The sequence below is a fragment of the Vreelandella sp. 21 genome, assembly GCF_050995515.1.
Classification (GTDB): Bacteria; Pseudomonadota; Gammaproteobacteria; order Pseudomonadales; family Halomonadaceae; genus Vreelandella; species Vreelandella alkaliphila.
The window spans coordinates 3,741,040-3,798,710 of sequence record NZ_CP194673.1 but is presented as its reverse complement, the minus strand read 5'-3'; the positions used below and the strand labels follow the sequence as shown (position 1 = coordinate 3,798,710).

Sequence of the window (57,671 nt, the reverse complement as noted above, 5' to 3'; positions counted from 1 at the left end):
TCTACGACTTCGATGGTAACAATATCGTGACGGCCCCTGCGCCAGAGCGTGAAGGTACCAACATGATGGACGTAAGAACCCCAGACGGAAATTACCTTATTCGCGATATTCTTCAGGTTGCCAAGAACGGTGGCGGTTTCCATAGTTACTTATGGGAGTACCCAAGCACCCGGGAGATTGAGCCGAAGCACTCGTATGTAGAGAGTCTAGAAAAGTGGGGCTGGATGATCGGTGCCGGGGTTTACGTCACTGATGTTGATGCAGTTGTCGCAGAACTTGAGGCGACCGCTAACGCGGACCTAGGCCAGTCTATCCTGTTCGCTATTTTGTTGGGTGCCGCCTTATTTCTAGCAGTGGCGCTGCTCGCATTTGGTTTTGTGCGTCGCACCGTCGGGCCGATTAAACGCACCGCCAGCGCTATGCATGATATCGCTCAAGGCCGTGGTGATCTTACCCGCCGCCTAGCGGTAGAAAGCAATGACGAGGTTGGTAACCTAGCGGTTCAGTTCAATGCCTTTGTCGAGCGCATGCAGGAAACCCTGCGTGATGTGCGCCGTAGCACCATGAGTGTTTATCATTCGGCGGGGGAAATTTCCCATAGCTCCGAGGAACTGGCCACCCGTACCGAGCAGGCCGCTGCCAACCTGCAAGAAACGTCAGCTTCCATGGAAGAAATTACCTCGACCGTGAATCACAGTGCAGATAATGCCCAGCAGGCCAATCAGCTGGTGCAGTCCACTGCTGAAGTAGCCCACCATGGTGAAGAAGCCATGGGACAGGTCGAGCGGACGATGCACGATATCAACGACTCGGCGACGCGTATCAGCGAAATCATCACCATGATTGATGCCATCGCTTTCCAAACCAACATTCTGGCGCTTAACGCCTCGGTGGAAGCCGCACGGGCAGGTGAACATGGCCGTGGCTTTGCGGTCGTCGCGCAAGAAGTACGCACACTGGCTAGCCGCTCTAGCAACGCGTCAAAAGAGATTCGTACGCTGATTGATAGCTCTGTTAAGCACACCCACACCGGTGCCGAGCTAGTACGTAAGGCGGGTGCGACGATGCATGACATTGTGGAAAGTGTCTCCAAGGTGACCGATGTGATCGGTGAGATTACGGCGGGTGCCAAGGAGCAAAGTAGCGGTATTGGCCAGATCAACACCGCCGTCGCGGAAATGGATACCATGACCCAGCAAAACGCTGCCATGGTGCAGGAATCCACCACAGCTGCTAGCAACATGCGCCGTCATGCCGACCACCTTAATGAGCTGATTAACACCTTTGTGCTTGGCGACGATGAGCCACAAGCTTCATCGACACGGCCAGCGTTAAACCAACCGCGTCAGTCTCTGCCTTCTAGCACACCAAGTGCGCAACAGGCGCTCAAGCGCCCCGTGCTCTCTTCTAAGCCAGCGCCGGTTAACGCTGGCGAAGACGACTGGGAAGAGTTTTAAGCCTAACGCTATGCTCCTGCTGGCTGAAAATACGCCTTGTTAAACAGCCAGCAGTAGCAAACACGCCCAGTAGACGAAACGTCGTCGAAAAAAACGTAGTAGAAAGAACGTAGTAGAAAGAACGTAGTAGAAAGAACGTAGTAGAAAAAAAAGGGGCTGCCACATGGCAAGCCCCTTTTTCATTTCAGCCCAGCGTTAACTTCCCGACCAGCCCAGCAGGATCGGTACATAAACCACCAATAGCAGCACCCCAATCAAGCCTAAAAGATACGGGATAATTGCCCGAGTGATGCGCTCCAGCGGTAGCTGAGTGACTGACGAAGCCACATAGAGGTTGATCGCAACCGGCGGGGTAATCATGCCAATCGATAGCCCCACCACAATAATCAAACCAAAGTGGATCGGGTCGATGCCCAATTGCAGTACCAGTGGCAGCAACACCGGGGTAAGAATAATCAAAGCGCTAGCGGTCTCGATAAATACCCCCGTGAGCAGAATTACGGCCACGACCAGCAGCATAATCACGTAGGGGTTGGTGGAAAGCGACAGCACTGCCTGGGCGATGGCGCCGGGTACCTGCCAGCTTGAAAGTGTCCAGCTGAGTACTGCCGACATGGCAATCACCAGCATAATCACCGCGGTGGTCATCGCCGAGCGAATCAGCAGCTTATACACCTGGGGCAGGGTTAAATCCCGATACACAAACAGCGACACCAGCAGCGCATAGTTGACTGCGACCACGGCCGCTTCTGAAGGCGTGAAAATGCCCGAGAAGATACCGCCCAAAATAATCACCGGCGTCATCAACCCCCAGCTAGCCGCTTTCAGCGTGCGCCAAATGGTCGGCAGCGACAGCGGTGTGCCTTTGGGATACTGACGCTTATACGCTTGAGTGATCGCAATGGCCATCAGCCCCAGCCCCATTGCCAGCCCCGGCAAAAAGCCGTTCAAAAACAGCTTTGATACCGACTGCTGAGCAATCACCGCGTAGATAATCATCGGCACCGAAGGAGGAATCACCACCCCGATAGTGCCGCTAGCAGCAATTAAGCTGGCCGCTGAGGCAGGATCGTAGCCTTTACGCTTAAGCTCTGGCACCAGGCTTGAACCCACTGCGGCGGTGGTGGCCGCACCAGAGCCTGAGATCGCCGCGAAGAACATGCCTGCCATTACCGACACCACCGAAAGCCCGCCGCGCATAAAGCCGACTAGCGAATCGGCAAAGCTCACCAGCCGCTCGCTGACCTTACCCTGGGCCATTAAGTCACCGGCCAGAATAAACATCGGGATCGCGACCAGAGCAAACGAGTTAATGCCCTGGAACATCTGCTGGGTGACCACCATGAGTGGCACGCCCGACTGGTACAGCGCATAAAGCGTGCTTGCCCCAATCGCAAAGGCAATCGGCACTCCCAGTAGCATAAACAGGAAGAACAGCCCGAACAGCACCAGAGTCATAGTGGCTCCTCCGGCGCGGCGACCGTCGGCTCACCGTTCACCAGTACGTCGATCATATCCACCAGGGCGTACCACGCCATGATGGCGGCAGAAAGTGGAATGACTGCATAGATGTAGGTCATCGAAAGCCGCAGTGAGGCGGATTTCTGAAAGCTTTGCACCTGCATATAGCGGTAGCCAATCACGATTAGCGCGATCATAAACGCCAGCACCACCGCCAGTGCAGCCAAGCGCGCCAGCTTGCGCAAGGGCAGGGGAAGCGCATCCACGGCAAAGGTCACGGCGATATGCCGCCCGCGCTGGAAGGCTAAGCTGCTGGCTAAAAACGTAATCCACACCAGTAGAAAGCGCGCGACTTCTTCCGTCCAGCCAACGGCGCTGAACAGCACCCGCGACACAATCTGCAGAGTGATCACACCAATTAATGCTGCCATGCCTGCAAAGACCACGGGCTGGATGATGGCATCCAGCCCGCGTTCGCTACGTTTCAATAGTGTTAAAAGTGGCTGTGCAAACGCCATCACTGATTTAGCGCCTCCTGAATGCGCGGTAGGTAATCACCAAACTGCTCGCCATACTTCTCATACACTGGCGCCACGGCGGTCTGGAAGGCTTCAATATCTGGAGTTTCGTTGATCTCCATGCCCGCCTCGCGAAGCTCAGCCAGTTGTTCAGCTTCCATGATAGCATTCTGCTCTCTTGCGTATGCAGATGCTTGCTTGGCGACATCCAGCACAACGGACTGAAGCTCTACCTGGAGGCCGTTCCAGGCGGGAAGGCTCATAATAAACGTTGCTGGCGCATAAATATGCCGAGTCATCGTTAGGTAGTCCTGGGTTTCCGCAAGGTTGAAGGCATGGATAGCGTTAACGGGGTTCTCTTGGCCATCAATAGTGCCTTGCTGCAATGCGGTTAATGCCTCTGTCCAGGCCATGGGTACAGCGTTGGCACCGAGCCCGCGGAATGTATCAACATAAACCTCATTTTCGATGACCCGCAGCCTTAGGCCTTGAAGGTCTTCAGGGACATTGATTGCATGCTGGCTATTAGTGATATTCCGAAAGCCACGTTCAGCGTATGCCAATCCTTTCAGGTTCACATCCTGTAATTTGCCTAGGATTTCCTGGCCGATTTCACCATCCAGCACAGTATAGGCCGCTTCGGAGCTGGGAAAGAGAAACGGGAGCTCAAAAACGGAGAACTCATCGACGAAGTTAGCCACAGGACCGTTGGTGATAATGCCCATATCCACAGTGCCGATTTGCATACCTTCTAATAAGGTGCGCTCATCGCCCAGCGAGGCATTCGGATAAATTTCCACGCTAACCGCGCCATCGGTACGTTCGCTAATCAGCTGTTGGAAGCGCTCAGCAGCAATATGGTAAGTATCTTCCGTATTCACCACATGGGCTAGGCGCAGCGTAGTAGGGGCTATCTCTTCCGCTTGTCCAGCGAGGGGCAAGCTGAGTAGACCTACACCAATAAGGGGAAGAGTTAGCTGTTTAAGTTGGCGTGTCGGTTTAGTCACAGCGTTCAGCGTAAAGCAGGCAAGGATATTCACATTATCTCCTAAGAATTAGTGGTTTTAATTATATTGAGGCGTGGTTTTATTATTTTCTTAATGCTCATCTATATCACATTGATTATAGGGGGCAAATTACTTATTTTTATTCCACTATTCGTTCTTCTAATCCGAAAAATCTTTATATAACTTGTACTTGAGTGATTTTTAGGTTGGCGATAACCTGCAAGAGGTTACTTTTAATTGCGCACTTTTGAATGAAGCACTACAGGGTTTTAAACGCCAAGTGCTTAAACCAATGGTGTGGTCAGCTAAATCAGGAATAAGAAATGGATAAGTTGCTGAACGACCTTGTTGCAATCGTCGGTCCTTCGGGGGTACTGCTTGGTGATGATGTCTCGCAGCGTAGCGTAGATTGGTTTACAGGGGCGCCGTGTCGCGCTAAGGCGATTGTTAGGCCGCGCAGCACAGAACAGCTGAGCCGTGTTATGGCTTTGTGTTATCAGGCCGACCAGCCTGTGGTGACACACGGGGGCATGACCGGCATTGTGCATGGCGGGATGGCAAGTCCAGATGAAATCGTCGTGTCACTGGAGTTGATGAACCAGATAGAGGAGATCGACCCGGTTGGTTCCACAATTCTAGCTCAGGCTGGGGTGACCCTGCAGCGCGTACAGGAAGCAGCGCAAGAGATCGATATGCAGTTCCCACTAGACTTGGGGGCAAGAGGCTCTTGCACCATTGGTGGCAACATCGCCACCAATGCCGGTGGTATACGGGTAATACGCTACGGCATGATGCGCCAGCAGGTACTGGGACTAGAGGCGGTACTTAGCGACGGCACCGTAGTGAGCTCATTGAATAAAATGCTGAAAAACAATGCAGGATACGATCTGAAGCAACTGTTTATTGGCAGTGAAGGTACCCTGGGAATCGTTACCCGTGCAGTACTACGGTTACAACCCCACATGCCCAGCGAGCAAACGGCATTAGTAGCGGTGCCCTCTTTCGATGCGTTGACTCAGCTGCTGAATCTTGTCTCTCGTGAGCTAGCCAATAGCCTCAGTGCCTTTGAAGCGCTGTGGAATAATCACTATAAACTGATGACCACAGAAAGTGGTAAGCATGCGCCTGTACTAGCGGATAACTCACCTTTCTACGCCATTATTGAAACACTGGGGCTGGATGAGGCCGAGGACGCTGAGCGTTTTTCCCAAGTGCTGCAAAAGGCACTAGAGGTCGATTTGATCACCGATGCGGCCTTGGCGAGCTCCCAAGCCCAGCGTCAGGCGATCTGGGCCATAAGAGAAGATATCGAAGTGCTGGTGAACGAGCTGAAACCGATGTTCTCCTACGATGTCAGCCTGCCGATTCCCAGTATGCAAGCGTATGTCGATATTTTAGAAGAGAACCTTGAAACCCAGTGGCCTCAATCAGGAAAAATGGTGGTATTTGGTCACCTTGGTGATGGCAACTTACACATTATGATCACGGTACGTGACGATAGCCCGGACAGCCGACGCCAGGTTGAACAGCTTGTCTATTCGTCTCTGAAAGCGTTTGGCGGTTCCATTTCTGCAGAACACGGCATTGGTCTTGAGAAAAAGGACTATCTGTCAGTTTCCCGTACCAGTGAGGAGATTGCCTTAATGAAACGCCTGAAAACCGCACTGGACCCCAAAGGCCTATTGAACCCCGGCAAAGTAATAGCGCTGGACTAGCGTTTGCCTGAATGGTTAGTAGGTATCGCCAGCCTTTAGGGAGCGGGTGTTATCAGCTCCCTAATTAGCGATCTTAACCAGTGTATACCGGAGTCGTGATCCTTCCTTTCATCCCAGCATAGGCATACTTTAAAGGGCGCTACATCCAGGGGCAGGGCGTAGAACTTCAGGCTATTATTGCGACAAATCACCTTGGCGGCACTCTCAGTCACCACGCAGAGTAAATTCGTCGAGACCAGTATCTCTTGAAGAGGAGTGATATAGGGTGTTTTGGCGACGATTTTGCGCTCTAACCCCAGTATTCTCAGCTTCTCATTGATTAACAGTGGGCTATCTTCGCGGTGAGATAATGCGATTTGTGGGGCGTTTAAAAAAGCGTCAAGTGTGATCGTGTTGTTGTCTCCGTATAGGGAAGCATCACCAACACAGCCAATCACATCATCAAACAGGTATTCGTGATAAGAGGTGAGTGGCAAGCTTTCCAACTGCACCATGGCGAGGTCGATATCGTGGGCTTGTATGGCGTGCTGAGCATCTTCGGCACTGGCTATGCGGGTAGACAACATATTGAAGCATAAGTCGGGCGCATGAGTTAAACAGTGCTGAATAAGCTTAGGTTGTAACTGCTGGCTTACATAGTCCACTAGGCTGACACGAAACTCGCGTTTCGATGTGGCCGGTGAGAACTCGCTGTTGCTATACACCGCCTGATCGAAGTAGAACAACCCTTTGGCCACAGCGGCATCCATCTGCCGGGCAAGCGGAGTTGGCTGCATGCCATCCAGCGTTTTAATAAATAGCGGGTCATCCATCAGCAGGCGCAACTTCTTTAGCGAATGGCTGACGGCTGGCTGGCTAAGGCAGAGCGCTTCTGCGGTAAGGGTTAAGCTCCTTTTCCAATAAAGCGTATGAAAAACCAATAATAAATTGAGATTTATCTTATGCAGTCTCGTTGCCAACTTTATATTGGTTGGTTCAGTCATCAGGCGTCTCTAATTGGCAAAGGCTGTTCACGCAGTATATTGACACTACGCAAACAGCTATCGGTCACTTCAATAAAACCAACCTCACGCTACGGGAAGCCGGGCAGTTAGCAAAGACCGTTTACTTAAGTGCCTCCTGAATGCGCGGCAGGTAGTCACCAAACTGCTCGCCGTACTTCTCGTACACCGGCACAACAGCAGCTTGGAAGGCTTCCATATCCGGCGTTTCGTTGATTTCCATACCGGCTTCGCGCAGCGCCGCCAGTTGGTCGGCTTCCATATCGGCGTTCACTTGGCGCTCATGCTCGGCGGCTTCTTGGGCGGCTTCTTTCAGTACGGTTTGTGCCTGTTCTGGCAGTTGGTTCCAAACGGGCATGCCCATTACAAAAATGGCCGGGGCGTACGTATGGCGGGAAAGGGTCATGTAGTTCTGGGTTTCATCCAGCTTGAATGAATGGATAACGTTCACCGGATTTTCCTGGCCGTCGATGGTGCCTTGCTGCATGGCGGTCAGCGCTTCTGTCCACGCCATGGGAATAGCGTTGGCGCCCAGCTCGCGGAAGGTGTCGGTGTACACCGGGTTTTCCATCACACGAATGCGTAGCCCATCCAGATCTTCCGGCGAATTCACCGCGCGTTCGCTGTTGGTCAGGTTGCGGAAGCCGCGCTCTGCGTAGGCCAAGCCTTTCAGATTCACGTCAGACAGTTTATCCAGCAGCTCCTGGCCGATCGGGCCATCGAGCACGCCATAAGCAGCTTCTGGTGAAGGAAATAGGAACGGCAGTTCAAATACTGCCATCTCTTCGACAAAGTTGGCCACCGGGCCGTTGGTGATCAGCCCCATATCCACGGTGCCGATCTGCATGCCTTCCAGCAGCGTGCGTTCGTCACCCAGCGAGGCATTGGGGTAGATCTCGATGTTGACCTTGCCATCGGTGCGCTCTTCCACCAGTTCTTCAAACTTGGTCGCGGCGATATGGAAACCATCTTGCTCGTTGACCACGTGGGCCAAACGCAGGGTAACGGGGTCCATATCAGCAAAATCAGCGGCATTCGCGGCGCTTACTAGCGTCAGTGAAATGCCCAGTGCCAGCGTGTTACGTGCAAAAGTTTTCATTATAGTGTGTTCCCAGTTTTACTAAAGATAGGAAGTGCTCCCAAAGCATGCACCACACTGCGGAAAACGGTCAATCAAAGCGCCTGTAAAACCGCTGACTAGCTGGACACAGCGCGCCCACACGGGTACGATACGCACCCAAAGCGCCCGTAGCTCAGTTGGATAGAGTGTCGGCCTCCGAAGCCGAAGGTCGTAGGTTCAATTCCTACCGGGCGCGCCAAACATATCAAGGGCTTACGTTAATGCGTAAGCCCTTTTGTTTTGGTTGTGACAAATCTGTGGTCAGAATATCTGCATTACAAGTTTTGTATGCTTATTCAGTTATGGCTTTTGAGGTATGTTGTAGTTAGTGTCATTCATCGTGATCGTCAGGGATAAGAAGACAACGTGCAGCTCAAGTGGTCGCTACACTAAGTGAGTGCTAAGAACCCGTAAAAAGAGTTTGAAAGCCCTAGTTTCAATCTTCAATACAGATCGATCTCATGCGTACAGCTTGAAAAGTCCTGGTAATAAGCATGCTAATCAAAAATGTTAATAACCCCAAAAGAGTGAAACTCAGCACTTTAAAGAATGGTAGTTGTAGCTGTTCAAACATCAAAAAACTGGCAATGGTAATAGCTGCTATTGGGAATGAATAAGCCCACCAGGATAAGAAAAAATCAAGCTTTATAAATCGCGTTGTTTGAGTTAGTAGCATTAAGGTAAGAAATAGAGCGATATAATAGAGAATACGGCCAAAAGCGTTGATTTCCCCTACCAGTTGAAACCACGAAATGGATCCCACCGCTGGTGGTGCAATTAGGATGAATAACGTAGGCAACAGCTTAGCGGGCAAGGGCTGGTGAAAGAACATTCGATAAAAAATGATGGTCAAAAGTACACCCCAGAAAATGAGCCCGATGCTGAAGAAAAACCAGGAAATTTCAGGTGATGCATGCTCTATGCCAGCAATAGGTACAAGAATGTTTCCCACGACAGGAATAAACCAAGCTGGGTTTATATGGGTAACTTCAAAATGTGTCTGGTGCAACCAAGCTGATAGAATATAAAGCGTGAAACCAAGATGAAGTACTACACCAACACTCCATAAAATGAAGGAAACTCGGTTGCTGTATGGCAAAAAAGCAATGCTTAATAAGATTAGTCCAATAGATATAGTTGGAAAAAAATTAAGCTTTATGGGATGAGAGAATTCAGATTTAACCTGGCTTGGATACTTTGCTATTTTAGTTATATAAAGTGTTAGTAAGACAAAAAAAGTGACTAAAGTGGTGATGAGAAGAATTGGGCTAATTTTTATTGTAATATTTAATAAAGATTCTGCTCGGTGCCAAGCAATAGTAAATCCTGTCATTCCCATAATAAGAGAAAACCATGAGATTGGAAAGTTTTGTAGTCGAGAAGTGTGAGCACTAGAAGTCATGTTATTTCCTGTTCGATATTGTATTCATATATCATTAGCGTGGGTGGGTTTGGTAAAACAACTGATAAAAAATATCTGCAAGACGAAAGGGTGACGTATTTTCACTAACCTAAAACAGGGGTCAGTAGGGGGCTAAATGATATCGGATGCTGATTTTTATAGGCTATTAAAAGAAGAGCGTCGTTTATCGCCATTGAAAAATTCACTCTAGTTTTCATTAATAGGTTGACAGCTATTTTTTATAAATTAATGAAGGCTTCTATCATGAAGTAATAATTCTCATCGTTTTTTAATCTTACAGTCTTACCCTGATCTGATCACAACCACGGAAAATATTATGCTGGGTATGGTTGTGATCAATTTTTTACTTTTACTACGCGAGATGGGATGTGAGCATCCACACGATCTTTTCTTGCTCGCGAATATAGTCACCGGCTTGAGCAGCAGTCCCTTCATCCTCAGCATTTGAGGCCAATGATAGAAGCTCACGCTGTAGCTCAATTAAGATCTGATAGCCCTGGAGTACTCCACGCACGCAGGCTTCGCCGTCTTGGACATTTTTATCCTCTTGGATCTTGGCAATTTTGACGTAATCACTGTAGGCATGTACCGGTTGATGGCCAAGAGTGAGAATGCGCTCAGCGACTTCATCGACCTTGGTTAGCAGGTCTGTGTAAAGCTCCTCAAATTTCTCGTGAAGCTGAAAAAACTGAGGGCCTTTTACATTCCAGTGATATCCACGCACGTTCATATAGAAAATTTGATAGTTGGCAAGTAGCTCGTTGAGCTTCTCGGCCAGCTGACTAGCACTAGTCTTGTTCAGACCAATAGTGTTGTTGATGTTCATGCGATCATCTCCTTATCATAAAGTAAGTATTAATACTGAATTACGTTCTATTGATAGGGATAGGCTAAGCAGACATCTCGCTTATTCTCCTTTAAAAAAACAGCGACTCACTCCCTACCGCGTCGTACATATTATTCCTATCGAAAGCCGTTCTGTGGGCTACTTGGTTAGTTTTTAGGCATCTACGCCTATTAGCTCATGCGACTACAAAGGGCTATCATGGCACTAAAACGAAGCTTACTGTCTCAACTATTGTGCTTCTCGTAAGTCGCTCAATACTAAGGTTAAAATAATCTAAGAAAATGAGCATTGTTTTCACTTTTTGAAGTTTAGGACATGGATAAGTTTTTTGCATGGGGCATTTGGACACACCTTAGTATCGATTAATACTCGCGCTAAAAAGCCCCGCATCAGCATGCGCCGACTTTTTGTCAGTGATAGGTATCGTTTGAGATGCTTCTACAGCCATCTTCACAGTAGCGTTATTTCTACTAAAAAAGCTACGTTAGCTCCATTTGACTAGGCTTTCGCTAGGCTGGACCTGTGCTGGCTGCATTTGATAGGTAAAAAGAAGTTAGCCGTAATGCATGCTGGAGATGAGTATCTCTATTGCAACTATAGCGCGTGCCTATTCGCCTTATATAACAAAATGAGCTATCGTTATTCCTGTAATAATTCAGCCAAGAGGAAATTGCTATGTCTAACGATACGATTCAGCCAGTCATGCCCCAGATTAACCGTCCAGCGCCCGATTTCACGGCGAAAACCACCCACGGCGAAAAGTCGCTGAGCGACTATCGTGGCAAGTGGTTAGTGCTTTTTGCCCACCCTTCCGACTTTACCCCGGTATGCACCACAGAATTTTCGGCCTTTGCGAACTACGCTGATCAGTTCAAAGCGGTGAATACCGAGCTGCTGGGCTTGTCGATAGACAGCATCCACTCACACATTGCCTGGACCCGCAGCATCAAGGAAAACTTTGGGGTTGAGATTACCTTCCCCATCATTGCGGATTTGAGCATGAAGGTGGCCAACGCCTACGGCATGATTCAGCCAGGTGCGAGTGATACGGCTGCCGTCCGCGCGACATTTGTGATTGACCCTGAAGGCGTGCTGCGGGCGATGCTGTACTACCCCATGAGCAATGGCCGTTCCGTTGAGGAAGTCCTTCGCTTGGTTAAGTCGTTGCAAACTAGCGATGAGCATGGGGTGGCAACCCCTGAGGCCTGGCTACCGGGCCAGCCGGTAATAGTGCCGCCCCCCCATACCTCGCAAGACGCAGAAGCACGCCAATCAGAGGGGTATGAGTACACCGACTGGTACTTCTGCAAAAAGTCTATTTAACGCCTGCTAACAGCGACGTGATGACTGACTGCGGTCAGTCATCGCTCTATTTTTCAGGCTGTTTTTCAGCTAACGGTCAGGAGCGTCCTATATGAAGACCTTCGCACACTCTGAGCATACGACAGCGGGCACGCCTGATGTGGCCGGCTTTTTTGATCCGCGTACTTTTAGTGTCCAATACGTGGTCAGCGACCCTGCGACGAAGCAGTGCGCGATTATTGATCCCGTCTTGGATTTTGATGAGAAATCAGGGGCGACGGCCACGCATCACGCCGATGAGCTGCTTACCTACATCGCTAAAGAAGGCCTGTCGGTGGAGTGGATTCTCGACACCCATCCCCATGCTGACCACTTCTCAGCAGCTCAGTACTTAAAAGAAAAGACAGGCGCTCCAACCGCGATTGGCGAGCATGTCACTAAAGTACAGGCACTGTGGAAAGAGATTTATCACTGGCCGGATATGCCCACCGATGGGCGTCAGTGGGATAAGTTGTTTGCCGAAGGCGATACATTCACGATTGGCGAGCTAAATGCCCGAGTTATGTACTCCCCAGGCCATACGCTTGCGTCTATTACCTATGTGATTGGCGACGCGGCGTTTGTTCATGACACGCTCTTTCAACCCGATTTTGGCACTGCACGGGCCGACTTTCCCGGTGGCGATGCCCATGTGCTGTGGAACTCTATTCAGCAAATTCTGGCGCTTCCAGAAGCTACCCGCGTGTTTACCGGGCACGACTATATGCCCGACGGACGAGAGCCACAGTGGGAAAGCACAGTAGCGGAACAGCGCGATTGCAACCCCCACTTAGCAGGCGTCAGTGAAGCGGCCTACATCGCCTTACGCCGTAAGCGCGATAGCGAGCTACCCATGCCGAAGCTAATCCTGCACTCTCTACAAGTGAATGCTCGGGGTGGTCGCTTGCCGGAACCAGAGGCGAACGGCAAGCGTTATCTAAAAATCCCGCTGGATGCGCTAGAGGGGGCTGCTTGGGATTAACGTTTCGATATTCGCGTTCTAAATGAGGAAAAGACCATGCAAACGCAACCGTTAGAAATGGGCATTGAAATTACCTCATTTCTCAGTATCGATGATTTAGAGGACGTTAAAGCCAAAGGTTTTAAAGCGGTTATCTGTAACTGCAAAGCAGGAGAGAGTGACGCCTTTCCTAATGAAGCTGTTTACCGCCATAAAGCCGACGCGCTAGGACTTCAGTGGGTGCATATTCCGGTAGTGCCCGGTGAGTATGGCCCAGCAGACGTTGCGGCATTTGCCGAGGCGGTGCAGCGGCTGCCGCGCCCCATCCTGGCGTTTTGTCGTTCAGGCAAGCGCGCCACGCACCTGTGGGCTTACGCCAAGCGCCATACGGAGCAGTGCGATCTGGCCGAGCTGTTTTCTGCTGCTAAAGCCGCGGGGTTTGATTTAGAAGAGCATCGGCAGGGGTTAGAAAACGTTACTGGCGAAAAATAAAGTGAGTGCGCATGATGAGCCTTGAACGCTGGATCCCTATCGTCGGCTGGGTGCGTCGCTACCAACGAGCGCAGTTCTCTCGGGATGCGCTGGCCGCCGTCATCGTGACGCTCATGCTGGTGCCGCAAGCGCTGGCTTATGCGCTGTTGGCCGGGCTGCCCCCGGAAATGGGCCTATACGCCAGCATGCTTCCGCTTGTGCTTTATGCCATTTTTGGCACCAGTGCCAGCTTAGCGGTGGGGCCGGTCGCGGTGGCGGCACTGATGACGGCCTCTGCGTTAAGCACGTTTGCCACGCCTGGCAGCCCTGAGTACATCGGGGCAGCGCTGGTACTGGCGGCCCTTTCAGGACTTATTCTGATCGCCATGGGCGTGCTGCGGCTGGGATTTTTGGTTAATTTTTTAAGCCACCCAGTCATTTCTGGCTTTATTACCGCCTCGGGCATTTTAATTGCCATGAGCCAGCTCAAGCACATTGTTGGCGTTGAGGCGTCTGGCCATAACGTGATTGAGATGCTCAGCGCGCTGCTGGCCCAGTGGCAGCAGGTGAACCTCACCACGTTGGCGATTGGAGCTAGCGTTTGGGGGTATTTATGGCTCTGCCGCCAACGGCTGGTGGGCTGGCTGTTGGCGCTAGGCATGTCTGCTAGTGCATCAAGTATTGCGGTGAAAGCCGTGCCTATCTCTGCCGTCGTTATCACCACGTTGCTGGCCTGGGGACTTAACCTTGCGCAGTATGGTGTTGACGTAGTGGGCTTCGTGCCCAGCGGGCTGCCGGCGATTGCCCTGCCCGGCCTTGACCAATCGCTGTGGCTGGGGCTGCTGCCCGCGGCGCTGCTGATCAGCTTGGTTGGCTTTGTGGAGTCGGTATCCGTTGCGCAAACGCTGGCGGCCAAACGTCGCCAGCGCATTGACCCCAATCAAGAGCTGATTGCCCTGGGTATGGCGAACCTGGGTGCGGGCATCAGCGGCGGCTCGCCGGTGTCGGGCGGCTTTTCGCGCTCAGTGGTGAACTTTGAAGCAGGCGCCGCCACACCGTTGGCAGGCGCCTTCACGGCGCTGGGGATTGTGCTCGCCACGCTGTTACTCACCGATTTACTGGCGTTTCTCCCCACGGCCACGCTAGCCGCAACGATTATCGTCGCGGTGAGCACGCTGATTGATCTGCCTGCGGTCAAGCGAACGTGGCAGTACTCCCGTAGCGATGGGTTGGCGATGATCGTAACGCTGCTGCTGACACTACTGCATAGCGTGGAAATGGGAATTGTCAGCGGTGTTGTGCTCTCGCTAGGGCTGCATCTCTACCGCACCAGCCAGCCCCACAGCGCGGTGGTAGGCCGGGTGCCAGGCACCGAACACTTTCGCAATGTGAAGCGTCACCAGGTCGAGACTGATAAGCGTGTCGCTATTCTGCGCATTGATGAAAGCCTCTACTTCGCCAACGCCCGCTACCTGGAAGACACTGTAATGGCCCTGACCGCCCGCTCCCCGTCGTTACAACATATGGTGCTGACATGCCAAGCAGTCAATATCATTGATGCGTCAGCTCTGGAGAGCTTAGAGGCCATTAACGCACGTCTAAAGGATGCGGGCGTCATGCTGCATTTAGCTGAAGTCAAAGGGCCGGTGATGGATCGCCTAAAAGACACCGAGCTTTATCATGAACTCACTGGACAGATGTTTTTCACCACCTTTGAAGCTTGGCAAGCGTTGGTGCATCCAGGTCAAGCGCTGACGGCAGCCGAGTGCCAGCACGCATGCTGAGCAAAGTGATTGAACACAAGGAAGGGGAAACACGTTATGCAACAGCAGCAAACTAACATCGCTATTATTGGCGCGGGCAGCGCGGGGCTTAGCGCATGGCACGCAGCACGCAAGCACACGGATGACGTGGTGTTAATTGAAGAAGGGCCGTATGGCACTACGTGTGCTCGGGTGGGCTGCATGCCTTCTAAGCTACTGATAGCGGCTGCAAACACGGTCCACAGCGCTCAAAATGCAGGAATGTTCGGTGTCACCATTAACGAGGTGGCGGTTGATGGGCATGCGGTGATGGCTAGGATCAAAGGTGAGCGCGACCGCTTTGTTGGCAATGTGTTGTCCTCCATGAAGACGATTCCCGAGTCACACCGCTTGCAGGGGCACGCGCGGTTTATCGACCCCTACACGCTGGTCATAGATGACCATACCCAACTGACAGCCAACGCCATTATTATTGCCACCGGCTCGCGGCCAACGTGGCCGCGCCTGCTGGAGGGGGCGGGAGACCGCTTAATCATCAATGATGATGTGTTTGACTGGGAGTCGCTGCCAGCCTCCGTTGCCGTAGTAGGGCCAGGCGTTATTGGTATGGAACTTGGGCAGGCGCTTAGTCGATTAGGTGTGCGCACACGCACCTTTGGTGTTGGCGGTGCTGTGGGGCCGTTTCAGTCTGACAAGCTTAGGCAACTGGCCGATGAAACATTCAATCGAGAGCTCTACTTGGACCCTGATGCCACTATTGAGCAGGTTGAGCAGCAGGGCGATGGCGTAGCCATCACCTTCTACGAGCGGGAAAGCAGTCAAAAAGTCACGGAAATATTTGACTACGTGCTAGCCGCAACCGGGCGTAAACCTAACGTCGACCAGCTGGATATCGAGAACGCAGGCGTGGCGCTCGATAAGCGTGGCGTTCCTCGGTTTAATCGTTTTACCACGCAATGTTTAGCCAATGACAACACGCTTAGCCATATCTTCATCGCGGGAGATGCAAACCAGTCCGTTCCGCTACTCCATGAAGCGATCACCGAAGGAAAAATTGCCGGACGCAATGCTGCTTGCTTAGACGATGTGCAAGTGGGGCAGCGTAATGTTCCGCTCGCGGTGGTGTTTACCGAGCCCCAGATGGCCATTGTGGGTGAAAGCCGTGCAACGCTAGAGGCGAACTATGGAGGATGTGACTTTATTGCTGAGGGAGGCGTGTCATTTGACGACCAAGGCAGAGCGCGAGTGATGGGTGAAAACCATGGTTACTTAGCGCTTTACGCAGAGCATGGCAGCGGGCTTTTCTTGGGGGCAGAAATGTTAGGGCCTCGCGCAGAACATATTGCCCACTTGCTTGCCTGGGCCTTAGAGCAAAAGTTGACCGTTAGCCAAATGTTGGCAATGCCCTTTTATCATCCTGTTATTGAAGAAGGCGTAAGGTCGGGGCTGCGCGATTTGCAGGCTAATCTAAAGCAAGGGCCAAGCATTACTGAGCGTTGCATGGAGTGTGGCCCAGGCGACTGATAATGGGTGTAAATAGTACGTTAGCAAGAAAGTGATGAACTGAAGGCTAACTTGCGAGGCACATCGCTTCCTTCGAAGCGACAGATGCCTGTAAAAATGCTACCAGTTCATCACTGTGCTGCGTCATGCTTGGTGTTAAGTCGTGCCCTCCACGCACTAAACGCAGAACAGCGTTACCCCCTTGGTTCGCCAATTTATAAGCGTCTGTTTGAGGTATTACGCAATCACTGTCGCCATGCACTAACAGGACAGGGCAGGAGATGTGCGCTAATGTATGCAACGGAGCAATAGTATCGAAACGATATCCAATCACTCGCTCTACATAGCGAAGTACGTACCAGCCTAGGGGGAAAAAGGGGATGCCTTTTTCTGCTAACCATCGCTTCATCATGTCTGCTGGATGAGCAAAGCTCGAAATACTAACAACAGCGGTTATATCGCTTCGGCGTGACGCAGCTAGCAGCGTGGCAGCAGCCCCTACTGAATGACCAATCAGTGCCGTAGCACGACGATCATAGTTGCTATGTAACCAGGCGAGTGCAGCGTCAATATCCTCTGCAAAACGAGGCATTGAGGAGAAGGTATCCTCATCACTATTGCCATGATTGCGCACGTCAAATGCCAATACATTCCATCCGGCCGCCAGCAATACGGGAACTAACGGTAGAAGGGCAGTACGATTAGAACCCCAGCCATGGGTTAAGAGCACATGTCCTTTTTGCTCATACGTAGTGGTAAACCACCATCCTTCTAATGTGAGCCCATGCGTCGTCGCAAAACGGATGGTTTGTCGATTGGAAGAGAACACATTTTCTACGGCAGTCACTGATTCACGGGTAGGGGTAAGTTGTTGGCGCAGGCGCTGATGAAAACAGTGAAAGAGTATAGCGACCAATATGCTGGCGATGAGAGTGCCAGCGGCTAATAGCCATAGGTTCATGCTTTATCCTTACGACACGGTGCCAACGGTAACTCATCTTCATTAGAGATGCTGGCTTGACCCTCTTTTATACTTAAAAGAGGGCGGGAACGCATGATAACGCTGCTTAGCCTTGATTGGCGAAACTATCGAACGCCTCAAGAGCTTGGGCTGCATAGGTGAACGCTGGCCCACCACCCATATACATACAAACGCCCAGCATCTCCATCACTTCCTCTCGGGTTGCGCCAAGTTCTGCCGCAGCTTTTGAGTGGAACGCAATACATCCATCGCAGCGCACGCTAATACCAATGGCTAGCGCCATCAGCTCTTTATGTTTGTGTGAAAGCGCACCCTCTTTATTTGCCCCTTTCGCCATTTGGGTGAAGCCCTTAGCAACATCAGGAATGTTTTTGCCAATATCCTGCATGAGTGCCGAAAGATCTTGGGTCGTTTTTTGCCAATCTTTATGCATAACTATCTCCTAATAAAGCGTTGGGTGTGTTGATTCAGGGCAGCATGACAATAGGTACGCGCGCACCTATTGTCATGTGTCTACGCCCCGCTGATTAACGTCGCAAGCATCAATGATAGCCTTCACCCACTTTAACTTTGCCTCGAAACACCCAGTAGGTCCATGCGGTGTAGGCCAGCACAATAGGGATCACAAACAGGAAGCCGATCAATAAGAACAGCTGTGACTCCGGGGCAGATGAAGCATCCCAAATGGTGTAGTTAGGCGGCACAATCACCGGCCATTTGCTAGCAATCAGACCCAGGTAGGTAAACAGGAAGATACCTAGCGCCATGACAAAAGGTAGCCCTTCATCTTGGCGCTTCACCGAACGGTACACCAAGCCTGAGCAGAGCAAGGCTAGTATAGGGAAGATCCAAATCAGTTGGAACGTATCCATCCAGCGGCTATACACCTCAGGGCTTACCAGCGGTGTCCAGATACTGACAATGGCAAACACGGCTAAGACGGCAAGTAACAGTTTAGGCGTGATCGCATAGGCCCACTGTTGTACATGGCCTTCTGACTTCATAATCAGCCAGGTAGCGCCCAGCAGAGCATAGCCAGCCATTAGTCCTAATCCGGTTAACACGGTGAACGGGGTTAGCCAGTCGAGCGCGCCGCCCACATAGCGAAAATCTTCAACGGCAAACCCCTGGATATAAGCACCCACCACGGCCCCTTGGGCAAAGGCGGCGATAGCGGAGCCCAAGAAGAAAGCCCGGTTCCACCAGCGGCGGTTTTTGTGCGACTTAAAGCGAAACTCAAAGGAAATGCCGCGGAAGATCAGACCGGCAAGCATTAAGAAAACACCAATATAGAGCGCTGGTAAGAAGACTGAATAGACCAGCGGAAACGCACCTAAAAGCCCTGCGCCACCGAGTACCAGCCAGGTTTCATTACCGTCCCACACGGGGGCGACAGAGTTCATCATGACATCGCGTGATTCTTCGTCAGGGGCGAAGGGATATAGGATCCCTAAGCCCAAGTCGAAACCATCCATAATGACGTACATGATGACACCAAAACCGATGATTACCGCCCATATTAAGGCTAAGTCGATACTCATAATGTGTTCGCTCCTGCGGTGGTCTCGCTTAAATCATCATCTAGCGGGGTGTGAGCGGCGGATAGTGGGCGCTTGGGACGCTCAATCTCACCGTCAACCTCGACGGGGTTATTCAACATGCCGTTACGCACCACGCGTGTGAGATAGTACACACCCACCACAAAAACAACGCTATATACCGCGATATAACCAATCAGCGTGAACAGAGCCATGCCGCCTGTTAACGAGGGAGTAAGGCCTTGCGCGTGTGTCATCACGCCATATACGAGCCAAGGTGCTCGGCCCGCTTCTGTCACAATCCAGCCAGAGAGCACCGCAAGAAAAGGCGTGATAATCATGGCGACTAAGGTTTTGAGAAACAGTTGGTTTGTAAACACTCGCGCTTTGCGACGCATCAATAGCCCGACTAGTGCGACGCCTATCATTAAGAAGCCAATGCCCACCATGATGCGGAATGACCAAAACACAATAGCGACAGGAGGCTGCTCATCGGGTGCTGCATCTGAAATGCCGGGGACGACCCCATCAGCGCTATGGGTGAGAATAATGCTGGCCATGCTAGGGATGCCAAGCTCGAAACGGTTCGCCTGGTTTTCCTGGTCGGGCAGCGCAAAGAGCAGCAACGGTACATTAGAGCGGGTTTCCCAGTTGCCTTCCATGGCCGCCACTTTCGTTGGCTGGTGCTCTAGGGTGTTTAGCCCGTGGAAATCACCGATCAATGCCTGAGCGGGTGTCAAAAAGAGGAGTAACCATAGGCACATGGAGAGCGCTTTCTTGTTGGCCTCTAAATCGCGGTTGCGCAATAGGTACCACGCGCTAACGCCGGCCACCACAAAACCTCCGGTGAGGAACGACGCCATGCCCATGTGCGCGAAGCGGTACCAGAACGACGGGTTAAAAATGGCCTCAAGCCAAGAGATAATATGGAAGCGGCCATCAATCAGCTCATAGCCTGCCGGCGTTTGCATCCAGCTGTTAGCTGAAAGGATCCAAAAAGACGAGATGAACGTACCGATGGCCACCATGATAGCGGCAAATAGGTGAACTCCTTGCGGTACCTTGTTGCGGCCAAAGAGGAGAACGCCTAAAAAGGCTGCCTCAAGGAAGAAGGCGGTCACCACCTCGTAGCTGAGGATAGGGCCAAGGAAGTTCGATGTAGCGTACGAGAAGTTGCTCCAGTTAGTGCCAAACTGGAAGGACATCACAATACCCGACACTACGCCCATACCGAACACTACGGCAAACACCTTGGTCCAGAACTGGGCTAAACGATCCCATGCCTGGTTGGCTGTTTTATAGAACAAACCATGCAACACCGCGATATACGAAGCCAAACCGATAGTGAACACCGGAAAGATAGCGTGGAAAGACACCACAAACGCAAACTGTAGACGGGATAAAACCAGCGGATCGAGCTCCATCGTGACCTCCAAGGGCATGAAGCATGATAAGAGATGTACGAGTGTTTAACGCGTGGTAAACAAGAACGTAATTCTCTTATATTGCTTTGGGTAATATGCTTATTACATATTTAATGGTACAAGAGGCGAAGCCGAAGTAACACACAAAAGTGGAGGGAAAAGTGATGGCGTATTGTCGCATCATGGGGGCGTAGATTAGCTGCGCCCCCCCCTTATGTAGGTGATTTATCGGCATGAATAAAAGCTAATGCTTCACGTGCTGCAGTAGTGAAGTTATTTCTCGTTTTGAAGACGAATTAAATAGCTCAATGGATGCAGGGTGATGAAAGCAATCACGAACGTTGCAATAGCAGCACCTATGAGCGCTATCCAGTCAACTACCGTCGCTACATAACCAAGAGTCGAGTGAGTGAGCCAAGGAACCCAGAGAAATGCCGTTAGCCCAATCAATACGGCTAGTAGGGAGGCGAGGTGGCTATGGTGATGAGTGATCTGATAACCGCGTAGATAGGCGAGTAAGAGCAGGCCAATGATAATGGTTAACCCTATCATTAGCAGCCATATAAATGGCGCTAAGGTGTACATCAGTATGGTTAGTATTCCGCCAATGGTCATATTTTTTTCTCCTTACGCTTGGCCTTCAAGCACTGCGTAGTAAGCTGGCTGAAGCATGCGGTCTTTCATTACCCATACGGCCCAGGACTCTTCAGTAGGATCAATAAATGGGAATGACGGCATAAACGCGAAATTATCAGCGTAACCAAACTCCACTAGCATAGCCTTGCCAATGCCGGTAATCATGGGACACGAGGTATAGCCCATATGGCGTGCAGGAAGCGCATTACCTTGCATCACGGCCAGTAGGTTCTCTTCGACCACCGGTGCTTGCGCCTTAACACTGGCGGCCGTTTTATTGATCGGTGCGCCAATCACATCGCCAATGCCAAATACCTCTGGATAACGATTGTGCTGCAAGGTGTGAATATCGACATCCAGCCACTCGCCCCTAAATGGGCCATCTTGCGCGATAAGCGCGCTTTGTTTAACAAAATCGTGAGCGCTCATAGGTGGCACGACGTGAATGAAGTCGTAGTCAGCAATCACGGTGGGTCGGTTATCACGCCTAAATTCTGCTTCGCGCAGCTCATGGTGCGAGGTGAACTCGCTTTCTGGCCCCACAAAAGCAAACTCAGCCTGTTTGGCGTGAGGGTCGATGGCGGAAAGGCGGTAGTAGTGTCGCCGATTAACGCTTTGATCATCAAAGCGTTGTTTAACAAACTCATCGACCCAGGGCTGGGAGAAGAGTCCTGCCCCTGGTGCCATATAGTCCACCGTGAAGGCGTCACGCTGCCCAGATGCTTCTAGCCTACTCAGCGTAGTGAAGGTCATTTTCAACGGCGCACCAGCACACTTTACGGGAGTGGGGGCAGCGGTAAAAATCCCTTTGCCCTGACCACTACTAAGCCACGTTTGAATAGCTTGGTTAGTTCGTGAAGCCCCTTCTATGCTGGCATAAACACTGCCAATGCCATGCTGTCCCACCAGTTCAGGCGTCATGCCCTCAATTAAGTGGTAATTGAGCTGAATGCCGGTTGCCACAATCAAGAAGTCGTATTCAAGCGTTTCGCCATTGGCTAGCGTAATGCGCTTGTTGTCGGCATCGATATCAGCGGCATGTTCACGCACCCAGTTCACGCCGCGAGGCATAAACTGCGCATTTGGACGCATGGTTTTCGCTGCGTTCCAAACGCCGGACGCCACCATTGTCCAGCCTGGTTGGTAATGATGTGTCTCGCGTGGTTCAACGAGGGTAATTGTGCCGCCTTTTAGTCGTTTGGTTAGTCGGTTCGCCATGGCCATGCCCGCCGCACCGCCACCAAGAATTACGATGTGTGCTTGCGTTTGCAACGTGTTGGCAGAAAGGGAGCTGAATGGTAGTAGGCTACCTACCCCCAGACTAGAGCCAACTTTTAACAGTTCTCTACGCGTCAATAATGGCGGCTTTTGCATAGGGGGCTCCTTAAGCGAATGCTAAGATATATCTTTTCGTAATATCATTATTCCATTATGGATGTTGTGTGTGAAAAAGCCATTATCATTTTGTCCAAGGTGACGAAAAGTATCACATCAATAAATTAATGAAGGCTCATTCGCGTTACGTAGCGGTAAGCCGAGCGTTTGCGTGCTCTGGGTCTTTTCCGCGGTACTGGCGGTAGTAGAAGGTGAGCATGGTAATGCTGTTATTGACCAGGGTATCCGGCAAGCAGCCAGCCAACCCTCTAACAGGTGCGACAATCTCTCACATTACGGTGAAGGTTACAGAGTCGTAGAGTGTTCGCTTATTCCCTGGTGAGATAACGTTATGCTAATTGGTAAAATGTTGTTAACAACTATCTTCATTATCCCATTGGGGGTAAGTGTTGCTACTGCACAAACTGTAAGTGAATCTCGCGATGTTTCAGAGCTTTCTAGTCCTATTGTACTTTTGACCCCTGTCGTTGCACGAAATGCTGATCACTTGCAACTGGACATTGATCAGCGATCTGCTTTGCAAGATTGGATGGCTAAAAGCCCTGCAGTACGTGAGGCACTGGAAGATCTCGTAGTTGCTCAGCGCAACGAGCTGCGCCAAATGATTCTCAGTGGTGCTGACATTGAAGCGCGCACTGAAAAAGCAGCGTATATCGGTCAGTTGGAATCCGAGTTGCTAATGATGCGCTCTAGCTGTGTTGAATATTGGCGTGAAACACTTAATGAAGAGCAGTTTGCTCAAGCCCTTCAATTAGCCGATATCTAAGGCATTAATTTATATGCGTAAACTCTGATCCTTGGCGTTTTCTTTCTAGTCTCTGCTGAGGTGAGATGATGGTTTGATAGGAGGTATGCAGTATGTTGAATATTCGTTCTACTTTTTTAGCGATAAGCGCAATAGTATTTTCTTCCTTTGTAAATGCAGACTCGCTGACCGTTGAAAATCCTTTTGTGCGCGAGGTGCCGCCTGGCTCACCTGCGACGGCTGCCTTTATGCAGCTGTATAACCAAAGTGATGCGCCAGTGCGTTTAATAAAGGCCCAAAATAGCATCACAGATTATACAGAGTTACATGATCACGTAGTGATTAATGAAGTAATGCAAATGCGCCAGGTCGATGCTATTGAAGTTCCAGCCCGTGGGGAAGTTCAGCTTGCGCCTGGAGGGCTGCATTTAATGCTTATTGGTTTAGACCAGCCGGTGAAGGAAGGCGATACCTTAACGTTTAATTTGATTTTTGATAATGGCGATGTGCTGGAGTTTGAAGCCCCTGTACGCCCTGTGATGCCTATGCATCATTCATCTTCAAGTGAATAGTTTTTATCGTCTGAGATAATGCAAGAGTGTTAGCGCTTGTTATTTAAAATAGGCATGCTAAAAGCGGTATCGTACGCTGTGCTTACTCGTATGTGGCGATTGCTAGCTAATTATGAATATTACTAAAGGAAATGGCCATGTTTAAAGCATCTTTATCTCGGTCGGTTCTAATTACGCTATTGGCTGGGTTGTTAGTTTTCAGTTTGGTCGTCGTCGGTACGCTGATGTTTAAGACAATCCTCTCTGCTCAAGGTCGTAATGATGAAAAGGTTGGCGGGCCGATTGAACTGGTTTCTACAAGGGGAGATTTTTCCTTAACTGATTTGGGTGATCATCAAGTAGCCGTTGTGACCTTTGGCTATACCTACTGTCCTGATGTTTGCCCGATGAATCAAGCCGTCAAAAAGCAAGCTTTGCTAGAGCTCACGGAAGAAGAGCGCGAACGTGTTGTACCGCTGATGATTTCAGTCGATCCTGAGCGAGACAGCTTAGAGAGACTGCAGGAATATACCGCTTTTTTCGGTGAAAGTTTTATCGGTGCTACTGGAACTAAGCAACAGTTGGAAGAACTGACTGATCGTTATGGAGTCATTTGGCGGAGAGTAGAAGCTGAGAGCTCTGCAATGGGTTACACCATTGACCATAGCGCATCCTTGTATTTGGTTAATCGTGAGGGCGATATTATTCAACAAGTTCTCTATTCCTCTAGTCCGGAAGGGCTCGTAAATGCGATTAAAGATTTTTTTAATAGCTAGCACCAATGCTTATGCATACGCTTGTGAGCATTTAACTCTATCGATCTAGTAATGGTGTTCAGGGGGGTTAATAGAACTGACCGTTTTCTTTCTAGTTTCTAGTTTCTAGTGAGGAGAGGGCTTTTTGTTGGTGCGTCTTCTGAATGCGATTGTGGATATAGTTTTTTAAATATAGCTTTGTGGGTATGGTTTTAATCGTCTAGAAGCCTAGTGTTACATACCTATAGCTTGCTACCCAGCAGCATTACGATTGACTGATTGCCTTCTAGTGCGGCCCAATGTATCGCATTTTGACCTTTGTTGTCAGTAAGAAGGGGGTCTGCACCATAATTCATTAACAGTTCTACCGCCTGGCTATCATTTTGCTTGGCGGCCCAAATAAGCGCTGTCCAGCCGAGATTATCTTGATGATTTACTTGAGCGCCATGGCTTAAGAGGTACGCTAAAGCCTCAGTTTGGCGACTTACTACGGCAATCATAACCGAGGTATAGTGACTTTCATCATGGTGCTCTATGTCGGCTCCCGCTTCATTTAGTTGTTTGAGGGCAGACATGTTACCCAGCGAAGCTGCTTTCATTAATGGCGACCAGCCGCAGTTATCTGAGCTATTTAGGTCGGCACCACGGTCGATTAGGGATGTGACTTTTTCACTATTACCCTCCTCAACAGCACGAAATAGTTCAGTGCGGCCTAAATGGTCGCGTTGATTAATTTCCTGGGTCACTAGTTGGTAACTGATGTAGGCAAAAGCGGCGACAATAATGGGAAGTACAACACCACTTGTCATGGGGAAACGTGTTAGTAATGTGGTTAGTTTAGCCAGTGGTCTCATGTTTTAGTGTTTCCAGTGATAGTGATAGTTACAGGCTGTCAGTGAATACGGTGGTTTGGTAAATAGCCTGCTAATAAATTAACGTCCCACCGGCCAGCGTTGGCGGCCATGCTCCACCCACGAAAGCAGCGCAGGGATAATAAACAGCACCAGCAGCGTAGAGCCACCCAAGCCAAAGGCAATCGAGGTGGCCATGGGTATCAAGAATTGGGCCTGCAGCGATGTTTCAAACAGCAGTGGTAACAGGCCACCAATTGTGGTCAGTGATGTGAGCAGCACGGCCCTGATCCGTTGCACAACGGCTTCATTGAGTGCCTCGTCAATTCCCAGGCCTTTTTCACGCTGCTGGCGATAGAAGCTGACCAGAATAATGGCGTTATTAACCACAATGCCAGATAGCCCAAATAGGCCGAAGAGCGACAAAATGGTTAAATTAATCCCCAGCGCCCAGTGCCCCAGCAGGGCACCTACCAGGGAAAAGGGGATAATTGCCATCACGATCAGCGGCAGGGTCCAGGACGCAAACACCCAGGTTAAAACGCCGTACATCAAGCCTAAGCCAATCATCAAGCCGGTGCGCATATCCGCCATGGTTTCACGCTGGTCAGCAGCACGCCCCTCGAAACTGGTGGTCAAAAAGTATTCACGCTCTAAACGGGGCAGTAGCCCAGCGGAGAGGCTTTCTAGCACCTGTTCTGCGGACGTGGTTTGGCTGTCAATCTCAGCGGTCACTTCAACGGCCAGCTGACCTTCAGCATGGCGTAAGGTCTCGAACCCTTGGCGGTGGGATAAATCCATCACCTGAGAGAGCAGCACCTGACGACCATCCGCTAGCGTTATCGCTAGGCTGGAAAGGGTAGATAAGCGCTCGCGTTGGTGCCTGGGCAGTTGAACGCGCACTTCGATTTCATCGGCTCCGGATTGATGTATCTGCACAATCTGACCATCAAAAGCGGTACGTAGCTGGCTACCCAGGTCGTCAGTGGTCAGGCCGAGCGCTTGGCCATAGGCGTTAACGCTGTAGATCAGCTGCTCGCGCCCCCAGGGCATATCATTTTCCGTACTGAGTACGCCGGGCAATCCAGCCATGGCCTCGCCGAGAATATCGGCGGCATGGCGCAGGCCCTCGGCGTTTTCACCGATCAGACGGATGTTGACATCCTTGCCCGGTGGGCCAGCGGCACGTTCGGTGATATTCAGATTATCCAACCCGGCCGGTGTTTGTATCCGTTCGCGCCAGGCGCGAATAAATTCCACATTGCGGACGTCACGGGCATCAGGCGAGGTCAGCTCGACCATCACTGAACCAACGCCATCGCCAGTGCGTGCCGGTGCGCCGCCTGCCTGGGTGCTGCCGTAATGGGCAACTGCTGTGCGCACTAAGCCGCCGCCCATGGCGTCATCGGTTTCTTGTAAGGTGGCCTGCAGGTGGTCGACAAAATCCGCCACTTGCCCGCGATGGGTGCCCGCCACAAAGCTGGCGTTGGCATATACGATGCTGGATTCCGGCGAAGGGAAAAAGTTGAAGCCTATGCGGCCACCGGCCAGCAGCCCGGCAGTGACCAGCGTGATGGCCAGCGCGGTGGTTAGCGTAACGCCACGGTAGCGTAGCGAGCGTTGGGAAAAGCGACGGAAGGGGCCTTCGCGGAACTGATCAAAACGCGCTTCAAACCCTTGGCGCAGCCGCTCAATACCACGGGCAGGATGATTGGCCTTATTAGCGGGTATAAACGCATTGCGCAGGTGTGCAGGCAGCACCACAAAACATTCCAACAGCGAGGCGATGAGCACGCAGATCATAATAATAGGAATATCGCCGAGGATATTACCGATCACCCCACCGACCATTAATAGTGGCATGAAAGCCGCCACCGTGGTGAGTGACGAGGCGACCACTGGCCAGAGCATGCGGCGGGCTGCGCCAGCAGAGGCCAGTTTGGGGTCTTCGCCCATGCGATGATGGGCGTCTGCGTCTTCGCCCACCACAATCGCATCATCGACAATCACCCCCAGTGCCATGATGAGAGCAAACAGCGACATCATGTTAATCGAGCCGCCAATACCCCAGAAAACCCCTAAAGAAGCGAGAAACGCGGTAGGAATGCCGATAGCGACCCACAGTGCTACCCGGGCAGGAAGAAAGAAATAGAGCAGGATCACCACCAGCAGCAGACCGGTTAGGCCGTTGCCCAGCAGTAATGAAATGCGCTCGTCGATCAGTTGCCAGGACTCATCGTAAACCGCTAGCTCGACACTAGGCGGCAGGGTGGGGCGCGTTGCTGCCAGCCAGCGCTCTAAGTGCTGCGCGGCTTGTAGCGAGTCGCCACTTTCCGCGCGCTGCAAAATCATCTCAACGGCGGGCTGACCACGGTAAGTCAGTTCGACTTCCCCATCTCTTGCTTCCTGATGAATGAACGCGATGTCACCCAGGCGCAGCTGCAGGCGGTCATTACTGAGAACTGGCATGTCCTCGAAGGCAAGCGCATCACGGTGTTGTTCAAGTGAGCGCAGTTCCCGAGTGCTGTCTTGTTGCCCCAATAAGCCCGCCGGTAAGTCCCGAGACATGCCCTGCACCTGGGCGGCCACTTCCCCAAGCGATAATCCGAGCGCTTGCAGGCGTTCGGTAGGCACTTCGATACTAATTTGTTGGGCAGGAAGCCCGTTGAGCTGAATACGATCAATCCCTGCCATCAGCAGCGAGTCTTCAAAACGATGGGTGAGTTGGCGCAGTTCATGGGGGGCAAGGTCGCCATACACCAATAGGCGCGCGACGGGTTCGTAACGAGCTTGGCGAGAGATCTCCGGCGGGTCGGCGCTGGCAGGAAGGTTCGTAAAACTATCTACTTGCTGGCGAATGTCATCTAGCGCTAGTACTGGGTCACTGCCTTCTTCCAGTTCCAGGGTGATATTGGCAATGCTCTGGGCCGAGGTGGACGTCATGCGCTTCAAGCCATCTAGGCTACGCAGCCGCTGTTCAAGCGGGTTGGTAATGCCCTGCTCAATGTCCTCGGCAGACGCACCGCTCCACATCACGCGCACGTTAACTACATCGAGCGCGAAGGTGGGGAAAAACTGGATATTCATGCGCGCAATACCTAGCGCACCGCCCAGCAGCATCACCAGCATGATTAGGTTGGCCGCCACCTTGTGGCGAACAAAAAAGCCGATAAAGTCGCCGCGCTGGGTCATGGGTTGGCCTCAGCGCCAGCCAAGGGTTGGATGACCTCTATCGGCAGCCCGTGAACAGCGTTGGGCAGGTGGGTCGACATGACGCGGTCGCCTGCTTCCAACGTTTCAGCGCGCACTAATAGCCAACGCTCTCCGTCTTGTTGGGCTACTTCCCCCAACCGCTCAACGCGCTGACGCTCCAGGCGGTTATCGTAATTAATGCGATACAGTAGATCAGCCCCGTGCAAGGCAGAGTAGGGCACGGCAAAGGCATTTTTCACCCCAGGACGGCGAAGCTGAATGGCCACCATGGCCCCTGGGCGCAACCCATGGTGTTGGCCCTGTACTGAGAGAATGGCTTCGGTGCCAGTTGGGTCGCTTTCCCCCGCTAAGCGCTCTAGTACGAAGCGCTGGTTGCCATTCGTGGCGGTGGCTTCCAGCGGTTCACCGCTTGGCAGGTGCGTTTCAAGTTCCGCGTGATACGGTTGGGGAATTCGGGCGCGTAGTTCCAGGCCATCTAACGGATAAAGCGATAGCAAGGCGGCGCGCGGGGCAACATCGTCGCCTTCAGCGACTTGCACCCGCGTTACGCTGCCAGCGAAGGGCGCGTGAATACGGCCACGCTCTAGATTGCGCCGCGCATCGGCCGCTTGCACCTGAGTCCTGGCCAGGCGGGCTTCCAAACTGGCTAGCCGAGAAGGATATTCGGCAATAGTGCTTTCCCGCGCTGACACATTCAGCTGGGCACGAGCTACGGCGTCGCGGGCCGTATCGACGTCTGTTTGAGACGTCAGGTTACGTCCTTCCAGCGAACGATTGCGTTCCAATTGGCGGTTAGCGCTGGCAAGAAGAGTGCGCTCTTGGGCTAATAGCTGGCGGTTATTCTCATGGCGGATTCGCTCGTTTTCCAGCTGAGCTTGAAGGTCGGCAAGTTCAGCCTCGGCTTGGCGCAGCGGCGATGACAGGTCGTCTTCATCCAGTGCTATCAGCAACTCACCCTGGGCTACCCGCTGGCCGTCGCTTACCGGCCGCTGAGCCACCCGCGCTTGAACCGGCGCTACTAGGGTGACCATGTCCGGCGCGACCACTTCCCCGAACAGCGAAAGCAGTGGCACATGTTCGCCGGGAGAAACGGTCAATGCCTCAACGGGCCAGCGGCGCTCCTGAGCCTCCACTGGGGCTGGCTCAGGGCGTGTGTAACGCAATGCCATAAAGCTGACAATGCCAAGAATGAGAATCACCAGAGGAAGCAGGCGTTTTAGCATAAGGATATCTTTATATGGAATAAGGCCTGCTTATCTTAACGCGCTTGTATCCAAATAATATCGGTTAATAACACTGTTGCGACAATGCGGCGCACTAAACTTCAGCGTTATCTCAGATGGATTGGACATAAGGCGTCGTGACCGTGGATGGAAGATCCCTTGCTCTACATTTGTCACTATCTGGGCAGCGGAGCAACGTCCAGTGAGGCTAAGGCCTGTACGCATTGGCTGTTAAAGGCAGCTTCGAGGATTTAGACAGGTTGGGATGACGGCTATCTACACATGATACTGCGGTATGCTTTCGGTTTTTATCAACCATCGAGACTTTTCATGCATACATCACGTATCGCCATTATAGGCGCTGGGTTGGCGGGGCTGTATGCCGCGTATTTATTGGAACAACGGGGCATCAGCGATTATGTGATGCTGGAAGCACGAGAGCGGGTGGGTGGACGTATTGCAACGTTAATACCCAGCGGAGAGGTGCCGGTGGTGGGGAGCGCAGAGTCTTTTGATTTAGGACCTTCTTGGTTTTGGCCTGAGTTTCAACAGGCGCTTGGAGCGCTGGTGGAATCGCTGGGGCTGTCATCGTTTGCCCAGTATGAAACCGGCGATATGCTTATGGAGCGCTCCCACCAAATGCCGCCGGTTCGCATGCAGGGCTTTTTAAATCAGCCGCCTTCTATGCGGCTACGGGGTGGCATGCAAGCGCTGATTGATGCATTGCATCAGCGCATTCGTCCTGAGCATATTTTTACCGGCCAGGCCGTTCAGTCGATGGCACTCACTTACAATTGTCGTGTGGAGATTCTGTGTACTTCTGGGCAGCGTTATAACGCCCAGCATGTGTTACTGGCTGTGCCGCCGAGATTAGCGGCGCAGGCAATGATGTTTTCACCGGCGTTACCTGAGGGGCTTACTCATCAGTGGGCGAGCACTGCTACCTGGATGGCCCCCCACGGCAAATATGTCGCCCTGTACCCCACGCCTTTTTGGCGAGATGAGCATCTTTCGGGGGAGGCGCGCAGTCTACTGGGCCCGCTGGGTGAAATTCATGATATGTCTCACCCAGATGGTCACGGCGCGCTGTTTGGCTTTTTTAGTTTGCCCGCCAGTACGCGAGCGCAACTTGGTGATAAGGCACTACGTCAGCACTGCCGCGCACAGCTGGCCAGGCTGTTTGGCCCTCAAGCTGCTAGCCCGAGAATGGATGTGATTAAAGACTGGGCGCAGGAGTCGTTCACCGCTGCCTATGCTGATCAGATACCCATCGAGCATCACGGTACTGCGCCCCCTGCTCGGGCGGCTGATGGGCCTTGGGAGCCTCGCTTAACGGGTATTGGTAGCGAGTGGGGTAAGCACTATGCCGGCTACCTGGCTGGTGCCATTGAAGCCGCTGAGCGGGGCGTCGCGGATATGTTAGCAAAGTAGGGAGCTTGCCTTAGCGTTCGCCATCGTGTTGAGACTCATAGCCTCTGTGTGCTTGGAGTGTAGCGAATTCAAGCCCGACGCTTGCTGTTTGCGTAGAGGTTTGTGAAGCGTCCATTGCTATTGGTCAGAGCCATTCATACAAAGCCTAAGCCACTGGGAGTGATTCATCGCGCCCCCAGTCTGCCCAAGAACCGTCGTACAGCGATAGCTGATGGTATCCCACCAGTTCGGCGGCCAGCAGAATGATGCAGGCGGTGATGCCCGAGCCACAGGAAAACACCAGTTGGGGTTCACTGTTGGATTGGAGAGATGGAGCAAGCGCTATAAAGATGGCCTTCAGCTCGCTAACAGGTTTAAAACAATTTCCCTCTAGCACCTCTGTAAACGGCAGATTATGAGAATTGGGGATATGACCACTGCGCACCCCAGGTCGGGGTTCAGGTACCTGTGCCAGGAAGCGTGAACGCGATCGGGCATCAACAACGGTTACTTGGCTATCGTCCAGGTATTGCAAAACGTACGCTGAGTTTCGCACTCGGCTGTGATCAAGGTTGGCGACGAAGTTGCCGGGCTTGGTTGTCGTTTCCGCGATGGTAGAAACAACGTCCCGCTGTTCGGCTAGCCACTGTGGCAATCCTCCATCCAGTACAAAAACGTGTTCAACGCCCATTGATCGGAAAATCCACCAAGCCCGAGGCGCCGAATAGATGCCTTGGTTATCGTACAGTACGACGAGGCTTTCGGCCGTAATGCCTAGCCGTTGAGCCTCCCTAGTGACTTGCTCCTCTGTTGGAAAGGCGTGAGTCTGAGAAGAGCCGGTATCACAAAGCACACTTTCAAGATCGATCTGGCGGCTACCCGGTATCCACACCGGGCGATCATAGACGATAGGCTCTTTACCAATCACCGTCGCCATGCTCGCATCGATCAGCACTAACCGTTCGTTATCTAGGTTGTCTTGCAGCCATTGGGTCGTCACAAGGGGGGATGACATGATGTTCTCCGATAAGGGGCTGGCAGTTTGTGTTATTCGGGCGATAAGCAGAAATGTGTTATAGCATCTCGACCGCAAACGCCGCTATCTGCCGTTGAGCGCTTGCAAACTCCACGCCTACTAAGTGAATTGGCTTGCCAGTCGCGCGGTGTTTATCGGCATAGTCGGATGAGAGCGTGATATCGCGCAGGTTGTTCAGCCCATCAGAAGCTGACTGGCTAGGCCCCCTCCCAACAGAAGTAAGCCAAACAGGATGAACCCCAGTATAAAAGGGCGGATACCCAACTCCTTGAGTTTTTCGATTCGGGTTTCAAACCCCAGTGCGGCCATGGCCATGGTCAACGCAATCTGACCAGCCAGAACGAGTATCTGATGGAGGCTGCTAGGCAAGTGGATAACACTGTTGAACACAATCATGGCGATGAAGCCGAAGGCAAACCAGGGGATTATTGGCTTGCCCGTTCCTGATCCTGAGTCACGGGCCTGCTGACGACACCACCATTGCCCGACGAGCAATAGGAAGGGCAGCAGCAGTATCACGCGAACCATTTTGACAATAACAGCACTGGCCAATGCCTCGGGGCCCACCGCATCAGCCGCGGCCACGACCTGGGCGACTTCGTGGACAGTCGCGCCGATATAGACGCCAAAGAGACCTTCGTTCATTCCCGCAAGCGGGTATAAAAGAGGGTAGACAAGCATTCCCAGCGTGCCGAACAGCACGACAGTGGCGACGGCTATGGAGGAGGCCGCAGGCCGCGAACGAATGACCGTTTCGGTGGCGAGTACCGCCGCTGCACCGCAGATGGCACTGCCTGCACTTGTTAATAGTGTTGTTTCACGATCCATACCCAGTATACGGGTGCCGATCTGATAGCCGATGATAAGCACACTGCAGATCACCACCAGATCCAACAGCAACACCTTAAAACCAAGGGCGAAGACTTGTTGCAGGGTTAATGACAGGCCAAACAGTACAATGCCGCCCCGCAGCAGCCAGCGAGTGGCGAATGTTAATCCTGGTTGAGTACTTGGAAAGCGGTGTGCAAGAGGCAGGTTACCTACAACCAGGCCTAACAGTAAGGCGAATACCAATGGACTAATACCTTTGGAAGCGAGTCCGGGGAGGTTAGCCAAGCCAAAACCTGCCAAGGTTAGGGTGCTACACAGAATCAGACCTTGCCACATGATGCTTTCTCTTGTTGGTGCGTACGTGGCTAGCATAGGGGCAAAAATGCTGTATGGTTATCAACATATAACCATATGGCTGTTCGGTAAAAACGATATATGACCCCTCATGTGACTTTTCGTCAGTTGCAGGTTTTTGTCGCTGTTGCTCGTGACGGCACGGTTATTGCTGCTGCTGATCACTTGAATCTGTCTCAATCGACTATTAGCCAGTCGCTCTCAGACCTTGAGCGTCATCTGGGTGTCGAGCTCTTCGAGCGGCTTGGCCGACGCTTGCAGCTCAATAGTATGGGAAGTTACCTGTTACCCCGTGCTGAGCGACTTCTGGAAGGTATGGCCGATTTTGTTGCCGTCGCTGAGGATCCTGAAAGCCAATTACAGGGCACGCTTAATATATCGGCCAGCGCTACCACAGGTACCTATCTGCTCCCCCCTCTGGCTGGATACTTCAGCAATCAGAACCCGAGGGTGGATCTTCGGCTACGATTGCGTAACACGGGAGAGGTGATTACAGATCTGCTGCGTTTTGATGCTGATTTGGGGCTGATCGAAGGGCAGTGCCACGAATCGCGCCTGACGAGTGAAACATGGTGCGAAGACCAGCTTGTGATTGTCTGTTCCCCACAGCATCCCCTTGCCAGGAAGGAGCGGCTGGAAGACGCTGATATCAGAGCGGCCGCCTGGATACTGCGTGAACCTGGGTCAGGCACGCGTGAAGTATTTGAGGCCGCTGTGTTACATCATGTTGAACGATTGCAGGTGCGCATGGAACTCAGCCAGCATGAAGCTATCAAGCAAGCAGTGAAAGCTGGTCTCGGTTTGGGCTGCCTCTCTCATCGCAGTGTGGAAGGGGAGCTTGAAAGAGGAGAGTTGGTTGCGCTGAGCAGTGGGTTAAAGCTCACCAGGATTTTTTCATTGGTGTGGCATCCAGAGCGTTATCGGAGCCCGTTGTGGCAGGCGTTTAAGGTTTTTTTGATCGATAATCATGGCAATCCTCCGCAGCCAGGCAGACCACAATAACTGGGCTCGAAATGTACAGCTAATATGCCGGGCACAGTAACTGTTCTGAGGCATTTGGTTACGACGTATTTCACGAAGAATTGTTGACGGGGCTCGTCCTAGGAGTCGAGCAATATGCCTTAGGCTCATCCCTTGGGCTTGACCAATTTGGATGCTGGCACGTTCTTCAATGCTGAGTTCTATGTATGACATGAGAAAACACCTTAGCGGAATGCTCAGGTGTTGCACTCAGTTTCTGCGGCCAAGCAGATTATTGGTTTCTTGGGCGATGTAAAGCTGAACTACTATTAAGCAGCTATGTCGTTAGCATGGTTTCTCGAGAGCCAGTTATTACTATTACTATTGCTATTGATAGTGCAGTAAGTTTTGCGGTTGAGCGTGTTAGATGCCAAGCAACTACCCTACAGTCACTTCTGACGCTAAACACAGCTGCATACTGGGTGCGAATACCCGCTAGTTTAACCTCTATATTGCTATCGATAAGGCTTGAAAAGCCCTATTTAGCTCCCCCCATGAGATAGGCCCCATTCCATCAGTCTCGCCATTTTTGAGCAGCGAGTCACATTTTGGGCATGGTATAAACTAAAGTCGGGGTTTCTGGTATGAGTTCAATGGCAGTAATCTATGAGCATAAAATGCGAATAGTTGTTCGCTTTGCGAACTTGAAATATAAGTACTCTAACCCATGAAGAGTCCATTATGAAAAAAATTCTAAACGCTCTTTGCACTGCTACCTGCGGTGGTGCCGTCGCACTATCTCTCTCTGTGTCCAATGCTCAAGCACAGGATTGGCCTACTGATGATGTACGCTTGGTGGTTCCCTATGCGCCAGGTGGAACTACTGATGTGTTGTCGCGTCGTGTGGCCGACTTGCTACAGGAAGAACTCGATACCAATGTGGTGGTAGAAAACCGCCCAGGGGCTGGCTCTACTGTTGCTACTGGCCGTTTGGCTCGTGGTGGCCGTGACATCGATCACACCATATTAATGGCTTCACCTGGGCATACCATTGGCGCTGCTATTTATCCTGGCCTCACTTACGATCCAGTCGAGGACTTCGTATTCATTCAGAATATGATTGATATTCCTAACGTGATGGTGGTGCCTGCTGACAGTCCTTACAACAGCGTGCTTGAGTTTGTTGAGGCAGCGAAAGAACAGAATATGACCTTTAGCCACAGTGGTGTGGGTAGCTCTATCCACATGTCTGGTGAGCTGTTTAAGACGCTGACTGAAACCAATATGACTGCGGTACCTTTTGCTGGCAGTGGTGCAGCTCTACCAGCCTTGCTGGGGGGGGATGTCGATGTCTCTTTCGAGAATATGCCGACTGTGTTCTCGCATATTCAATCCGGCGATTTGAGAGCGCTGGCGGTTACTTCAGCTGAGCGTTCTGAATTCCTACCAGATGTGCCAACCCTCAAGGAGATTGGTGAGTATAACCTCGACCAGTTTGTCACTACCGCTTGGTTTGGCCTGATTGCCCATAACTCTTTCCCCGAAGAAGCGACAGCTGCCATGCAAAAAGCGTTGCAAGAGGTGATGGAGCGCGAGGAATTCACTAGCTTTGTCGAGCAACTGGGTGCAGAGAAAGGCACTATCGCTGGTGATGATTTCAAAGCCTTCATCGCTGATGAAGTTGCTCGCTGGGACGAAGTAGCGACTGAAGCCGGTATTCGTCAAGAGTAAGTCATTGGCTAGTACATAGCATGGCGAGGCGAGGGTTACGACTCTCGCCTCAATTGGTTTCCTTGTAGAGCTTTTTTACGTCTTTACGTCGAGAGAGTACCCCGATGACGAAGTTTCACTCTACCGGTGGCACGCTGATCAAGGATCCGTGGGATGTAGTCGCCGGGGTTATGCTGCTGGGCTTCTCCCTGCTGCTGCTTTTCTATCTGGTTCCCAATTACATTGGTCAACCTCCCATCATGCAGAATCCGATGATGTCGCCGCGCTGGTTGCCGAACATTGTGGGCTGGTTGCTGCTGGTGTTCTCGGTACTGATGATTATTCAAGGTGTGCTAATTGCTGACGATGCCGAAGATAGCGGACGTCGTTTTGAGCGTGGTCCGTTATTGCGCTTTGCGCTGATGGCATTATCTCTGGTTGTCTATGCTGGCCTGTTTGAGATGTTAGGTGCGGTAATCAGTGGCATCCTCGCCACTTTGATACTTTTCATCGCCCACCCGGTGCGTACTTGGTGGGTTTATGGTCTAGCTATCGTTTTCCCGGCGGGCGTGACGCTACTGTTTACGGGGATTATGAACGTGCCGCTGCCGATGTGGCCGTTCTGAGCTCACTGCCACCTTTAAGATCTGGTGATTTATGGAAAACATTACAGAAGTACTGCAGCTGTTTCTAGCCACAGAGAATTTTGTGGCAATCGCTGTAGGGGTGGTGGTAGGCGTTACTGTAGGCTCTATCCCGGGTCTTACTGCCACGATGGCGGTGGCCTTGGCACTACCGTTTACTTTTTCTATGGAGCCGGTCGCGGCCATACTGTTGTTGGTAGGTATTTATAAGGGGGGTATGTATGGCGGCTCAATCACCGCTATTTTGATTCGTACGCCGGGTTCGCCAGCTTCAGCCTGTACGTTACTAGATGGCTATCCAATGGCGCAGCAAGGAGAAGCAAAAAAAGCGCTTAAGATGGCGCTCTATGCGTCGGTGATTGCGGACTTCATTTCTAATATTGCATTGATCTTTTTTGCTGCTTATTTAGCCAAGATTGCACTTAACTTCGGTGCGCCGGAATTCTTTTGGCTGATCTGCTTTTCTTTGACTATTATCATCTCGCTTGCCAGTGGCTCAATGATCAAAGGGCTGATTGCGGCTCTTTTGGGTATCCTGCTTTCGTTGGTAGGGCTCGATTCAGTGTTTGGTTCGCAGCGCCTGACCTTTGGCAACTACAACCTGATGGACAGTATCTCGTTCATTCCTCTATTGATCGGTCTGTTTGCGATACCTGAAATTATCGAATTTTATCGCAAAAAGGTGATACCTCACCTTCGTGCCAAAGCGAGTGGTGCTGGGGTGTCTTTCAGCGAGCTCAAGGGCAGCCTCAAAAGCATCGTTCGAGGTAGCTTGATTGGTGTCATTATCGGTGCTATCCCAGGCACTGGTGCAACTGCAGCGGCTTTCATCTCGTACAGTGATGCCAAGCGTCGTTCACCCCACCCAGAGCGCTTTGGGAAGGGAGAAGTAGAAGGGGTCGCTGCTTCCGAAGCAGGTAACAACGGCGTCGCTGGAGCCACGCTGATCCCACTGCTGTCATTAGGAATTCCCGGCGATGTGATCACCGCTATTATCCTGGGAGCCTTCATGGTTCATGGGCTGACTCCGGGCCCACTGCTGTTTCAGGAAAACCTGCCGCTCATCTATGCACTTTTTCTCGGTATCATGCTCAGTTCCGTGATCTTGTTATTTGTGGGGAATGCAGCAATCCGTTACTTCTCCCTAATCGCAGATATTCCTAAATCGATTCTTTTTCCGATTGTGTTGATGTTCTGCGTATATGGGGCTTATGCGGTCAATAATGATACTTTCGATGTGTGGTTGATGTTGGCTTTTGGGGTTCTGGGTTATGTGTTTAATCGTACCGGTATCCCGGCTGCCCCCTTCCTAATAGGCTTCATTTTAGGACCTATGTTCGAGGATAACCTGCGTCGCTCACTGTTAATCGGTTCCAACGATCTGTCGATTTTCGTACGTGGTCCGATCACCTGGTTCTTCATCGCTCTAACGTTAGGCTCCATATTGCTGGCCCTTTATCGTTTTATTACCTCGCGGCAAAAAGCGAAACAGAGTGCGAGTGAGCCTGGGGCGGGAGCGTGATGCTGTTGACCTTACTCTAAGTGGTGTTTTGCCTTAAGCCCGTGAAGTGGGCTTGAGGCGCAAGGAAATCGAGCCGGCCACCGTAAGGTGCCGGCTTTTTTTACTAGTGAGGTGGAGCCAACCATGAGTTCCCGCATAAAGATGCCAGTTACAAACGTATGGTCTAGCCGTTTGCTAGCGGGTGTGGCAGTGCTAACCGTGGTGTATTTATTGAGTGGTGCAACGTGGGCCGCAAGCGTGGCCCAACTACTGCTGGCAGGCTTTCTAGTGCTTGGTTGGACCCGTTTTAGCTCGATGGCTCGCATGCTTGCGTTGGCCTGTGTTGCAGTGTCATTTTTTGCACTGTGGCGACTTCCTTCTCCTTGGATAGTGCTTTATGAGGCGGCTAATGGCTTTGTCTTTCTGGCGGCGTTCATGACGGCACTTGCAGTGCTGCGCTTGCCGGCTTATCGGTCGAGACTCATTCGTCGCTGTGGACAGAGCCTACTATTGCAGCCTCCCACATGGCGTTATCCAATGCTCTCGTTGGGGTCTACCCTATTCGGCATCGTGCTCAACTTTGGCGTGTTGAACTTGTTCATGTCGATGATCGATAAGGCTAATACTCTAGGCTCGGCACAAGGGCAAGTGTGGCTGCAGGAGGTGCGTCGCCGCCGCATGTTATTGGCAACCTTACGCGGCTTTACCCTGGCACCTTTGGTTTCCCCGTTAGGTATCGGCGTTGCGGTGGTTTTGGGTAATCTGGAACCGCTGACCTGGAGTCAGCTCTTTCCTTATGTGCTGGCATCAGCAGTCGTGCTATTTCTGATGGGATGGGCTTGTGATCAGATTGCTGGTCCTCGTCCGAGAGCTAGTGCAGCAGGGAGCGAGAGGCCCTCATTGATGCCGCTAGTAGCTTTTAGCCTGCTGCTGCTGGCTCTGGTTTTGCTTGTTTTTGCGCTTGCCACCATGCTATCGCTGCGATTGCCTCAGGCTGTCGTGATCGGTGTGCCTCTGGGAGCCTGGGTATGGTTGGCTTGGCAGTGCCGTGATATTGGGCATGCCGGCGTGTGGTCAGCCACTGCTTTGCTCTCCCGCCGTCTGCCTGATGTGCTGGGTGGGATTGGTAATGAGGTCGTCGCGCTGGGTTCAGGTGCTTATCTTGGATATCTCAGCGTGGCGCTGCTTAATCCGGCCCAGCTGGATGGGGTGGCATCACTCCTTATCGCTGTTGGCAATTGGTTGCCAGCACTCGCGCTCTTACTGATCGTGGTGCTTGCCCAGATAGGCGTCAATCCAATTATCAGCGTGACCTTCTTAACCAGCATGGTCGCCCAGGTAGGGCTAGAGGGGGTGTCATTGCCGCTGTTGGCGGCGGCGATGCTGGTGGGGTGGTCATTGACGATGGTGTCGTCGCCGTTCACGGCGGCAATGATGATTATGTCGCGCTTCACTGGGATAACGGCGGGTCAAATTGGCCTGCGCTGGAACGGAGTATTTCTGGCGGCCTCTTTGATGATGGCCGCCGTACTTTTTCGATTAGCAAGCTGAGCTATTGCCTCACCCTACCGTGACGCCACCACAAACGAATAATGTTTGTCCCGTGATGAAACTGCTGCGTGGATCGCAGAAGAAACTAACTGCTTGAGCAACATCATCAGGTTGCCCCATACGCTGGACAGGGATGTTCTCAATGATACGGCGCGCACGCTCTGAGTCGGATGGGTTGTTCTCCCAGAACGCTGTCGTGGCAATAGGTCCTGGTGCCACGCAGTTAACCGTAATGCCATCGGCAGCTAGCTCTAGCGCCCAAGTACGAGCCATCGACTGTAATGCTCCTTTCGTCGCGCTATAAAGGGTACGGGCCTCTTTGCCGAGCACTACGCGGCTGGCATTCATGACAATGCGTCCCTGACCATGCCGCCGCATATAGGGAAGAAGAGACTGGGTACATACCAACGCAGAGCGCACGTTGAGGTGCATCAATGAATCGAAGTCCTCAATACGGGTGTCGTCGAGAAGCGCAGGGCGCACTATGCCAACATTATTGACAAGACACGTCACTGGGTGGGCGTCAGCAATTTTTTCGAGCACTTGACGGGTCGCATCAATATCACTCAGGTCGACTAGGTGTGCATCGGCCTTTAATGATTCTGCCTCTGGCGCCTCAATGTCGAGGACAATGGTGCGATAGCCATCTTGTTGCAAGCGCAACGCAATGGCTTGGCCGATGTTGCGGGCGCCGCCGGTGACGATAGCAAAGGGTTGTGGCATGGTTACATCCTTCTAGTTAAAGGCGCGTAGGGCGGAATAGCGGACGAGGGGGATGAATGACCTGACGGCAACGGTGAGGCCTACGGTCATCAGGAAACACCCGCTATTGAGCGTCGCGAATCATGTTGCGAGAGATGATTACCTGTTGGATTTGGGTGGTGCCTTCATAGAGCCTGAATAGGCGCACATCGCGATAGAACCGCTCAACGGCGTATTCGCTTATATAGCCAGCGCCGCCATGAATTTGCACACCGCGGTCGGCGACCCTGCTGCACATTTCGGTAGCGAACATCTTAGCGCAGGAGGCCTCGGTGCTAACGTTCTGGCCCTCATCACGCTTGCGTGCGGCATCTAGAACCATGCAGCGAGCGGCATAAATCTCGGCCTTGGAGTCGGCCAGCATGCCCTGGATAAGCTGGAATTCGGCAATAGGCTTGCCAAATTGTTGGCGTTCCATTGCAAAGCGTAGGGAGTCATCTAAAACGCGCTCAGCGGCCCCTACGGCAATGGCGGCAATATGCAGGCGTCCCTTATCCAAAACCTTCATGGCGGTTTTAAACCCGACGCCTTCTTGTTCGCCAATCAGTGCGCTGACCGGTACGCGTACATTATCGAAGATTACATCAGCGGTGTGAGCGCCTTTTTGGCCCATCTTCTTATCGCGTTTGCCAATGGTAATGCCGGGGATGTCGGCTTCAACGATAAAGGCGCTAATGCTCTTGGCGCCTTTGACCTCCAGGTTAGTGCGTGCCATTACGGTAAAAATACCGGCATGCGGGGCGTTGGTGATGTAGCGTTTGGTACCGTTAATCAAGTAATTGTCGCCATCTTTTATAGCGGTAGTGCGTAGCGAGGCGGCGTCAGAACCGGAGTCGGGTTCAGTTAGGCAGAAAGCACTCAGAATCTCGCCGCTGGCCAATCGGGGCAAGTAGTTAGCTTTCTGCTCGTGGGTGCCGTCTAGCAGGATACCGATTGAACCGATGCCGTTGTTAGTACCGATGAAGGAGCGGAAGGCGGGAGATGTCCTGCCCAGCTCGAAAGCAATATTGACTTCTTCCTCCATGGTCACACCAAGACCACCATATTCTTCGGGAATAGTGAGCCCAAAGAGACCCATATCACGCATCTGTGAGGCAATGTCATCGGGGATTTCATCGCTTTCAGCTATTTCTTCCTCACGCGGAATTAATGCTTCTTTAACAAAGCTACGTATGGAGTCGAGCAGGAGCTGCATGGTTTCCTGGTCACGAATCATGTGTGCCTCTTAATGTAAGGTAAGTAGATCGTTGGAGTCGTGGGTTTTAGGAGATCTGGGTCTGTATATCGTTGACCAACTGGACTAATTGGGGCCCGATAGACTCTTCCAGCTTTTCCCGTGATATCTGGAACTCAGGACCACCACAGTTGAACGATAGAATTCCCAACTGCGGGTGATGGAGCGGCACCGCAACGGCATTCACTTTTCGTTGCCATTCTCCAATCGACAAACAGTAGCCGTAATCGGCGTAGTCACGAAAAGCACGTTCTAATGCTTTGCGAATAACAGGCCAGTCGTCGGGATAAGACTCCCGCAGGTGGTCCATTAGCGTGTCTGCCTCTTGTGGAGGTAGAGCAGCCAAATAGGCGCGTCCCGCCGAGCTTTGGTGAAGGGGAAGACGCGTACCGGTTTGGCGACGGATGGTGGAACGTAGAGAGCTCTGAACCACATCTAGATAAACCATGTCTAGGCGATCTCGGGCAGACATGGCCACTGTCGCACCGACTTCGTCGGCGAGATTTACCATCAAAGGTTGGGCAATCGCGCGAATCGGCAGGTTGGATAGCATGGAATAGCCAAAGGCCATAACGCCCACATCCAATTGGTACTTCCCTCGTGATAGAGGGCGCAGATAGCCCAGCCGGGCGAGAGTATGTGTGAGCCGGCTAACAGTGGGGCGTGGCAGCCCCGACTTCCTAGCCAGATCGAGGTTGCTTAGAGCACTCTCGCTTGGAGTGAAGCAGCGTAGTAGTTCAAGCCCTCTCGCCAACGCAGTTACGAACTGCCGGTCTTTCTCCTGCTCGCCCGCCGCATTCATCGGGTCTATTAAGATCTGAAAATCGCCCTGATTGTCTGTTGTCTTCACCGATTTCTGCCTCATTCGAGGTTTTTGGACAGATTGATTTTGCAGCGCGCTGCCGATAAATGTCAATCATGCAGTCTTAATGTCCGCTCGGCGGACATTTTGGTGTTGCAGTATAGAGCGTTTTAGAAATTGCATGTTTATTATAAATTCTTGATAAGTATGTGTTTTTATTGTTGTCTTTTTTCGACAGATTGACAGTTATTCCAAAAGCTGTGTAAGTTTTATCTATTATCAAAACATTTGTCCGTAATGCGGACATAATCAGTGGCGAAATTTTGCATGATAAACAAACAGCGCTCTTCCGAGGTCTATCTTGCCTCGCTTGATGATGGGGTGGCGGTGATTCGTATTGATCGGCCGCATGCCAAGAATGCTCTCAATGGAGCAGTGAGATATCAGTTAGCCGAGCTTTTTTTGTCTCTAACTCAGCAGGATGAGGTGAGAGTCATTGTACTGACCGGGGGCGAGCAGGTGTTTGTTGCAGGTGCTGATGTAAAGGAGTTTGCTGAGGCTTCTCCGACTGAAATGCTTCTACGCCACAATGAGCGTTTTTGGGAGCCGGTGGCACGATGCCCTAAGCCAGTGATCGCCGCAGTTAATGGGTTTGCTCTGGGTGGTGGCTGTGAACTTGCCATGCACTGCGACATCATCATCGCGGGGGAGTCGGCACGGTTTGGGCAGCCAGAGGTCAAGCTGGGTCTAATGCCTGGTGCGGGTGGGACGCAACGGCTAGTACGAGCAGTAGGGAAATTTCAGGCCATGCGCATGCTGATGACCGGCTGCATAGTGCCAGCGGCAGAGGCGTTGGCCATGGGACTGGTTAGCGAAGTGGTGAGTGATGATCGGACACTGGAACGCGCCACAGTACTAGCACAAGAAATCGCGCATTTGCCTGCTCTAGCGCTAGAGCACATCAAAGAAACGGTGCTCATGGGGGCTGATCTGCCCTTAGAGAGCGCTTTGGTGCTTGAACGTAAAGCTTTTCAGCTGCTTTTTGACACTGTGGATCAGAAAGAGGGGGCTGCTGCCTTTATCGAGAAGCGCAAACCGAGCTACCGAGGAGAATCCTAATGGCGAGAAAAGTGAATCGGCTGGGGATTGTCGGCACAGGAGTGATGGGGGCTGGAATAGCCCAGATCGCTGCGCAGGCAGGGCTGGAGGTCGTGCTGTTTGATAGCCGCGCTGGGGCAGCCCGTGCTGCACGTGATGGTCTGCAAGGAACGTTCGATAAATTGGTTAGTAAGGGCAAGGTATCTCGGGAGTCTGCTGGGGTCGCTTTGTCGCTTCTTTCCATCGCCGAATCGATGACGGCTTTTGCGGATTGCGATGTGGTTATTGAGGCAATCATCGAGGATCTGGGAATCAAGCAACGCTTATTTGGCGACCTCGAAGCGGTCGTTTCGCGAGATTGTATCCTCGCTACCAATACCTCTTCACTGTCGGTCACCGCTATTGCTGCGGAGCTAACTTATCCTGGTCGAATGGCCGGTTTTCACTTCTTCAATCCTGTTCCGCTGATGAAGGTCGTTGAGGTGATCGGGGGAGTCAATACCGATGAAGCTGTCGTTAATACACTGCTGGAGCTGGCAAGCCAACTTGGACATGCCGGTGTGCGTGCCCAGGACTCCCCTGGCTTTATTGTCAATCATGCTGGACGTGCCTACAGCACGGAAGGCCTTAAGATTTTAGAAGAGCAGGTGGCGCCGCCTGACGATATCGACCGGATTCTTCGCGAGGAGGCTGGTTTCCGAATGGGGCCACTCGAACTTTTTGATTTGACTGGCCTCGATGTTTCGCATCCTGCAATGGAGTCGATTTTCACGCAGTTCTATCACGACCCGCGTTATAGGCCTTCTTATATATCCCGGCAAATGCTGAAAGGGAATCGCCTGGGCCGCAAGACGGGGGTGGGATTTTATCGCTATGAAGGTGGACAAAAAATCGCCGCGCTGGCTCCACAGCCTGTGCCCACGATCAGTGATTTTCCGCCGTTCTGGGTGGGATGCGAGGATATCGACCTACGTGAGCAGGTCGTGTCACTGCTGGTGTCGCTTGGCGGGCGAGTGGAAAGGACAGATTCACCATCGGAAGAAGCGCTCTGTTTACTACTGCCCTTTGGTGATGATGCGGTGAGTGCGAGTGCGTATTTCGGTGTCGACCCTGAACGCACACTCTGCCTCGACGCATTTATGGGGCTGGAGCGGCATCGCACACTGATGATGACGCCCGTCACGCGACAGCAGATGTGCGACGCTGCTCACGCATTATTGGCCTCTGATGGAACCGGAGTGACCGTGATTCGCGATAGCGTGGGGTTTGTCTCTCAACGTGTGCTGGCCGCAGTGGTTAATCTAGCCTGTGATATTGCTCAGCGCGGGATTGCCACGCCTACCGATATCGATAATGCCGTTAGATTGGGACTTAATTATCCCTATGGACCGTTGGCATGGGGAGATGCGTTAGGCCCGCAGAGGTTGCTTGCCATTCTGGAGCGCATCACTGCCTTAACGGGAGATCCTCGCTATAGGCCAAGCCCGTGGCTGCGGCGTCGCGCAACGCTTGGCATATCACTGTTACATGAAGCACCGAGTGTTCGGTGATGTTGAGGTTGATTATGTTAGTTGAAACGAGGTGGGTGTCATGGGAGCACTGACGGGAATTCGTGTGCTTGACCTAAGCCGAGTACTGGCTGGCCCCTGGTGCAGCCAAGTATTGGCCGATCTTGGCGCGGATGTCGTCAAGGTAGAGCGCGTAGGGCGAGGCGATGACACGCGTGCTTGGGGCCCGCCATACATGAAAGATACTCAGGGTAACGAGACTCCGGAAACCTCGTATTACCAATCCTCCAATCGCAATAAGCGCTCGGTGGCTGTCGATATTACCACCGCAAAAGGGCAGGAAGTTGTTCGTGCACTGGCGGCTGAGAGCGACGTGCTTGTCGAGAACTTCAAAGCGGGCTCCCTAAAGAAGTATGGGTTGGATTATGAATCACTCTCCAATCTCAATCCGAGATTAATATACTGCTCCATTACGGGATTTGGCCAGACAGGGCCTCGCGCGCAGGAACCTGGCTATGATTTCATTATCCAGGGAATGGGGGGGCTCATGAGCATCACCGGGGAGCGTGATGGCGTTCAGGGTGGCGGCGCGCAGAAAGTGGGGGTGGCTGTCACCGATGTGATGACGGGGCTTTACTCGGTTATTGCCATTCAGGCTGCGCTACTGGCACGTGAAAAATCTGGTCGCGGCCAGCATTGCGACATGGCGCTGCTGGATGTGCAGGTGGCGGCATTAGGCAACCAGAGCCAGAACTATCTAAGTACAGGCGTTTCACCTGGGCGCTATGGTAATGCGCATGCCAACATTGTGCCTTACAACTCCTTTCGTGCCAGTGATAAGGACTTCATTATTGCTTGTGGCAACGATTCTCAGTTTGCCGCGCTGTCCAGCGCTATTGGGTTGCCAGAGCTTTCTGCTGATCCTCGGTTTTCAAAAAATGAAAGTCGGGTCAGAAATAGAGATGCGATCACCCTGATTCTCTCAGAACATTTTAAACGCGATACAGCGGAAGCGTGGGTAAAAAAAATCAGCAACGTCAGGGTACCTGTAGGGCTAATTAACGATATTGCCGACGCACTAGCAGAGCCCCAGGTGGATGCCCGTGGCATGCTGGTTAATATCCCCCATTCTCTGAATCCTGACTTCAAGATGGTGGGGAGCCCAATTCATCTTTCCGACACGCCCGTAGAGTACCGAAGACCAGCACCACTGCTGGGGCAAGATACTAACGATGTACTCGCCGAGTATCTTGGTCTTTCGCCAGAGCAGTTATCGCAGTTGAAAAATGACGGCGTACTAGGGTAACCCATGCCTCCAAGTCGCCGACGACGGCTTGGTAGGTGATCTTTGCGAGGTTCTGCCAGGGTTCAAGGGTAAGCTGTAATGTTAAACACCAATTAAATATTATTAGATGGGCGTGCATAATGAACGACACGATTAAGTTATTGAAATCTCATCGCTCAATTAGAAAGTTTGAAGAGCGGGAAATTTCGCCGGAGTTATTGATAGAGCTGATTCGTACCGGGCAAGCAGCAGCAACCTCCAGCCATATACAGGCATATAGCATAATACATGTCACCGATAAGCATTTACGTGACCAGTTAGTCGAGCTGACAGGCGGGCAAAAATACGTAGCGAGCAGCAGTGACTTTCTGGTTTTTTGCGCCGATATGAAGCGCCCGCTTGAAGCGGCGAGAAGTACAGGGGAAAGCGTCGTGAGTGGTATGACCGAGCAGCTTTTGGTTGCTACGGTAGACGTTTCACTGGTAGCACAAAACATCGCGATTGCGGCGGAGTCAGAAGGGCTAGGCATTTGCTACATAGGAGGTATACGCAATAATCCACAAGCCGTGAGCGAACTGCTAAGTTTGCCACGCCATGTATACCCTGTCTTTGGAATGTGTATTGGCTATCCTGCACAAGATCCAGATATTAAGCCGCGGTTACCCGTTGAAGCTATCGTCAAAAAGAACAGATACAGAGATGATTCAGAGTATGTGAATGCTTTTAATCTCACGATGCATCACTATTACCAGACCCGCAAAGGGGGAAATAAAGTTTCAGACTGGTCTCAGAGTTTAGCCCCACTTTTTAATCAAAAGCTGCGTTCGCATATGCAAGAATTTCTTATTGATAAAGGCTTTGAAATGAAGTGAGGAATAGTTTTCAGATCTAATAGTCCGTCTATCGCCACTCTTTTGTGTGGCTGACTGGTTGATACAAGCTTATATCCAGCTGTTTATGGCGAGCCGTCTAGTTGAGTGTTTGATACAGGCGGCTTGCTTGGCTGGTTTAACGGATGATCGCCGTTACGAAACCGCGGTCATCAGATTTTAACACTTCATTTTAGCTTTTTTTCTCCATTAGTGCCCCCTCGCTGAAATAACCTTACTAGCACATAGCCAATATAGTATGTTGTTCGAATAGCGCCCAATTGAGCGATTTTCAGACATTATGAAGACAGATTAAGCACTCAACGACACGTTATTATAGGCATAACGACTTCCGACGATGACGTAATGCCACGAAAGGAGATGAGCAGTGGGACAACCAAAAGTAACGGTCCTTCACGGGCCTAATTTAAATCTTTTAGGCGTTCGCCAACCAGACGTTTACGGCTATGAGACGCTGGACGATGTTAATAACGCTTTGGCTGAAACAGCTGAGAGGCAGGGCTGGGATATCAGCTGTTTTCAAAGCAATCACGAGGGCGAATTAATTGACGCCATCCATGCGGCGCGTCTCGATGGCACGCTGGCTATCATCATCAACCCGGCCGCCTATACCCATACGTCTGTCGCTATCCTCGATGCGCTCAATGCCTTTGAAGGTAGGGTCATTGAGGTGCATATCTCAAATGTCCATAAACGCGAAAGCTTCCGTCATCACTCCTATGTCTCGCAGCGGGCAGATGGGGTCATTGCGGGGCTTGGGACGGAGGGTTACCAGGCCGCTTTAAACGCCATTATAAAATCTTGCGTTTAAACGGTACGCGAAGCCGTACGAGGGCAAAAAGCAGTGCAAAGACCATAAAGATATCTCCTTCATGAAAAGCTGCGTAACGCTTGTGACCCGACGCTATACCTTGGTAGTAGCTTACGCCAAGTAGCGCGTACATCTGCCTGGCTTAAGAATGAATAATTATTTGAAATGATAAGGTTTTTACCGATGTTAACGAGAGGGGAGGCTTAGCCTCCCCTTTTGTATGCGTGCTTGGTGGGGTTTGACGAGTGAATATGACGGGAGTAAATTGTTCGCACTACAAATCAAAGTTCGTTATTCGAACTTGCCGAGAGTCACTGCCAGGAGGAGACCTATGGCTGAGTTCTTGAGCTTGCATGACGCGGTAGCGCGCTACGTCGAAGATGGCGCCACCGTTGCCATGGAGGGCTTTACCCACCTGATTCCGTTTGCCGCGGGCCACGAAGTGATCCGTCAGAAAAAGCGCGACCTGACGCTGATCCGCATGACCCCCGATATCATCTACGACCAGTTGATTGGCGCGGGCTGTGCTAAAAAGGTGATCTTCTCCTGGGGCGGTAATCCCGGCGTGGGCTCGCTGCATCGACTGCGCGACGCGGTTGAGAAAGGCTGGCCGCGCAAAATTGAGATTCTTGAGCACAGTCATGCCGCGATGGCCTGCGCCTTTGAGGCTGGGGCTGCTGGCCTGCCAATGGCTGTGCTGCGTGGCTATGTCGGTAGCGAGCTGCCGAGCGTGAATGATCAAATCAAATTTATTGAGTGCCCGTTTACCGGTGAACGCCTAGCAGCGGTTCCTTCTGTGCGACCGGATGTGTCGATCATTCACGCTCAACGGGCGGATCGACAGGGTAATGTGCTGGTGGAAGGTATTGTTGGCGTACAGAAAGAGGCGGTGTTGGCTGCTAAGCACAGCATTGTCACCGTGGAAGAGATTGTCGATGACCTGAACGCTCATCCCAATGCTTGCGTGATCCCAGGCTGGGCGATTAGTGCCGTTGCCGTGGCAGAAAAGGGCGCGCTGCCTTCGTATACCCATGGCTACTACGGTCGCAGCAACCGCTTCTATAAAGAGTGGGATGCCATTGCTCGTGACCGCGATACCTTTACTCAATGGATCGACAAGAATATCTACGGTGCAGAGGAGCAAGCCAAATGAGTCAGGAATACACCTCTTCTGAAATGATGACTGTGACCGCTGCCCGTGCGTTAGAAAATGGCATGACCTGCTTTGTGGGTATTGGTCTACCTTCTGAAGCCGCCAACCTGGCACGCCTAACCCACGCGCCTGAGGTAGTGCTGATTTATGAGTCCGGCACCCTGCAAACCAAGCCTGAGATTCTGCCGCTCTCTATTGGTGACGGTGAGCTGTGCGAATCAGCGTTGACCACGGTGGCCGTGCCAGAGATGTTCCGCTATTGGCTGCAGGGTGGCAAAGTGAACGTAGGCTTTTTAGGCACCGCACAAATCGACCGCTTTGCCAACCTTAATACCACCCTGATCGGTGATTACAAAGCGCCCAAGGTTCGTTTGCCGGGCGGCGGCGGTGCGCCGGAAATCGCCACCAACGCTGGTGAAGTGTTTATTACCCTGAAGCACTCAAAGCGCGCGTTTGTGAAAGATGTCGACTTCGTCACCACGTTAGGCTTTGGCCGTGATGGCAAAGGACGCGATAACGTTCCCAATATTGGCAAGGGTCCCACGCGGGTCATTACCGACCTATGCGTGATGAAGCCCGACCCGGACACCAAAGAGCTGGTCGTCGTCTCGCTACACCCCGGCGTCACCCGTGAAGACGTGATTGACGCAACCGGTTGGGATATTCGCTTTGCCGAACAGCTGGAGAGCACGCAGGAACCGAACCCCAACGAGCTTGAAATATTGCGCGAACTGAAAGCACGCACCGAGCGTGCCCACGCGGGTGAATAAGGAGCTTTGTATGAGTGATGTCTATTTATGCCACCCGCGCCGCACTGCCGTTGGCCGCTTCGCTGGTACCTTGGCCAGCGTGCGCCCCGATGATTTCGCCGCGACGATTTTTAAAGCCGTACTGGCGGAAGCGCCGGATCTTGACCCTGCTGCCATTGACGAAGTGTTTATGGGCTGCGCCAACCAGGCCGGTGAAGACAACCGCAACGTGGCACGTATGTCGTCGCTGCTGGCGGGCATCCCGACCTCGGTACCCGGCACAACCATGAACCGCCTGTGTGGTTCGGGCATGGACGCGGTCGGTACCGCGTTTCGCGCGATTAAAGCGGGCGAAATGGAGCTGGCACTGGCAGGCGGCGTGGAGTCCATGTCGCGAGCGCCCTACGTGATGGGCAAGGCTGAAGGCGCTTTTGCGCGTGGGCAAAAGATCGAAGATACCACCATCGGCTGGCGCTTTATCAACCCGCTGATGAAGAAAGCCTACGGCGTTGATTCGATGCCAGAAACGGCGGAAAACGTCGCCGAGCAGTTCACTATCTCTCGGGAAGATCAGGATGCCTTTGCCCTGCGCTCTCAGCAGAAAGCCGCTGCCGCCCAAAAAGCGGGGCGCTTTGCCCAAGAGATCACCGCCATCGAGATTCCCCGCCGCAAGCAGGCGCCGCTAATCTTTGATCAGGATGAGCACCTGCGGGAAACCTCCCTGGAAAAACTGGCAGGGTTGCCTACGCCGTTCCGTGAAGGCGGTAGCGTGACCGCAGGCAATGCGTCGGGCGTTAACGATGGCGCGGCGGCGATGCTGGTGGCCAGTGACGCGGCGGTTAAACAGCATGGTCTGACACCGATGGCGAAAATTATTGGCATGGCCACGGCCGGCGTTGAGCCGCGCATCATGGGATATGGTCCGGTACCTGCTGTGCAAAAACTGCTTAAACGCACTGGTATCACCATGGATGATATCGATGTGTTTGAGTTCAACGAAGCGTTCGCTGCCCAGGCACTGGCCTGCATGCGTGACTTGGGCCTTAAAGACGACGATCCACGCGTCAACCCTAACGGCGGCGCGATTGCCCTGGGTCACCCGCTGGGTATGTCCGGTGCGCGCCTGTTAATGACCGCTGCTCATGAGCTGCAAAACAGCGGCAAGCGCTATGCATTGTGCACCATGTGTGTAGGCGTGGGTCAGGGTATTGCCACGCTGATTGAACGCGTTTAACGGAGGTAGCATGGCCTTTCATACTATCAATGGCCGCAGCGTCGCTTACCGATTGCTCGGCTCGGATGTGAATCCACTTATCGTGCTAGCGCATCCACTGGGCATGAGCCAAGCCGTGTGGGACGACATCATTCCCGCGCTGCTACCCCGCTACCGGGTGCTGACCTGGGATCTTCCCGGCCACGGTGCTAGTCAGGCAGCCAGCGGTGCACAAATCACTCCCGCTGATTTAGCCGCTGAGGCTCTAGCATTGGCAGAGCTGGCGGCTGCTGAGCGCTTTCACTTTGCCGGTACGTCCATTGGCGGTGTCGTCGGCCAGCAGTTGATTGCTGAGCATAGCGACCGGCTGCTCTCCGCTACGCTGACCAATACTGGCGCAGTGATCGGCAATCCTGATCTCTGGAACACCCGCGCAGGCCGAGTGCGCCAGGAAGGCCTGGCAGCGATGTCTGAAGAAATCGTGCCGCGCTGGTTTGCACCACAGGCGTTTGAGGAAAGTCCAGCGCTGAAAGCAGGATGGTGCGTACAAATGGGCCGTGGCGACGATGAGTCCTACGCCCAGCTATGCGAAATGCTTGGTCGTAATACGTTCTCTGGAAAGCTTTCTGGTAAGAACGCCCCTCATAAGGTCGTTCCTAATAAGGTCAAAGTACAGCTGTTTGGCGGCAGTGAAGATATGGCCACGCCGCCCGCAACGTTGGAAGCCTTGGCTGCGGAGCTAGATGGCGCACCGTTGGAGATATTTGACGGTGTGGGGCATGTGCCGTCGGTAGAAGCTCCGGTGCTGTTCGCGAAAAAGCTCATTGCTGTGCTTTCAACCGGCTCGAACTACGATGTGGCGTAAGCCTCCGGACTGGAGGCTCGCAAATAGGTATAGGCAGAGAGAAGTATTCCTATAACCGAATGACGTTGGCGTAGCTGCCAGGCGCCATTGGCTCGCCGGTGACGCCTGTGGCAACCGTATAGTGATGAGTTTGCTGTTGCGCTGGAGGGCGTTAGAGATACCTTCGACAATGGGAGTGCTTACGCCTGGGTGATAAGCTCTTAGGTCTGATCAATTCGACCGTTGAGGCAAACTCACAGTGAGCAGAAAGATTTGGCTGTATGCGCTGGTTCTGGCCTCTTTAATCGTGCTGAGCCTTTTGGGGTTATGGTGGTTATGGCATTGGCAACACAGTCACGCCGAAGCGGATGCCCAACGTCACGCGAATACGCGTCTAGCGCTCTACACCAGCAGTCTGCAAGGCGCGCTTGAGCGCTTTACTTACCTGCCTGACTTACTGGCCCAGCAGCCTTTAGTCCAGGCTGCCCTGCGCGAACCTAGTGAGCTATTGCTGTCTCCTGTTAATCAGCACTTGGCAGAGGTCGCTGAGCGTTCGGGCGCTGACGCCATTTTTCTGATGAATGAGCAAGGTGTCACCCTGGCCAGCAGCAACTATGCACTCGAGCAAAGTTTCATTGGCCACGATTATCACTTCCGCCCCTATTTTTACGATGCCATGCAGAGCGGTAGCGGTGAATTCTTTGCGATCGGTGACACAACCGGACAGCCGGGGTATTTCACCTCTTATGTCGTTACGCTTGGCGACGACACTGTCTCTGCGGGTGTCTTGGTGGTTAAAGTCTCACTGGAAGCGCTTCAAGAGGATTGGCGTCGAGCACAAGAAAACGTCATTTTGTCGGATGCCAATGGCGTTGTGATACTTTCTAGCCGCGAGCAGTGGCGGTTTCAGCACATAGATGGGCTTTCTGATGATGCATTGGCGCAGATTAGTGCCCAACGTCAATTTCTCGATAAACCGCTTTCCCCACTCGGCCAGCGCCTGCATGACGATACGCTGGTAATAGGCAACCAAGCACAAGGGGGAGGCGAGCGTTTTCTGGTCGCTTCCCTGCCGCTTGCTACACTGGGTTGGTCGATGCATTATCTCAGCCCGGTGCGCCCACTTTATATCAGTGCTCGCAATGTACTTCTGGCGGGCTTAGTCACGCTTTCCGCTCTTTTGTTGTTTGGCTTGTGGTTGCGTGAACGCCAAAAACGCCAACACATGCGCGATGCTCAGGCGAAAATCATCCAGCAAACCAATATTCGCTTGGAAGAACGTGTCCAGGAACGCACCCAGGCCTTAGAGGATGCGCAAGCTGAACTGGTCCAAGCGGGTAAATTGGCCGCCTTGGGTACCATGGCGGCAGGCATTGCTCATGAGCTTAATCAACCCCTTTCAGGCATCCGTACTTATGCTGCCAACGGTGAGCGGTTGTTGGCGCTCGGCCGTCAGGAAATGGCAGGCGACAACTTCCAACGTATTCAGGTATTAAGCAAACGCCTCGCTCGGCTAATCGAGCAGCTAAAGCTGTTTGCTCGCAAGGGCGAGAGCCGCGAGAGTGTGGATCTTCCGGCCAGCCTGCACTTCGTACTAGAGCTACTAGAGGAGCGTTTCCAGCAGCAAAAAGTGCGTTTGGAGCGTGACGGTGATTGGCAACAGTCACTCTGGATACGTGGCGATGACGTTCGCCTTGAGCAGTTGCTTACAAACCTGCTGCGTAACGCGCTGGATGCGTTGAACGACATACCCAATGGCATCATTCGTCTTCATGTTGAGGTAACTACGGAGCAAGTGCGATTGACGATCCATGACAATGGCCCTGGCTTGCCTCAAGAAGTGATCGAGCAGATGTTCGACCCATTCTTTACGACTAAACCGGTTGGGGAAGGCTTGGGGCTGGGGCTGTTTATTAGTTACGGCATTGCTCAGGATCTTGGCGGTAAGCTCAGCGCTGGCAATCACCCCGCTGGGGGCGCTTGGTTTCGTCTGTCATTACTGCATGGTGAGGAGACACCTTCATGACGCAAGCACCTTCTAGCACCTCAGCTCGACTATCGGCTGCTTCTCTGCCCGTCTGGCTAGTGGACGATGAAGCCGATGTCCGTGACTCTCTTAGCCAATGGTTGGAGGTGTCGGGATTAGAGGTTCGCACGTTTTCACGCGCCGGTAAGGTGCTGAATGCACTTCAAAACGGCCAGCCGTGCGGTGTCGTCGTCAGTGATATCAAGATGCCCGAGATGGATGGCTTGGCCTTGTTTACCGCCGTGCAAGCACTCGATACGCCGCCTCCGGTGATTCTGATCACAGGCCACGGCGATGTCCCCATGGCGGTTGCGGCGATTCAGCAGGGGGCTTGGGACTTTGTGCAAAAGCCCTTCGATCCTGAACGCCTCGAGGAGTGTGTACGACGAGCGCTAGAGCATCGTGCCCTGGCGCTGGAAAACCTACAGTTACAGCAGGCATTACGGCATAACTATTTAAGCACGCGCCTGCTCGGCGACTCTGCGCTGATGCAACTACTACGGCGCCAAGTGGAAAACTTAGCTGCTAGCCGCGCCAACGTGGTTATCAATGGTGAAACGGGCAGCGGCAAGGAAGTCGTGGCTCGCGCCTTGCACGACTTTGGCAGCGGTAGCCAAGGCGCTTTTGTGGCGTTGAACTGTGGCGCCATGAACAGTGAATTAATCGAATCAGAGCTATTCGGGCATGAAAAAGGCGCCTTTACCGGGGCGGGGGAACGGCGTATAGGTCTGCTGGAAACCGCCAGCCACGGCACCCTCTTTTTGGATGAAATAGAATCACTGCCACTGTCTGCCCAGGTTAAGCTGTTGCGCGCACTGCAGGAAGGTGAAATTACCCGGCTAGGCAGCAACCAGGTTATCCACCTCCATCTTCGGGTCGTGGCGGCCAGTAAAGAGAACTTGCTGGAAATGGTCTCGCAAGGAGATTTTCGCGAGGATCTTTATTATCGCTTGGCGATTGCTGAGCTGGCGATTCCTCCCTTGCGTGAGCGCCGCGAAGATATTCCCTTACTGTTTCGCCACTTCAGCCATCAAGCCGCTGATGTTCACGAAAGGCCGCTGCGCGAACCCACCACAGAACTGCTGACCGCCCTCGGCAATCATCGGTGGCCTGGAAATCTGCGCGAGCTGCGCAATATTGCCACGCGCTTTATTCTTGGGTTGGATCTGCCCTGGCAAAGCTCGCCTACGCCGCCACATCAAGCGTCTGCGCTCTCTGTGCGTATGGAAGCATTTGAGGCTACCGTCTTGAAAGAAGCGCTGCAGCGCCATAACGGCAATATTCAAGCGGTACTTGATGAACTCGATCTACCTCGCCGTACACTCAATCAGAAAATGCAGCGTCACCAGTTACGCCGTGAAGACTTTCTTGCAACCTAAACGGTTGATTCAAGAGTCAATGCGCCAGGGCTGATTCATCGGCCATTTTTTGCCGATGAGGGCAAAAACCATCGGCGAAAAATGGCCGATGGTCGTTCAAGTGTCTTCGCCTTTTGTCGTAGAAGTTAAATTATAATGTATTGATTTTTATGCTTTTGTTTAAAGTTGGCTAGCTTCTCGCTCTATTGGGGAAGGAGTAGTGATTACTCCAACAATTCCAATAAGCTGGGAGCAACACCATGCTAAAACGCCAATTTCTTAAAACCGCTCTTTGTCTCGCTACCGCCGCTGCATTCGGCGTCAGTGCCTCTGCCGTTACCGCCCAGGAACCTACCGAGGGCGGACAATACATCATGGGCACTGCTACCACCGGTGGCACGTTCTATCCAGTAGGCGTCGCACTTTCTACACTGATACGTGTCAAGCTCGAGCCTACCCACGGCATCTCCGTTTCCGCCATCAGCTCGGCGGGTTCAGCGGAAAACTTGCGCCTGATGGATGATGACCAGGCTCAATTCGGCATTCTGCAAGCGCTCTACGGCGCCTGGGCATGGTCCGGTGAGGGGCCAGTGCCCAAAGCCTATGACAACGTACGCTCAGTTTCTATGCTGTGGCAGAACGTCGAACACTTTGTGATGCGTGACTCACTTGTCGATACTGGCACCATTGATGACTTGGCTCAGCTATACGGGCGCGGTTTCTCCATTGGTGCGCGCAATTCCGGTACCGAAGGCTCTGGTCGGCAAATTCTTGCCGGTCTGGACATTGATCCGGAGCAGATGGATATTGCCTACCTGGGCTACAGTGCCAGCGCTGATTCCATGCAGAACGGCAATATAGATGGTATGAACATACCGGCAGGCGTTCCGGCCTCTGCCGTGACCAGCGCCTATGCCAATATGGGCGATGACATTACCACGCTGAACGTGACCGCTGAGCAACTTGAGCGCATTAACAGCCAGTACCCAGTGTGGAGCGCTTTCGAAATTCCCGCCGACACTTACCCTGGTCAAGACTCCCCGATCAATACCATTTCCCAGCCCAATATTTTGGTGGTTAACGCCGATGTGCCTGAAGAGCATGTGTATCAGATCACCAAAGCCATGTTCGAGAACCTGCCGTTTCTAAACAACATTCACCCAGCAACGCGTGACATGGCTCTGGAAAAAGCGCTCGACGGTCTGCCGATACCACTGCATGCCGGCGCCGCGCGCTATTTCCAGGAACAAGGCATAGAAATTCCTGAGCATCTTCTCGAAGGCTGAAGGCCTATCGCCCTGCATCTGCCTGGCATAAGCCGGGCGGATGGCCTCCCTATGCCTTACTTAGTGTTATGAGGTACACCATGAGTCATTCGACACCTGATACGGTGCGCGATGAATCCGCAAGCAGCGCTTCAGAGCGCCTTGAGCACCCCTGGCTTGGGCGGATTCTGAGCTTGCTCGCCATCATCGTTGCTTTCTCACATATCTATTTCAATACCCTGGGCACTGTCTCAGAGATTTGGGTTAGTGCATTACACTTCGGTATGTTCGGCCTGTTGTGCGCGCTTTCCGTGCCGATGTTCAAAGCGCGCTCGGCTAGCGGTCAGCGCTTATTACTCGCCGTTGATGTGTGTCTTGGTCTAGCCGCCCTAGGCTGTGCGTTCTATTTAATCGGCTTTGAGGATGCGCTTTATGCCCGTGGGGTACGCTTTTCCCTGGCTGACTGGATCGTGTCGATTACCGCTTTGGCGTTGGTATTAGAATTTGCCCGCCGGACTACCGGCTGGTTTATCCCGCTGCTATGTATCATTGCGCTGACGTACGTTGCCTGGTGGGGGCGCTATGTCGGCGGGGTGTTCAATTTCCCCGGGCTGAACTGGGAAACCGTGCTGTTTCGCAGCTTCCTCGGCGGTGACGGCATGCTGGGATCGATTGCCCGGATTTCCTGGTCTTACGTTTTCATGTTCATTCTCTTTGGTGCCTTCCTAGTACGTTCGGGTGCTGGAGAGTTCATCATTGAGCTAGCGCGTTGTGC

General features: G+C 52.4%; 50 protein-coding genes, 1 tRNA gene and 1 pseudogene (2 of these 52 only partly in view). 30 read left to right on the top strand and 22 right to left on the bottom strand.

What is annotated here, in order from left to right; all coding sequences use genetic code 11:
* Positions 1–1,457: the 3' portion of a methyl-accepting chemotaxis protein gene (locus ACN06F_RS17165; RefSeq protein ID WP_433924402.1), read on the top strand. The gene continues 334 nt to the left of window position 1, outside the view; the window shows 1,457 of its 1,791 coding nt (coding positions 335–1,791); its start codon lies off the left edge, out of view; it ends in the stop codon at positions 1,455–1,457.
* Between the two features lie 195 nt (positions 1,458–1,652).
* Here the strand turns inward: ACN06F_RS17165 and ACN06F_RS17160 are convergent, their stop codons facing one another.
* Genes ACN06F_RS17160 through ACN06F_RS17150 form a run of 3 tightly spaced genes read right to left on the bottom strand, consistent with a single transcriptional unit; the run spans position 1,653 to position 4,476 of the window.
* The gene (locus tag ACN06F_RS17160) at positions 1,653–2,915 is read right to left on the bottom strand and encodes a TRAP transporter large permease (protein WP_095603489.1); all 1,263 of its coding nucleotides are present in this window, start codon (positions 2,913–2,915) and stop codon (positions 1,653–1,655) included.
* On the bottom strand, positions 2,912–3,436 hold the full coding sequence (locus ACN06F_RS17155) for a TRAP transporter small permease (RefSeq protein WP_038479280.1): 525 nt from the start codon (positions 3,434–3,436) through the stop codon (positions 2,912–2,914). Before ACN06F_RS17155 ends, ACN06F_RS17160 begins: the two co-directional genes overlap by 4 nt.
* Entirely contained in the window at positions 3,436–4,476 is a 1,041-nt protein-coding gene (locus ACN06F_RS17150; RefSeq protein WP_038479277.1) for a TRAP transporter substrate-binding protein, read from the bottom strand. The genes ACN06F_RS17155 and ACN06F_RS17150 overlap by 1 nt, the downstream gene beginning before the upstream one ends.
* A gap of 290 nt (positions 4,477–4,766) precedes the next feature.
* Between ACN06F_RS17150 and ACN06F_RS17145 the strand changes: the two genes are divergently transcribed.
* Positions 4,767–6,158 (top strand): FAD-binding oxidoreductase, encoded by a 1,392-nt coding sequence (locus ACN06F_RS17145; protein ID WP_433924401.1) that lies wholly within the window; start codon positions 4,767–4,769, stop codon positions 6,156–6,158.
* 35 nt (positions 6,159–6,193) lie between these two features.
* Here ACN06F_RS17145 and ACN06F_RS17140 read toward each other — a convergent pair whose 3' ends face one another.
* Together ACN06F_RS17140 and ACN06F_RS17135 are read right to left on the bottom strand one after the other, a co-directional pair.
* Positions 6,194–7,141 carry a LysR family transcriptional regulator gene (locus ACN06F_RS17140; RefSeq protein ID WP_120386109.1) on the bottom strand — a complete coding sequence of 316 codons (948 nt, stop codon included), beginning with the start codon at positions 7,139–7,141 and terminating at the stop codon, positions 6,194–6,196.
* A 121-nt stretch (positions 7,142–7,262) separates the two neighbouring features.
* Entirely contained in the window at positions 7,263–8,258 is a 996-nt protein-coding gene (locus ACN06F_RS17135; RefSeq protein WP_038479269.1) for a TRAP transporter substrate-binding protein, read from the bottom strand.
* Between the two features lie 143 nt (positions 8,259–8,401).
* On the opposite strand from ACN06F_RS17135, the gene ACN06F_RS17130 reads away from it, so the two are divergent.
* Positions 8,402–8,478: transfer RNA gene (locus ACN06F_RS17130), tRNA-Arg, on the top strand.
* A 237-nt stretch (positions 8,479–8,715) separates the two neighbouring features.
* Here ACN06F_RS17130 and ACN06F_RS17125 read toward each other — a convergent pair.
* Positions 8,716–9,681: an SLAC1 anion channel family protein gene (locus ACN06F_RS17125; protein WP_198348830.1), complete on the bottom strand. Its 966-nt coding sequence runs from the start codon at positions 9,679–9,681 to the stop codon at positions 8,716–8,718.
* 373 nt (positions 9,682–10,054) lie between these two features.
* Positions 10,055–10,528, bottom strand: coding sequence for a Dps family protein (locus ACN06F_RS17120; protein WP_038479262.1), 474 nt, complete (start codon positions 10,526–10,528; stop codon positions 10,055–10,057).
* A gap of 696 nt (positions 10,529–11,224) precedes the next feature.
* Between ACN06F_RS17120 and ACN06F_RS17115 the strand changes: the two genes are divergently transcribed.
* The 5 genes from ACN06F_RS17115 (at position 11,225) to ACN06F_RS17095 (ending at position 16,609) form a co-directional block, all read left to right on the top strand.
* On the top strand, positions 11,225–11,872 hold the full coding sequence (locus ACN06F_RS17115) for a peroxiredoxin (protein WP_038479256.1): 648 nt from the start codon (positions 11,225–11,227) through the stop codon (positions 11,870–11,872).
* Positions 11,873–11,963: 91 nt separating this feature from the next.
* The gene (locus tag ACN06F_RS17110) at positions 11,964–12,872 is read left to right on the top strand and encodes an MBL fold metallo-hydrolase (RefSeq protein WP_253486266.1); all 909 of its coding nucleotides are present in this window, start codon (positions 11,964–11,966) and stop codon (positions 12,870–12,872) included.
* Between the two features lie 36 nt (positions 12,873–12,908).
* Positions 12,909–13,343 (top strand): TIGR01244 family sulfur transferase, encoded by a 435-nt coding sequence (locus ACN06F_RS17105; RefSeq protein WP_095603495.1) that lies wholly within the window; start codon positions 12,909–12,911, stop codon positions 13,341–13,343.
* A gap of 14 nt (positions 13,344–13,357) precedes the next feature.
* Complete coding sequence (locus ACN06F_RS17100; protein WP_433925132.1) at positions 13,358–15,106, top strand: SulP family inorganic anion transporter; 1,749 nt, start codon at positions 13,358–13,360, stop codon at positions 15,104–15,106.
* Positions 15,107–15,142: 36 nt separating this feature from the next.
* Positions 15,143–16,609, top strand: a complete 1,467-nt coding sequence (locus tag ACN06F_RS17095) for a dihydrolipoyl dehydrogenase (protein WP_433924400.1) — start codon at positions 15,143–15,145, stop codon at positions 16,607–16,609.
* A 46-nt stretch (positions 16,610–16,655) separates the two neighbouring features.
* Here the strand turns inward: ACN06F_RS17095 and ACN06F_RS17090 are convergent, their stop codons facing one another.
* The 6 genes from ACN06F_RS17090 to ACN06F_RS17065 all read right to left on the bottom strand — a co-directional run bounded on the left by ACN06F_RS17090 (position 16,656) and on the right by ACN06F_RS17065 (position 22,542).
* Positions 16,656–17,549: an alpha/beta hydrolase gene (locus ACN06F_RS17090; protein ID WP_095603497.1), complete on the bottom strand. Its 894-nt coding sequence runs from the start codon at positions 17,547–17,549 to the stop codon at positions 16,656–16,658.
* A gap of 106 nt (positions 17,550–17,655) precedes the next feature.
* The gene (locus ACN06F_RS17085; RefSeq protein WP_433924399.1) at positions 17,656–18,003 is read right to left on the bottom strand and encodes a carboxymuconolactone decarboxylase family protein; all 348 of its coding nucleotides are present in this window, start codon (positions 18,001–18,003) and stop codon (positions 17,656–17,658) included.
* Positions 18,004–18,112: 109 nt separating this feature from the next.
* Positions 18,113–19,111 (bottom strand): cytochrome d ubiquinol oxidase subunit II, encoded by a 999-nt coding sequence (cydB, locus tag ACN06F_RS17080; RefSeq protein WP_038479241.1) that lies wholly within the window; start codon positions 19,109–19,111, stop codon positions 18,113–18,115.
* Complete coding sequence (locus ACN06F_RS17075; protein ID WP_038479238.1) at positions 19,108–20,532, bottom strand: cytochrome ubiquinol oxidase subunit I; 1,425 nt, start codon at positions 20,530–20,532, stop codon at positions 19,108–19,110. The genes cydB and ACN06F_RS17075 overlap by 4 nt, the downstream gene beginning before the upstream one ends.
* 273 nt (positions 20,533–20,805) lie before the next feature.
* Positions 20,806–21,147, bottom strand: coding sequence for a DUF5368 family protein (locus ACN06F_RS17070; RefSeq protein ID WP_038479235.1), 342 nt, complete (start codon positions 21,145–21,147; stop codon positions 20,806–20,808).
* Between the two features lie 12 nt (positions 21,148–21,159).
* Complete coding sequence (locus ACN06F_RS17065; RefSeq protein ID WP_038479232.1) at positions 21,160–22,542, bottom strand: NAD(P)/FAD-dependent oxidoreductase; 1,383 nt, start codon at positions 22,540–22,542, stop codon at positions 21,160–21,162.
* A gap of 352 nt (positions 22,543–22,894) precedes the next feature.
* Between ACN06F_RS17065 and ACN06F_RS17060 the strand changes: the two genes are divergently transcribed.
* The 3 genes from ACN06F_RS17060 (at position 22,895) to ACN06F_RS17050 (ending at position 24,635) form a co-directional block, all read left to right on the top strand.
* The gene (locus ACN06F_RS17060; protein ID WP_051626390.1) at positions 22,895–23,329 is read left to right on the top strand and encodes a hypothetical protein; all 435 of its coding nucleotides are present in this window, start codon (positions 22,895–22,897) and stop codon (positions 23,327–23,329) included.
* Between the two features lie 92 nt (positions 23,330–23,421).
* Complete coding sequence (locus tag ACN06F_RS17055) at positions 23,422–23,880, top strand: copper chaperone PCu(A)C (RefSeq protein WP_095603500.1); 459 nt, start codon at positions 23,422–23,424, stop codon at positions 23,878–23,880.
* Positions 23,881–24,017: 137 nt separating this feature from the next.
* Positions 24,018–24,635, top strand: a complete 618-nt coding sequence (locus ACN06F_RS17050; protein WP_370687191.1) for an SCO family protein — start codon at positions 24,018–24,020, stop codon at positions 24,633–24,635.
* Between the two features lie 221 nt (positions 24,636–24,856).
* On the opposite strand, the gene ACN06F_RS17045 is transcribed toward ACN06F_RS17050, so the two are convergent.
* The 3 genes from ACN06F_RS17045 to ACN06F_RS17035 all read right to left on the bottom strand — a co-directional run bounded on the left by ACN06F_RS17045 (position 24,857) and on the right by ACN06F_RS17035 (position 29,901).
* Positions 24,857–25,468 (bottom strand): ankyrin repeat domain-containing protein, encoded by a 612-nt coding sequence (locus ACN06F_RS17045; protein WP_051626389.1) that lies wholly within the window; start codon positions 25,466–25,468, stop codon positions 24,857–24,859.
* Positions 25,469–25,546: 78 nt separating this feature from the next.
* Positions 25,547–28,657 (bottom strand): efflux RND transporter permease subunit, encoded by a 3,111-nt coding sequence (locus tag ACN06F_RS17040; RefSeq protein ID WP_433924398.1) that lies wholly within the window; start codon positions 28,655–28,657, stop codon positions 25,547–25,549.
* Positions 28,654–29,901 carry an efflux RND transporter periplasmic adaptor subunit gene (locus tag ACN06F_RS17035; RefSeq protein ID WP_433924397.1) on the bottom strand — a complete coding sequence of 416 codons (1,248 nt, stop codon included), beginning with the start codon at positions 29,899–29,901 and terminating at the stop codon, positions 28,654–28,656. Before ACN06F_RS17035 ends, ACN06F_RS17040 begins: the two co-directional genes overlap by 4 nt.
* Positions 29,902–30,231: 330 nt before the next feature.
* On the opposite strand from ACN06F_RS17035, the gene ACN06F_RS17030 reads away from it, so the two are divergent.
* The gene (locus tag ACN06F_RS17030) at positions 30,232–31,332 is read left to right on the top strand and encodes a flavin monoamine oxidase family protein (protein ID WP_038479218.1); all 1,101 of its coding nucleotides are present in this window, start codon (positions 30,232–30,234) and stop codon (positions 31,330–31,332) included.
* A 145-nt stretch (positions 31,333–31,477) separates the two neighbouring features.
* Here ACN06F_RS17030 and ACN06F_RS17025 read toward each other — a convergent pair whose 3' ends face one another.
* Positions 31,478–32,326 (bottom strand): sulfurtransferase, encoded by an 849-nt coding sequence (locus tag ACN06F_RS17025; RefSeq protein WP_433924396.1) that lies wholly within the window; start codon positions 32,324–32,326, stop codon positions 31,478–31,480.
* A 195-nt stretch (positions 32,327–32,521) separates the two neighbouring features.
* Positions 32,522–33,514, bottom strand: a complete 993-nt coding sequence (locus tag ACN06F_RS17020) for a YeiH family protein (protein WP_433924395.1) — start codon at positions 33,512–33,514, stop codon at positions 32,522–32,524.
* Positions 33,515–33,613: 99 nt separating this feature from the next.
* Between ACN06F_RS17020 and ACN06F_RS17015 the strand changes: the two genes are divergently transcribed.
* Entirely contained in the window at positions 33,614–34,534 is a 921-nt protein-coding gene (locus tag ACN06F_RS17015) for a LysR substrate-binding domain-containing protein (protein ID WP_433924394.1), read from the top strand.
* 27 nt (positions 34,535–34,561) lie between these two features.
* Here the strand turns inward: ACN06F_RS17015 and ACN06F_RS17010 are convergent.
* Positions 34,562–34,726, bottom strand: a pseudogene (locus ACN06F_RS17010) (helix-turn-helix domain-containing protein); the annotation flags it as partial.
* A gap of 507 nt (positions 34,727–35,233) precedes the next feature.
* Between ACN06F_RS17010 and ACN06F_RS17005 the strand changes: the two are divergent.
* From ACN06F_RS17005 to ACN06F_RS16990, 4 genes are all read left to right on the top strand, one after another.
* On the top strand, positions 35,234–36,223 hold the full coding sequence (locus tag ACN06F_RS17005; protein WP_433924393.1) for a Bug family tripartite tricarboxylate transporter substrate binding protein: 990 nt from the start codon (positions 35,234–35,236) through the stop codon (positions 36,221–36,223).
* Between the two features lie 104 nt (positions 36,224–36,327).
* Positions 36,328–36,828, top strand: a complete 501-nt coding sequence (locus tag ACN06F_RS17000; RefSeq protein ID WP_433924392.1) for a tripartite tricarboxylate transporter TctB family protein — start codon at positions 36,328–36,330, stop codon at positions 36,826–36,828.
* Positions 36,829–36,859: 31 nt separating this feature from the next.
* The gene (locus tag ACN06F_RS16995) at positions 36,860–38,368 is read left to right on the top strand and encodes a tripartite tricarboxylate transporter permease (protein WP_301396842.1); all 1,509 of its coding nucleotides are present in this window, start codon (positions 36,860–36,862) and stop codon (positions 38,366–38,368) included.
* A gap of 123 nt (positions 38,369–38,491) precedes the next feature.
* Positions 38,492–39,898: a hypothetical protein gene (locus ACN06F_RS16990; RefSeq protein WP_433924391.1), complete on the top strand. Its 1,407-nt coding sequence runs from the start codon at positions 38,492–38,494 to the stop codon at positions 39,896–39,898.
* A 9-nt stretch (positions 39,899–39,907) separates the two neighbouring features.
* Here ACN06F_RS16990 and ACN06F_RS16985 read toward each other — a convergent pair whose 3' ends face one another.
* The 3 genes from ACN06F_RS16985 to ACN06F_RS16975 form a co-directional block, all read right to left on the bottom strand.
* A complete protein-coding gene (locus ACN06F_RS16985; RefSeq protein ID WP_433924390.1) occupies positions 39,908–40,621 on the bottom strand; it encodes an SDR family NAD(P)-dependent oxidoreductase in 714 nt (237 codons plus the stop codon).
* Between the two features lie 103 nt (positions 40,622–40,724).
* Positions 40,725–41,876 (bottom strand): acyl-CoA dehydrogenase family protein, encoded by a 1,152-nt coding sequence (locus ACN06F_RS16980; RefSeq protein ID WP_433924389.1) that lies wholly within the window; start codon positions 41,874–41,876, stop codon positions 40,725–40,727.
* A 46-nt stretch (positions 41,877–41,922) separates the two neighbouring features.
* Entirely contained in the window at positions 41,923–42,744 is an 822-nt protein-coding gene (locus tag ACN06F_RS16975) for an IclR family transcriptional regulator (RefSeq protein ID WP_433924388.1), read from the bottom strand.
* Between the two features lie 279 nt (positions 42,745–43,023).
* Between ACN06F_RS16975 and ACN06F_RS16970 the strand changes: the two genes are divergently transcribed.
* The 13 genes from ACN06F_RS16970 to ACN06F_RS16910 all read left to right on the top strand — a co-directional run.
* On the top strand, positions 43,024–43,815 hold the full coding sequence (locus tag ACN06F_RS16970) for an enoyl-CoA hydratase (RefSeq protein WP_433924387.1): 792 nt from the start codon (positions 43,024–43,026) through the stop codon (positions 43,813–43,815).
* Positions 43,815–45,344, top strand: a complete 1,530-nt coding sequence (locus tag ACN06F_RS16965) for a 3-hydroxyacyl-CoA dehydrogenase (protein WP_433924386.1) — start codon at positions 43,815–43,817, stop codon at positions 45,342–45,344. Before ACN06F_RS16970 ends, ACN06F_RS16965 begins: the two co-directional genes overlap by 1 nt.
* 40 nt (positions 45,345–45,384) lie before the next feature.
* Positions 45,385–46,608, top strand: coding sequence for a CaiB/BaiF CoA transferase family protein (locus tag ACN06F_RS16960; protein ID WP_433924385.1), 1,224 nt, complete (start codon positions 45,385–45,387; stop codon positions 46,606–46,608).
* A 119-nt stretch (positions 46,609–46,727) separates the two neighbouring features.
* Complete coding sequence (gene nfsA, locus ACN06F_RS16955; protein ID WP_433924384.1) at positions 46,728–47,459, top strand: oxygen-insensitive NADPH nitroreductase; 732 nt, start codon at positions 46,728–46,730, stop codon at positions 47,457–47,459.
* A 385-nt stretch (positions 47,460–47,844) separates the two neighbouring features.
* Entirely contained in the window at positions 47,845–48,288 is a 444-nt protein-coding gene (gene aroQ / locus ACN06F_RS16950) for a type II 3-dehydroquinate dehydratase (protein WP_089040415.1), read from the top strand.
* A gap of 331 nt (positions 48,289–48,619) precedes the next feature.
* The gene (locus ACN06F_RS16945; protein WP_038479192.1) at positions 48,620–49,441 is read left to right on the top strand and encodes a CoA transferase subunit A; all 822 of its coding nucleotides are present in this window, start codon (positions 48,620–48,622) and stop codon (positions 49,439–49,441) included.
* Positions 49,438–50,211, top strand: a complete 774-nt coding sequence (locus ACN06F_RS16940; protein ID WP_198348855.1) for a CoA-transferase subunit beta — start codon at positions 49,438–49,440, stop codon at positions 50,209–50,211. The genes ACN06F_RS16945 and ACN06F_RS16940 overlap by 4 nt, the downstream gene beginning before the upstream one ends.
* 10 nt (positions 50,212–50,221) lie before the next feature.
* Complete coding sequence (pcaF, locus tag ACN06F_RS16935; RefSeq protein WP_198348856.1) at positions 50,222–51,424, top strand: 3-oxoadipyl-CoA thiolase; 1,203 nt, start codon at positions 50,222–50,224, stop codon at positions 51,422–51,424.
* 10 nt (positions 51,425–51,434) lie between these two features.
* A complete protein-coding gene (locus ACN06F_RS16930; RefSeq protein WP_433924383.1) occupies positions 51,435–52,268 on the top strand; it encodes an alpha/beta fold hydrolase in 834 nt (277 codons plus the stop codon).
* Positions 52,269–52,506: 238 nt separating this feature from the next.
* Positions 52,507–54,273, top strand: coding sequence for a sensor histidine kinase (locus tag ACN06F_RS16925; protein ID WP_095603550.1), 1,767 nt, complete (start codon positions 52,507–52,509; stop codon positions 54,271–54,273).
* On the top strand, positions 54,270–55,652 hold the full coding sequence (locus tag ACN06F_RS16920; protein ID WP_433924382.1) for a sigma-54-dependent transcriptional regulator: 1,383 nt from the start codon (positions 54,270–54,272) through the stop codon (positions 55,650–55,652). The genes ACN06F_RS16925 and ACN06F_RS16920 overlap by 4 nt, the downstream gene beginning before the upstream one ends.
* Positions 55,653–55,891: 239 nt before the next feature.
* On the top strand, positions 55,892–56,917 hold the full coding sequence (locus ACN06F_RS16915; RefSeq protein ID WP_038479180.1) for a TAXI family TRAP transporter solute-binding subunit: 1,026 nt from the start codon (positions 55,892–55,894) through the stop codon (positions 56,915–56,917).
* Positions 56,918–56,997: 80 nt separating this feature from the next.
* Positions 56,998–57,671: the 5' end (the start) of a TRAP transporter permease gene (locus tag ACN06F_RS16910; protein WP_433924381.1), read on the top strand. The gene runs 1,459 nt beyond the window's last position; only the first 674 of its 2,133 coding nucleotides appear in the window; the start codon lies at positions 56,998–57,000; the stop codon falls past the right edge of the window.

Excerpts from the sequence above, each read along its gene's own strand:
- ACN06F_RS17160 (WP_095603489.1), bottom strand. The coding sequence starts at position 2,915 with ATGACTCTGGTGCTGTTCGGGCTGTTCTTCCTGTTTATGCTACTGGGA.
- ACN06F_RS17155 (WP_038479280.1), bottom strand. The coding sequence starts at position 3,436 with ATGGCGTTTGCACAGCCACTTTTAACACTATTGAAACGTAGCGAACGC.
- ACN06F_RS17145 (WP_433924401.1), top strand. The coding sequence starts at position 4,767 with ATGGATAAGTTGCTGAACGACCTTGTTGCAATCGTCGGTCCTTCGGGG.
- ACN06F_RS17140 (WP_120386109.1), bottom strand. The coding sequence starts at position 7,141 with ATGACTGAACCAACCAATATAAAGTTGGCAACGAGACTGCATAAGATA.
- ACN06F_RS17135 (WP_038479269.1), bottom strand. The coding sequence starts at position 8,258 with ATGAAAACTTTTGCACGTAACACGCTGGCACTGGGCATTTCACTGACG.
- ACN06F_RS17125 (WP_198348830.1), bottom strand. The coding sequence starts at position 9,681 with ATGACTTCTAGTGCTCACACTTCTCGACTACAAAACTTTCCAATCTCA.
- ACN06F_RS17120 (WP_038479262.1), bottom strand. The coding sequence starts at position 10,528 with ATGAACATCAACAACACTATTGGTCTGAACAAGACTAGTGCTAGTCAG.
- ACN06F_RS17115 (WP_038479256.1), top strand. The coding sequence starts at position 11,225 with ATGTCTAACGATACGATTCAGCCAGTCATGCCCCAGATTAACCGTCCA.
- ACN06F_RS17110 (WP_253486266.1), top strand. The coding sequence starts at position 11,964 with ATGAAGACCTTCGCACACTCTGAGCATACGACAGCGGGCACGCCTGAT.
- ACN06F_RS17105 (WP_095603495.1), top strand. The coding sequence starts at position 12,909 with ATGCAAACGCAACCGTTAGAAATGGGCATTGAAATTACCTCATTTCTC.
- ACN06F_RS17100 (WP_433925132.1), top strand. The coding sequence starts at position 13,358 with ATGAGCCTTGAACGCTGGATCCCTATCGTCGGCTGGGTGCGTCGCTAC.
- ACN06F_RS17095 (WP_433924400.1), top strand. The coding sequence starts at position 15,143 with ATGCAACAGCAGCAAACTAACATCGCTATTATTGGCGCGGGCAGCGCG.
- ACN06F_RS17090 (WP_095603497.1), bottom strand. The coding sequence starts at position 17,549 with ATGAACCTATGGCTATTAGCCGCTGGCACTCTCATCGCCAGCATATTG.
- ACN06F_RS17085 (WP_433924399.1), bottom strand. The coding sequence starts at position 18,003 with ATGCATAAAGATTGGCAAAAAACGACCCAAGATCTTTCGGCACTCATG.
- cydB (WP_038479241.1), bottom strand. The coding sequence starts at position 19,111 with ATGAGTATCGACTTAGCCTTAATATGGGCGGTAATCATCGGTTTTGGT.
- ACN06F_RS17075 (WP_038479238.1), bottom strand. The coding sequence starts at position 20,532 with ATGGAGCTCGATCCGCTGGTTTTATCCCGTCTACAGTTTGCGTTTGTG.
- ACN06F_RS17070 (WP_038479235.1), bottom strand. The coding sequence starts at position 21,147 with ATGACCATTGGCGGAATACTAACCATACTGATGTACACCTTAGCGCCA.
- ACN06F_RS17065 (WP_038479232.1), bottom strand. The coding sequence starts at position 22,542 with ATGCAAAAGCCGCCATTATTGACGCGTAGAGAACTGTTAAAAGTTGGC.
- ACN06F_RS17060 (WP_051626390.1), top strand. The coding sequence starts at position 22,895 with ATGCTAATTGGTAAAATGTTGTTAACAACTATCTTCATTATCCCATTG.
- ACN06F_RS17055 (WP_095603500.1), top strand. The coding sequence starts at position 23,422 with ATGTTGAATATTCGTTCTACTTTTTTAGCGATAAGCGCAATAGTATTT.
- ACN06F_RS17050 (WP_370687191.1), top strand. The coding sequence starts at position 24,018 with ATGTTTAAAGCATCTTTATCTCGGTCGGTTCTAATTACGCTATTGGCT.
- ACN06F_RS17045 (WP_051626389.1), bottom strand. The coding sequence starts at position 25,468 with ATGAGACCACTGGCTAAACTAACCACATTACTAACACGTTTCCCCATG.
- ACN06F_RS17040 (WP_433924398.1), bottom strand. The coding sequence starts at position 28,657 with ATGACCCAGCGCGGCGACTTTATCGGCTTTTTTGTTCGCCACAAGGTG.
- ACN06F_RS17035 (WP_433924397.1), bottom strand. The coding sequence starts at position 29,901 with ATGCTAAAACGCCTGCTTCCTCTGGTGATTCTCATTCTTGGCATTGTC.
- ACN06F_RS17030 (WP_038479218.1), top strand. The coding sequence starts at position 30,232 with ATGCATACATCACGTATCGCCATTATAGGCGCTGGGTTGGCGGGGCTG.
- ACN06F_RS17025 (WP_433924396.1), bottom strand. The coding sequence starts at position 32,326 with ATGTCATCCCCCCTTGTGACGACCCAATGGCTGCAAGACAACCTAGAT.
- ACN06F_RS17020 (WP_433924395.1), bottom strand. The coding sequence starts at position 33,514 with ATGTGGCAAGGTCTGATTCTGTGTAGCACCCTAACCTTGGCAGGTTTT.
- ACN06F_RS17015 (WP_433924394.1), top strand. The coding sequence starts at position 33,614 with ATGACCCCTCATGTGACTTTTCGTCAGTTGCAGGTTTTTGTCGCTGTT.
- ACN06F_RS17005 (WP_433924393.1), top strand. The coding sequence starts at position 35,234 with ATGAAAAAAATTCTAAACGCTCTTTGCACTGCTACCTGCGGTGGTGCC.
- ACN06F_RS17000 (WP_433924392.1), top strand. The coding sequence starts at position 36,328 with ATGACGAAGTTTCACTCTACCGGTGGCACGCTGATCAAGGATCCGTGG.
- ACN06F_RS16995 (WP_301396842.1), top strand. The coding sequence starts at position 36,860 with ATGGAAAACATTACAGAAGTACTGCAGCTGTTTCTAGCCACAGAGAAT.
- ACN06F_RS16990 (WP_433924391.1), top strand. The coding sequence starts at position 38,492 with ATGAGTTCCCGCATAAAGATGCCAGTTACAAACGTATGGTCTAGCCGT.
- ACN06F_RS16985 (WP_433924390.1), bottom strand. The coding sequence starts at position 40,621 with ATGCCACAACCCTTTGCTATCGTCACCGGCGGCGCCCGCAACATCGGC.
- ACN06F_RS16980 (WP_433924389.1), bottom strand. The coding sequence starts at position 41,876 with ATGATTCGTGACCAGGAAACCATGCAGCTCCTGCTCGACTCCATACGT.
- ACN06F_RS16970 (WP_433924387.1), top strand. The coding sequence starts at position 43,024 with ATGATAAACAAACAGCGCTCTTCCGAGGTCTATCTTGCCTCGCTTGAT.
- ACN06F_RS16965 (WP_433924386.1), top strand. The coding sequence starts at position 43,815 with ATGGCGAGAAAAGTGAATCGGCTGGGGATTGTCGGCACAGGAGTGATG.
- ACN06F_RS16960 (WP_433924385.1), top strand. The coding sequence starts at position 45,385 with ATGGGAGCACTGACGGGAATTCGTGTGCTTGACCTAAGCCGAGTACTG.
- nfsA (WP_433924384.1), top strand. The coding sequence starts at position 46,728 with ATGAACGACACGATTAAGTTATTGAAATCTCATCGCTCAATTAGAAAG.
- ACN06F_RS16945 (WP_038479192.1), top strand. The coding sequence starts at position 48,620 with ATGGCTGAGTTCTTGAGCTTGCATGACGCGGTAGCGCGCTACGTCGAA.
- ACN06F_RS16940 (WP_198348855.1), top strand. The coding sequence starts at position 49,438 with ATGAGTCAGGAATACACCTCTTCTGAAATGATGACTGTGACCGCTGCC.
- pcaF (WP_198348856.1), top strand. The coding sequence starts at position 50,222 with ATGAGTGATGTCTATTTATGCCACCCGCGCCGCACTGCCGTTGGCCGC.
- ACN06F_RS16930 (WP_433924383.1), top strand. The coding sequence starts at position 51,435 with ATGGCCTTTCATACTATCAATGGCCGCAGCGTCGCTTACCGATTGCTC.
- ACN06F_RS16920 (WP_433924382.1), top strand. The coding sequence starts at position 54,270 with ATGACGCAAGCACCTTCTAGCACCTCAGCTCGACTATCGGCTGCTTCT.
- ACN06F_RS16915 (WP_038479180.1), top strand. The coding sequence starts at position 55,892 with ATGCTAAAACGCCAATTTCTTAAAACCGCTCTTTGTCTCGCTACCGCC.